The 48,024-nt window shown below is 55.9% G+C and carries 45 protein-coding genes and 4 tRNA genes; 28 read left to right on the top strand and 21 right to left on the bottom strand.

Going from position 1 to position 48,024, the window contains the following annotated elements:
- Positions 1-85 precede the first annotated feature (85 nt).
- Positions 86-616 (bottom strand): inorganic diphosphatase, encoded by a 531-nt coding sequence (locus tag HMPREF2796_RS03380; RefSeq protein ID WP_003824323.1) that lies wholly within the window; start codon positions 614-616, stop codon positions 86-88.
- Between the two features lie 397 nt (positions 617-1,013).
- Between HMPREF2796_RS03380 and glmM the strand changes: the two genes are divergently transcribed.
- From glmM to HMPREF2796_RS03365, 3 genes are all read left to right on the top strand, one after another.
- Positions 1,014-2,345 carry a phosphoglucosamine mutase gene (gene glmM, locus HMPREF2796_RS03375; protein ID WP_070630950.1) on the top strand — a complete coding sequence of 444 codons (1,332 nt, stop codon included), beginning with the start codon at positions 1,014-1,016 and terminating at the stop codon, positions 2,343-2,345.
- 27 nt (positions 2,346-2,372) lie between these two features.
- Positions 2,373-3,053 carry a DedA family protein gene (locus HMPREF2796_RS03370; RefSeq protein WP_023887138.1) on the top strand — a complete coding sequence of 227 codons (681 nt, stop codon included), beginning with the start codon at positions 2,373-2,375 and terminating at the stop codon, positions 3,051-3,053.
- A gap of 116 nt (positions 3,054-3,169) precedes the next feature.
- Entirely contained in the window at positions 3,170-4,810 is a 1,641-nt protein-coding gene (locus tag HMPREF2796_RS03365) for an FAD-dependent oxidoreductase (protein WP_070630949.1), read from the top strand.
- A gap of 241 nt (positions 4,811-5,051) precedes the next feature.
- On the opposite strand, the gene HMPREF2796_RS03360 is transcribed toward HMPREF2796_RS03365, so the two are convergent.
- The 5 genes from HMPREF2796_RS03360 to HMPREF2796_RS03340 form a co-directional block, all read right to left on the bottom strand.
- The gene (locus HMPREF2796_RS03360; protein ID WP_141749142.1) at positions 5,052-5,693 is read right to left on the bottom strand and encodes a hypothetical protein; all 642 of its coding nucleotides are present in this window, start codon (positions 5,691-5,693) and stop codon (positions 5,052-5,054) included.
- 252 nt (positions 5,694-5,945) lie between these two features.
- Positions 5,946-6,557 (bottom strand): phosphoribosylanthranilate isomerase, encoded by a 612-nt coding sequence (locus tag HMPREF2796_RS03355; protein WP_070630945.1) that lies wholly within the window; start codon positions 6,555-6,557, stop codon positions 5,946-5,948.
- Positions 6,558-6,568: 11 nt separating this feature from the next.
- Complete coding sequence (locus HMPREF2796_RS03350; RefSeq protein WP_070630943.1) at positions 6,569-6,814, bottom strand: glutaredoxin family protein; 246 nt, start codon at positions 6,812-6,814, stop codon at positions 6,569-6,571.
- A gap of 10 nt (positions 6,815-6,824) precedes the next feature.
- Positions 6,825-7,634: a tRNA pseudouridine(38-40) synthase TruA gene (gene truA, locus HMPREF2796_RS03345; RefSeq protein WP_070630941.1), complete on the bottom strand. Its 810-nt coding sequence runs from the start codon at positions 7,632-7,634 to the stop codon at positions 6,825-6,827.
- 416 nt (positions 7,635-8,050) lie between these two features.
- Positions 8,051-10,132, bottom strand: coding sequence for a FimV/HubP family polar landmark protein (locus HMPREF2796_RS03340; RefSeq protein WP_070630939.1), 2,082 nt, complete (start codon positions 10,130-10,132; stop codon positions 8,051-8,053).
- A 500-nt stretch (positions 10,133-10,632) separates the two neighbouring features.
- Here HMPREF2796_RS03340 and HMPREF2796_RS03335 point away from each other — a divergent pair, with 500 nt between their 5' ends.
- The 3 genes from HMPREF2796_RS03335 to HMPREF2796_RS03325 are packed head-to-tail and all read left to right on the top strand — an operon-like array spanning position 10,633 to position 12,104.
- Positions 10,633-10,926, top strand: a complete 294-nt coding sequence (locus HMPREF2796_RS03335) for a YciI family protein (protein ID WP_179209346.1) — start codon at positions 10,633-10,635, stop codon at positions 10,924-10,926.
- A complete protein-coding gene (locus HMPREF2796_RS03330) occupies positions 10,923-11,189 on the top strand; it encodes a BolA family protein (protein WP_070630937.1) in 267 nt (88 codons plus the stop codon). The genes HMPREF2796_RS03335 and HMPREF2796_RS03330 overlap by 4 nt, the downstream gene beginning before the upstream one ends.
- A gap of 48 nt (positions 11,190-11,237) precedes the next feature.
- Complete coding sequence (locus HMPREF2796_RS03325; RefSeq protein ID WP_070630935.1) at positions 11,238-12,104, top strand: peptidyl-prolyl cis-trans isomerase; 867 nt, start codon at positions 11,238-11,240, stop codon at positions 12,102-12,104.
- A 148-nt stretch (positions 12,105-12,252) separates the two neighbouring features.
- Here the strand turns inward: HMPREF2796_RS03325 and HMPREF2796_RS03320 are convergent, their stop codons facing one another.
- Both HMPREF2796_RS03320 and HMPREF2796_RS03315 read right to left on the bottom strand, forming a co-directional pair.
- The gene (locus HMPREF2796_RS03320) at positions 12,253-13,479 is read right to left on the bottom strand and encodes a chloride channel protein (RefSeq protein ID WP_083308632.1); all 1,227 of its coding nucleotides are present in this window, start codon (positions 13,477-13,479) and stop codon (positions 12,253-12,255) included.
- A 250-nt stretch (positions 13,480-13,729) separates the two neighbouring features.
- Entirely contained in the window at positions 13,730-14,404 is a 675-nt protein-coding gene (locus tag HMPREF2796_RS03315; RefSeq protein WP_070630934.1) for a multidrug efflux system transcriptional repressor MtrR, read from the bottom strand.
- A 261-nt stretch (positions 14,405-14,665) separates the two neighbouring features.
- On the opposite strand from HMPREF2796_RS03315, the gene HMPREF2796_RS03310 reads away from it, so the two are divergent.
- From HMPREF2796_RS03310 to HMPREF2796_RS03300, 3 genes are all read left to right on the top strand, one after another.
- Complete coding sequence (locus HMPREF2796_RS03310) at positions 14,666-15,940, top strand: efflux RND transporter periplasmic adaptor subunit (protein WP_070630931.1); 1,275 nt, start codon at positions 14,666-14,668, stop codon at positions 15,938-15,940.
- Between the two features lie 14 nt (positions 15,941-15,954).
- Positions 15,955-19,203 (top strand): efflux RND transporter permease subunit, encoded by a 3,249-nt coding sequence (locus tag HMPREF2796_RS03305; protein WP_070630929.1) that lies wholly within the window; start codon positions 15,955-15,957, stop codon positions 19,201-19,203.
- Positions 19,204-19,264: 61 nt separating this feature from the next.
- Positions 19,265-20,761 (top strand): efflux transporter outer membrane subunit, encoded by a 1,497-nt coding sequence (locus HMPREF2796_RS03300; protein WP_070630928.1) that lies wholly within the window; start codon positions 19,265-19,267, stop codon positions 20,759-20,761.
- A 57-nt stretch (positions 20,762-20,818) separates the two neighbouring features.
- Here HMPREF2796_RS03300 and HMPREF2796_RS03295 read toward each other — a convergent pair whose 3' ends face one another.
- Positions 20,819-21,013, bottom strand: coding sequence for a hypothetical protein (locus tag HMPREF2796_RS03295; RefSeq protein WP_003824293.1), 195 nt, complete (start codon positions 21,011-21,013; stop codon positions 20,819-20,821).
- On the opposite strand from HMPREF2796_RS03295, the gene HMPREF2796_RS03290 reads away from it, so the two are divergent.
- Both HMPREF2796_RS03290 and HMPREF2796_RS03285 read left to right on the top strand, forming a co-directional pair.
- On the top strand, positions 21,012-21,410 hold the full coding sequence (locus tag HMPREF2796_RS03290) for a hypothetical protein (protein ID WP_070542027.1): 399 nt from the start codon (positions 21,012-21,014) through the stop codon (positions 21,408-21,410). The genes HMPREF2796_RS03295 and HMPREF2796_RS03290 overlap by 2 nt on opposite strands.
- A gap of 228 nt (positions 21,411-21,638) precedes the next feature.
- Positions 21,639-23,672, top strand: coding sequence for a M3 family metallopeptidase (locus HMPREF2796_RS03285; RefSeq protein ID WP_070630926.1), 2,034 nt, complete (start codon positions 21,639-21,641; stop codon positions 23,670-23,672).
- Positions 23,673-24,293: 621 nt separating this feature from the next.
- Here HMPREF2796_RS03285 and HMPREF2796_RS03280 read toward each other — a convergent pair.
- Positions 24,294-24,368 (bottom strand) — tRNA-Glu (locus tag HMPREF2796_RS03280).
- Positions 24,369-24,378: 10 nt separating this feature from the next.
- Positions 24,379-24,455, bottom strand: a tRNA-Arg gene (locus HMPREF2796_RS03275).
- Between the two features lie 267 nt (positions 24,456-24,722).
- Between HMPREF2796_RS03275 and dapE the strand changes: the two genes are divergently transcribed.
- Positions 24,723-25,859, top strand: a complete 1,137-nt coding sequence (gene dapE / locus HMPREF2796_RS03270) for a succinyl-diaminopimelate desuccinylase (protein ID WP_070630923.1) — start codon at positions 24,723-24,725, stop codon at positions 25,857-25,859.
- A gap of 302 nt (positions 25,860-26,161) precedes the next feature.
- On the opposite strand, the gene aceF is transcribed toward dapE, so the two are convergent.
- The 4 genes from aceF to HMPREF2796_RS03250 form a co-directional block, all read right to left on the bottom strand.
- Positions 26,162-27,778, bottom strand: a complete 1,617-nt coding sequence (gene aceF, locus HMPREF2796_RS03265) for a dihydrolipoyllysine-residue acetyltransferase (protein ID WP_070630922.1) — start codon at positions 27,776-27,778, stop codon at positions 26,162-26,164.
- Positions 27,779-27,835: 57 nt separating this feature from the next.
- Positions 27,836-28,453, bottom strand: coding sequence for a hypothetical protein (locus HMPREF2796_RS03260; RefSeq protein WP_064104907.1), 618 nt, complete (start codon positions 28,451-28,453; stop codon positions 27,836-27,838).
- 71 nt (positions 28,454-28,524) lie between these two features.
- Entirely contained in the window at positions 28,525-31,209 is a 2,685-nt protein-coding gene (gene aceE / locus HMPREF2796_RS03255; protein WP_003824283.1) for a pyruvate dehydrogenase (acetyl-transferring), homodimeric type, read from the bottom strand.
- Positions 31,210-31,538: 329 nt separating this feature from the next.
- On the bottom strand, positions 31,539-32,138 hold the full coding sequence (locus tag HMPREF2796_RS03250; RefSeq protein WP_070630920.1) for a Smr/MutS family protein: 600 nt from the start codon (positions 32,136-32,138) through the stop codon (positions 31,539-31,541).
- A 131-nt stretch (positions 32,139-32,269) separates the two neighbouring features.
- Between HMPREF2796_RS03250 and HMPREF2796_RS11745 the strand changes: the two genes are divergently transcribed.
- From HMPREF2796_RS11745 to HMPREF2796_RS03235, 4 genes are all read left to right on the top strand, one after another.
- On the top strand, positions 32,270-32,392 hold the full coding sequence (locus HMPREF2796_RS11745; protein ID WP_256388659.1) for a hypothetical protein: 123 nt from the start codon (positions 32,270-32,272) through the stop codon (positions 32,390-32,392).
- Between the two features lie 42 nt (positions 32,393-32,434).
- Positions 32,435-33,607, top strand: coding sequence for a 5-demethoxyubiquinol-8 5-hydroxylase UbiM (gene ubiM / locus HMPREF2796_RS03245; protein WP_070630918.1), 1,173 nt, complete (start codon positions 32,435-32,437; stop codon positions 33,605-33,607).
- Between the two features lie 189 nt (positions 33,608-33,796).
- Positions 33,797-33,872 (top strand) — tRNA-Thr (locus HMPREF2796_RS03240).
- 111 nt (positions 33,873-33,983) lie between these two features.
- On the top strand, positions 33,984-34,274 hold the full coding sequence (locus HMPREF2796_RS03235) for a hypothetical protein (RefSeq protein ID WP_070630916.1): 291 nt from the start codon (positions 33,984-33,986) through the stop codon (positions 34,272-34,274).
- Positions 34,275-34,341: 67 nt separating this feature from the next.
- On the opposite strand, the gene HMPREF2796_RS03230 is transcribed toward HMPREF2796_RS03235, so the two are convergent.
- On the bottom strand, positions 34,342-35,022 hold the full coding sequence (locus HMPREF2796_RS03230; protein ID WP_003824276.1) for an ACP-like domain-containing protein: 681 nt from the start codon (positions 35,020-35,022) through the stop codon (positions 34,342-34,344).
- 307 nt (positions 35,023-35,329) lie between these two features.
- Complete coding sequence (locus tag HMPREF2796_RS03225; protein WP_070630914.1) at positions 35,330-35,674, bottom strand: cupin domain-containing protein; 345 nt, start codon at positions 35,672-35,674, stop codon at positions 35,330-35,332.
- Between the two features lie 254 nt (positions 35,675-35,928).
- Between HMPREF2796_RS03225 and HMPREF2796_RS03220 the strand changes: the two genes are divergently transcribed.
- The 5 genes from HMPREF2796_RS03220 (at position 35,929) to HMPREF2796_RS03200 (ending at position 39,993) form a co-directional block, all read left to right on the top strand.
- Positions 35,929-36,258 (top strand): LapA family protein, encoded by a 330-nt coding sequence (locus HMPREF2796_RS03220; RefSeq protein ID WP_070630913.1) that lies wholly within the window; start codon positions 35,929-35,931, stop codon positions 36,256-36,258.
- A gap of 4 nt (positions 36,259-36,262) precedes the next feature.
- Positions 36,263-37,441, top strand: coding sequence for a lipopolysaccharide assembly protein LapB (lapB, locus tag HMPREF2796_RS03215; protein ID WP_070630911.1), 1,179 nt, complete (start codon positions 36,263-36,265; stop codon positions 37,439-37,441).
- Positions 37,442-37,515: 74 nt separating this feature from the next.
- Positions 37,516-38,025 carry a DMP19 family protein gene (locus HMPREF2796_RS03210; RefSeq protein WP_070630910.1) on the top strand — a complete coding sequence of 170 codons (510 nt, stop codon included), beginning with the start codon at positions 37,516-37,518 and terminating at the stop codon, positions 38,023-38,025.
- Positions 38,026-38,111: 86 nt separating this feature from the next.
- Complete coding sequence (gene pyrF, locus HMPREF2796_RS03205; protein ID WP_070630909.1) at positions 38,112-38,849, top strand: orotidine-5'-phosphate decarboxylase; 738 nt, start codon at positions 38,112-38,114, stop codon at positions 38,847-38,849.
- A 364-nt stretch (positions 38,850-39,213) separates the two neighbouring features.
- Positions 39,214-39,993 carry an amino acid ABC transporter permease gene (locus HMPREF2796_RS03200; protein WP_003824267.1) on the top strand — a complete coding sequence of 260 codons (780 nt, stop codon included), beginning with the start codon at positions 39,214-39,216 and terminating at the stop codon, positions 39,991-39,993.
- Between the two features lie 180 nt (positions 39,994-40,173).
- Here HMPREF2796_RS03200 and HMPREF2796_RS03195 read toward each other — a convergent pair whose 3' ends face one another.
- The 4 genes from HMPREF2796_RS03195 to HMPREF2796_RS03180 form a co-directional block, all read right to left on the bottom strand.
- Entirely contained in the window at positions 40,174-41,742 is a 1,569-nt protein-coding gene (locus HMPREF2796_RS03195; protein WP_070630907.1) for a glycosyltransferase family 2 protein, read from the bottom strand.
- A gap of 167 nt (positions 41,743-41,909) precedes the next feature.
- Positions 41,910-42,653, bottom strand: coding sequence for an SAM-dependent methyltransferase (locus HMPREF2796_RS03190; RefSeq protein ID WP_070630905.1), 744 nt, complete (start codon positions 42,651-42,653; stop codon positions 41,910-41,912).
- A 57-nt stretch (positions 42,654-42,710) separates the two neighbouring features.
- Complete coding sequence (locus tag HMPREF2796_RS03185) at positions 42,711-43,133, bottom strand: hypothetical protein (protein WP_070630904.1); 423 nt, start codon at positions 43,131-43,133, stop codon at positions 42,711-42,713.
- Positions 43,134-43,203: 70 nt separating this feature from the next.
- Positions 43,204-43,794, bottom strand: a complete 591-nt coding sequence (locus HMPREF2796_RS03180; protein WP_070630902.1) for a Maf family protein — start codon at positions 43,792-43,794, stop codon at positions 43,204-43,206.
- A gap of 54 nt (positions 43,795-43,848) precedes the next feature.
- On the opposite strand from HMPREF2796_RS03180, the gene HMPREF2796_RS03175 reads away from it, so the two are divergent.
- From HMPREF2796_RS03175 to HMPREF2796_RS03145, 7 genes are all read left to right on the top strand, one after another.
- Positions 43,849-44,352 (top strand): YceD family protein, encoded by a 504-nt coding sequence (locus HMPREF2796_RS03175; RefSeq protein WP_070630900.1) that lies wholly within the window; start codon positions 43,849-43,851, stop codon positions 44,350-44,352.
- Between the two features lie 36 nt (positions 44,353-44,388).
- Complete coding sequence (rpmF, locus tag HMPREF2796_RS03170; protein WP_003824258.1) at positions 44,389-44,568, top strand: 50S ribosomal protein L32; 180 nt, start codon at positions 44,389-44,391, stop codon at positions 44,566-44,568.
- 226 nt (positions 44,569-44,794) lie between these two features.
- On the top strand, positions 44,795-45,328 hold the full coding sequence (locus HMPREF2796_RS03165) for a phosphoribosyltransferase (protein ID WP_003824257.1): 534 nt from the start codon (positions 44,795-44,797) through the stop codon (positions 45,326-45,328).
- Positions 45,329-45,422: 94 nt separating this feature from the next.
- On the top strand, positions 45,423-46,478 hold the full coding sequence (gene plsX, locus HMPREF2796_RS03160) for a phosphate acyltransferase PlsX (RefSeq protein ID WP_070630899.1): 1,056 nt from the start codon (positions 45,423-45,425) through the stop codon (positions 46,476-46,478).
- A 36-nt stretch (positions 46,479-46,514) separates the two neighbouring features.
- Entirely contained in the window at positions 46,515-47,258 is a 744-nt protein-coding gene (gene tpiA, locus HMPREF2796_RS03155; protein ID WP_070630896.1) for a triose-phosphate isomerase, read from the top strand.
- Between the two features lie 14 nt (positions 47,259-47,272).
- Complete coding sequence (gene secG / locus HMPREF2796_RS03150; RefSeq protein WP_023887171.1) at positions 47,273-47,617, top strand: preprotein translocase subunit SecG; 345 nt, start codon at positions 47,273-47,275, stop codon at positions 47,615-47,617.
- Positions 47,618-47,637: 20 nt separating this feature from the next.
- A tRNA-Leu gene (locus HMPREF2796_RS03145) sits at positions 47,638-47,723 on the top strand.
- Positions 47,724-48,024 lie beyond the last annotated feature (301 nt).

Genomic DNA, 48,024 nt, shown 5'->3' with positions numbered 1-48,024 from the left:
GCAAGGCGAGCCAACGCTGTACTGGTTTAAATCTAATTCACTATACTTTATCAGGTAGCCTTTTCAGCCAGCCTCTAGCACAAGGTTACTGCGCTTTCCAACGGGCTTGCGATTCGCGGATAACGGCTTTGGCTTCTTCAATGTCGCCCCAGTGGCCGACTTTGGTGCTGCCAGGTTTTTTCAAATCTTTATAGTGATTGAAGTGGAATTCGATTTGCTTGATCAGCTGCGGCGGCAAATCGGCCAACGTCTTGATGGCATTGCCGTTGTGGCGGTCGTCGGCAGGCACCACCACTACTTTGTCGTCCACTTCGCCGTCATCTACAAATTTCATCACGCCGATCACTCTGGCTTCCATGTAGATGCCGGTGGGCAGCGGCAGATCAGTAATAATCAGGGCGTCGAGTTCGTCGCCGTCTTCATCGAGGGTTTGCGGGATGAAGCCGTAATTGGTGGGTTTGGCGAAAATCTGCGGCTCGATGCGGTCGAGTTTCATTGCGCCGATTTTGCGGTCCCATTCGATTTTCTGGTTGGAACCTTGCGGAATTTCCACCACTACATTGATGATGCCGCCGTCTACATCGCCGGCGTCGAGAATTTTATTGAAGTCTGCCATGGTTTTTCCTTCTGTGCTTGAACGGTTTGAAAGGCCTGATTATAGCGACCATCGCTGGCATAATCTATATATAGCCGTTCTAAATGGGCAATAATCCCACCTTAGCCTGCTTCGCTGTAACACATGCACCATTCAGGCAAAGGCTACCTGAAAGCAAAACTTCAACGAATCCAAAATGTAGCGCGAGTTTCTGCGCCACTCAAATTTTTCAGGTAGCCTTTGGGCTGGGTATAAACTTCATTGCCGAATGCTTTGCCGCCTACTGATTGCCGCCATTCCAATGCCTTTTGCGCCGTAGGTTTGCCCGATTTAACCGCCGCAATGCTGGCATAAGAAGGAGTGCTGCTTTACAATTCGCTCATTCGGCCTACAAGCGGCTACTACAAAGGATTTCACGATGGCAAAAAAATATTTCGGCACGGACGGTGTACGCGGCGAAGTGGGCAAATTTCCGATTACGCCCGATTTCGTATTGAAGCTGGCCTATGCCGCCGGCCAAGTGCTGACCCAGCACGACGATGAAATCAAACCCACCGTGCTCATCGGCAAAGACACCCGCATCTCCGGCTATATGCTGGAAACCGCGCTGGTAGCCGGTTTCACCGCTGCCGGTGTGAATGTTATCCAAACCGGGCCGCTGCCCACCCCGGGCGTGGCCTATCTTACCCGCGCGCTGCGCCTCTCTGCCGGCGTGATGATTTCCGCCTCCCACAACCACTATGCCGATAACGGTATCAAATTCTTCACCGAAGACGGCATGAAGCTGTCTGATGAAATCGAGCAGGAAATCGAGCAGCAGCTGGAGCAGGAAATGCACACTGTTTCCTCAGACCACCTCGGCCGTGCCAAACGCGTGAGCGGCGCAGACGACCGCTACATCGAATTTTGCAAATCCACCTTCCCCGCCAATATGGATTTACGCGGGCTGAAGCTGGTGGTGGACACCGCCAACGGCGCCGGTTATCACGTAGCGCCCAAAGTGTTCCACGAGCTGGGGGCAGACGTGATCGAAATCGGCAATCAGCCCAACGGTTTCAATATCAACCATAAATGCGGCGCCACCTACACCAAAACCCTGCAAGCCGCCGTGCTGCAAAACGAAGCCGACTACGGCATTGCGCTCGATGGCGACGGCGACCGCCTGATGATGGTGGACAAACAAGGCAAAGTGTACGACGGCGATTCGCTGATTTACGTGATTGCCCGCGCCCGCCATAAAGCCGGTTCGCTGGTTGGCGGCGTAGTCGGCACAGTGATGACCAATATGGCGATGGAGCTGGCCTTGGCGCAGCTCAAGATCGAATTCTGCCGCGCCAAAGTGGGCGACCGCTATGTGCTGGAACAGCTGCACCAACACGGCTGGCAGCTGGGTGGCGAAGCCAGCGGCCACATCCTCTGCCTCGATAAGCACAACACCGGCGACGGCACCATTGCCGCCCTGCAAGTGCTGGCTGCGCTGCAAACGCTGGATCAAGATTTGGCCGCCGCCGTAGATTGGCTACCCTTCCCGCAAACCATGATTAACGTGCGCATTAGCAAAGGGCAGGATTGGCAAACTGCCTCCGCCTCCGAGCTGCAGGCCGTGGAAGCCGAATTGGCCGGGCACGGCCGCGTGGTATTGCGCGCCTCCGGCACCGAGCCCGTGGTGCGCGTGATGGTGGAAGCACGCGACACCAAGCTTGCGCAACGCTGCGCCGAACGCATTGCCGACAGCATCCGTCAAAAATAACAGCAACTAACAGGAACACCCACAACCATGCTGGACATTCTAGAAGCCCTGTTCACCCAATACGGCTATGCCGCCGTATTCGTGGTGCTGGTTGCCTGCGGTTTCGGCATTCCTATTCCCGAAGACATCACCCTGATTGCCGGCGGCGTGATTTCCGGCCTCGGCCACAGCAACGCGCACATCATGGTGGTGGTGGGCATGATCGGCGTGCTCACCGGCGACGGCATGATGTTCCTGCTCGGCCACTTCTACGGCGACCGCATCCTCAAAGCCCGCTTCGTCAAACGCCTGATGCCGCCGCAACGCTACCTGCAAGTGCAGGAAAAGTTCGACAAACACGGCAGCTGGGTATTATTCGTGGCCCGTTTCCTGCCCGGCCTGCGCACCCCCATCTTCATCACTGCCGGCATGAGCGGCCGCATCTCGTTTTGGCGCTGGCTGATTATGGACGGCCTCGCCTCCCTGATTTCCGTGCCCGCCTGGGTGTATCTCGGCCACTACGGCGCCGCGAACAAAGACTGGCTGCTCATGAAAGCCCACCAGTTCCAGCACATCCTCTATGTGATCATCGGCATCGGCGCACTGGTGTTGTTCTACTTCTGGCAGCGCAAACGCCGCCGCAGCCAATTTTTCCACGCCAAACTGCAGGAAATGCGCCAAAAACGACAAGCCGAACGCAGCAAACAGCAAAATCAATCTGCCGAATAAGGCTGCACCGCAATCTTGTTTTTCAGGTAGCCTTTTATTCATAGAGGCTACCTGAAAACATATAAACTATTAGACTTCTGCCCGCCACCAGCCTACCCCCCAAGGCTACCTGAAACATGAAACTCACCCGCCGCCAACTGCTCGGCAGCGCCGCCGCCCTCACCGCCGCAGCCGCCGCCTCCCGCCTAGGCCATCAATACCTCCACCGCCTGCCCCCCGTGCGCATCCACCGCATTGGCCTGCCCTTCGGCCACGAGCTGCGCAACGGCCAAGTTTCCCTTGCCCCCCAATCCGAACACCGCTGCCACACCCTCATCCTCGGCAGCGGCGCCGCCGCCCTCTCCGCCGCCTGGCATTTAACCAAACACGGGCAACACAACTTCCTCCTCGCCGAAGGCATCGAGCGCAACGGCAACAATGCCGCCTATGTTTCAGGTAGCCTTTCTGCCCCCTCCGGCGCGCACTATTTAGCCCTGCCCTCGCAGGAAAGCGTGTATGTGCGCCAACTCTTATCCGACCTCGGCATCCTGCTCGACGGCATCGATCAGCCCGAGCCCCTGTATCGCGAAACCGATTTAGTTTACGCCCCCGCCGAGCGCCTGTATTACCAAAACCGCTGGCAAGACTCCCTGCTGCCGCAAGAAGATGCCGACAGCCGCCGCTTCCACGCCCTCATCGAAACCCTGCGCCGCGCACACGGCCGCGACGGGCGCAAAATCTTCGCCATCCCCATCGCCCATTCCTCCACCGACGAAGAATGGCGCCGCCTAGACCAAACCACCTTCGCCGCCTGGCTCGAAAAAGAAAACTACCGCTCCCCCAGCCTGCTCTGGTATCTCGACTACTGCTGCCGCGACGACTACGGCCAAGGCATCGCCCAAGTATCCGCCTTCGCCGGCCTGCACTACTTCGCCGCCCGCGGCCACACCAACGAAGCCGTGCTCACCTGGCCCGAAGGCCTCGCCCACCTTTCCGAAGCCATCCGCCGCCATATCCGCCTGCAAAATATCGACAGGCTACCTGAAACCGCCGATCTCACCTTCCCCCAACCCACCGCCATCAACGCCTCCGCCCTGCAAATCAGCGAAACCGATGAAGACGTAGCCGTTATCCTGCGCCACAACCAAAGCGGCCACACCGCCCTCATCCGCGCCCAAAACGTTATCTGCGCCATGCCCCTGATGATTGCCGCCCGCATCATCGCCCAGCCCCAGCGCTACGGCTTCTCGCTCAACCTGCCCGCCTACGCCCCCTGGCTGGTGAGCAATTTCGTGCTCAACGGCTTCCCCCGCGAAGCACAGCGCAGCGAATTGGCGTGGGACAACGTAGTGCACGGCACGCAAGGCCTCGGCTACGTTGTATCCACCAACCAGCTCATCCGCACCGCCAAACCCGAACACACCATCTTTACAGCCTACACCGCCCTCAACCACGACAGCCCGCAAAGCATCCGCAGCTGGCTGCTCAACGCCGGCGAAGCCGAGCTGCTCGAACACGCGGCCCAAGACCTCCTCCAAGCCTACGGCCCAAGCTTCTGGCCACACGTCGCCTCCGTAGACATCAGCATCCGCGGCCACGGCATGAGCGTGCCCACCCCTGGCTACCTCACCCAACCCACCCTGCTCCAACTGCGCCAACACCACTCCCGCCTCACCTTCGCCCACAGCGACCTGAGCAGCTACTCCGTGATGGAAGAAGCCGTTTACTGGGGCGTGGAAGCCGCTGAGAAAGTCCTGCATCCCTCAGCTCGAGCATAACCAAAGGCTAACTGAACCCCGTTTGTCGGTTTCAGCTAGCCTTTTCAATATGCTACAAGCAGATATAACAGCTGCCCCTACAACATTTCAGGTAGCCTGCCACGCGGGGGCTACCTGAAACATAAGATGGGAAACCAAACGGCAGTATTGCCATCTCAGCATTTCAATTGAACACCAGCAGCAGACTTACTAGAAAGGCTACCTGAAATTTCAGGTAGCCTTTGGTTCTATTACGGCAGGTTTATTTCAAATTGATATATGGGTGAATATCCACCGCAGTCATGACCTCTTTAAACTCAGGAATCGGAGGGCTGTTGTCCACAAACTCAAAACGATATTTGCCATAGGGCAAGTCGAAACAGTCCACCCCGTCCTGATAGGCAAGGTTTCTAGGGTTATCCGTGTTGCTGCCATAGGAATAAAAGACTTTCCCCATTATATTGAGATTGGTGTAGTTTTTACGGAAAAAGACCTTTTCACCAAACCAACCTTGGCGGTAGGCGGTAACTTGGAAAGTGTAATATTGGCGGTAGAAGGTTTCAGGAGCTAACCCGCCTATAGCCATGCCTTCTAGGTTATGCCCGCGGAAAACTTCTTGCTTGCCGAATTCCCATTGGTCTCTATCGCTTGGCCCTCTTTCCAGATTAGGGCCGTACAATTTGGTTTGGCCATCAATAAACTCTGTCCGCATGCCGATGCAATACAGATGCTTAACATAGCTGCGCACTTCCAAATTCAGTCGTTTATTCTGCCCCAGCGGAAAATCGGTATAAGTAGGCGAGTACCCCGTGATATATTCCACGCCCATTATGGCCAACGTTCGCGTTACCATACAGCTGGCCAAACCGTAAGCCACCAGCACAAACAAAACCACCCAGCGCAAACCGCGCCGGTGGCGTTTCAGGTAGCCTTTCAGCTTGCCGACAAAAGTTTGGGGCTTGGCAAGCTGCTGCTCGGGAAACAGGGGGTTTTATGCACGCGGCTACTCCTGTGGAGTTCTGAAATATGTTTTACACATCATCATAATCCTGCCAAAGACAGGATGCAAATCAGCCCACCTATAGGTTGTCTGAAAAAGAAGGCTACCTGAAAACAAAACTGAAGTTTTCAGGTAGCCTTCTTTTTTACGGCCAATCTACCCACGCACCTGCCGGATAAAGTCTGCCATCAAATCACGGTTCTTAATGCCGGGCGCCTGCTCCACCCCGCTGGATACATCCAGCCACGCCGCGCCGGTTTGCCGCAAGGCGGCGGCCACATTGTCCGGGTTCAGCCCGCCCGACAAAATCCACGGCAGCGGCATGGTGTCGGGCAGCAAGCGCCAATCGAACACCTGCCCCGTGCCGCCGTATTGGCCTTCAATATGCGCATCCAGCAGCAGGGCGGCAGCATCGGCATAGTGTTCGGCCGCCTCGGCAATATCCTGCGCCGATTGCACCCGCACGGCTTTCCAATAGGGCTTGCCGAACTGGCGGCAAAATTCTGGCGCCTCGTCGCCGTGGAACTGCACAATATCAATCGGCACTGTGCCCAGAATCCGGCGGATCTGCTCGGCCGATTCGTTCACAAACAGCGCCACTTTAACCACCTGCGGCGGTAGGGCAGCGGTAATTTCGGCGGCCTGCGCAGCATCTACGCAACGTTTGCTTTTGGCATAAAACACCAAGCCTACCGCATCGGCGCCCAATTCAGCAGCGGCCTGCGCGTCTTGCGGCCGGGTAAAACCACAGATTTTGATTTTAGGCATCGGGTTTCCTTTCAGGTAGCCTTTGCGTTTTGCAGCACCGCCAGTAATTTGGCTTCGTCCAAATGCCAATGACAGATTTCCTCGCCCTCATGCAGCAACACCGGCACAAGCTCGTTATACCGCGCTTCCAGTTCCGGATCTTCATCTACATCAAACACCTGCAACTCAAAACCATACGCTGCCTGATACGGCTGCAGGGCAGCGCGCATCTGGTGGCACAGGCTGCAATATTCGCGAAACATTAAAGTTAAAACCATCTGATTTTCCTTACCAATCGGGAAACAGCCAGGCGGGCGGCAGCGGTGTGACCACACCGAACTGCGGCGGGTAGTCGATGCCGGTAAGATACAGCCCGTCGGGCATAAAAGTGGGCGGTGCGAGCTTGCGGCTGCGGGCGGCCAGCAGCCCGGCAAAACCGTCCACACTCAATTTACCACAGCCCACATACACCAGCGCGCCCATCAGGTTGCGCACCATGTGGTGCAAAAACGCATTACCGTGAAAATCCACCGCCATCAATTCCGGCGTGCCGCACAAAGCTACGCGGTATAGGGTTTTCACCGGCGATTTGGCCTGGCATTCGGCAGCGCGGAAGCTGGAAAAATCGTGCTCGCCCACCAACAGCGCGGCAGCTTGGCGCATGGCGGCCATATCCAAGGCATAATGCGTCCACCCGGCACGCCCCACCAACAACGGCGAGCGCACCGGCGCCGACTGCAACAGATAACGATACCGCCGCCCGCAGGCATCAAAACGGGCATGAAACTCCGGCGCTACATCCTGCACCCGCCACACGGCCACGCCTTCGGGCAACAGCGCATTCACGCCGCGCACCCAGGCCTGATCCGGCCGCTGCGCAGCAGAATCGAAATGCACCACCTGCGCGGTGGCGTGCACGCCGGTATCGGTGCGCCCGGCCGTTACCACGCTGATGCGTTCCTGCGCCAATTCGCTCAAAGCAGCTTCCAAGGCGCTTTGCACGGTGGCAATGCCGTCTGCCTGCTTCTGCCAGCCGAAAAAACGGCTGCCATCGTAACTGACAAACAAGGCGCGGCGTTTGATAGAAGATGGGTTCATATTCTTGAGGTTATTTGGTTGTATAGTGGATTCAAATGAGCATGGGGCAAGGTGGCAAGCCGCAGGCAAGATGAATCATGCGGCAGCGAGCCAACTCAGCAGCATTCCCGGTTTAATTCACCATCGCTTCGCTGTAGCCCATGCTTTCAGGTAGCCTGTGCTTGGGAAAGGCTACCTGAAAATCAGATAACGGTATAACTGGGCTGGTTGGCATGATTACGCCAGCAGAGTGCTGTGTACAGCAGTTTTACGCCTGCCATCTGACTGATCACTGTGAGCCGAAGCCAGCCTACTCTTTTCAGGGAGCCTCAATACCGTTTGAGCAGGCTACCTGAAAACGAAAATAACATTGGCAAGCAGCTGCCCCGTATAGAAAAACCCGGGCGGAACTGCCCGGGTTGCTGTGGCTGGCCGGATTACTGGCCGATGTCATTCAACAATTGCTGTGCCTCAGCCTGAATGCTGCTGCCTTCTGATTCGTTAATCAGTTCCATCAGCGTCTGGCGGGCGGTGTTGGCATCGTCGATTTCCAGATACATTTTAGCCAGTTCCAATTTGGCTTCCAGCGCCTCTTTCGGCAGCGGACCAGCGCTAACCGGCTCAGTATAAGCCGAAGCAGGCTGGCTAACTTCCAACGGCGCGGCTTGAGCCGGGGCAGCCGGTGTGCTGTCAAAGTCCAAATCAAAATCCATCACATTGGATTCATCGGCAGGTACGGCAGCTTCTTCAGCCACGCTGCTTACGCTTTCAGTCTCCAAGCTCGGCACATCGAAGGAAATGGTGTTGTCCATTTCCGGCACTGCCGGCTGGGCAGGCTCGGTCACTTCAACAGCAGCCGGGACTTCTGCTTGGAAGGTTTGGGCAACCGGAGTTTCATCCAATACCCAATCTAACTCTTCCGGAGCAACCGGCGCGGCCTGCGCCTCAAGCGCGGGCTGGGCAGGGGCTTGAGCCGGAGCAGCCGGCTCTTCAACGGCAAAATCCAGCCATTCGTCATCCGAAGCAGCAGGTTCGGCAGCAGCAGGAGCAGCCGGGGCAACTGGTGCTGCGGAGGGCTGTTCGGATTCCTCCAACCAGCTCCAATCATCGGCTGCAGCCTGCTGGGCGGCAGCTTCCGTGCTGGGGGTGCTGCCCAGCTGCTGCTGTTCGTCCAAGTGGCTCAAATCCAAGCCCAAATCCTGTTCGCTTACCGTTGCAGGTTGCGCTGCGGCAGGGGCAGCCGGCTGACTAACCGGTGCAGCGGCAGCGGGAGCAGCCGGAGTAGCGGAAAGGCTATCGGAATGGTCGGTTACGCTTTCAAAATAGAGACCATCATCGTCGTCATCCGCATGATCATCACCACGGGCGGGAGCTGCGGTCTTACGGCGGCGGTTCATCAAGAGATAAGCCAAACCACCCAAGGCCAGCAGGCCACCACCACCGTAGAGTGCCATCTGAGTGATGTCCATGCCCTCTTCTTCCATCGGCGGAGTTTCTACCACTGGCGGGGCAACCTCAACCGGAGGTGTTTCTACCACCGGCTCAGACACCATCATATCGGAAGCCTGCTCCGGCAAGCTGGCACCCATATCGGGCAGCGCGGCAGAAGCCGGCGCTTCAGGAGCCACGTCGCTAACCATAGGCGGAACGGCAGGCTGCTCTTGAGGCGGCTGCTGAACCGGCGGCTGGGCAGGCTGTTGCGGCTGAGGTTGTGTCTGTTCAACAGGCGGTGCGGGAGGAGCAGGCGGAGTAACCGGCGGAGTCGGTTGGGTTTCCACTGTTGGCTGTTGGCGTGCTGGAGCAGTATCGGCTGCCGGGCGCTCTTCCTGTGCACGGGTGCTTACGCGGCGCGGCGGATTGTGTGCCAAACGGCGCAGGGTATCGCCGTCAGGGATAGTAAGGGTAGCACCGCGATACATCAAATCAGGGTTGCCATTGCGGAACGCACGGGGGTTGGCAGCCACCAAGGCATTGATGGTTTGACGCAAAGTCATACCAGACGGTTTAACGCGCTGTGCAATATCTACCAGCAATTCGCCGTCTTTAATCTGATAGCTTTCTCCAGTAATCTGCACCGGCGCTTCGCGGCGATCAGCAGCGCGGCGATGCCGCCTAGATTCAGCAGAATGGCGACGGCTCGGTTCGGCCTCAACACGGCGCTCACGGCGTGAACGGGAATTGTCGGAGGCAGACTGATAATCGCGGGGGTCCAACATAGCGGTATATTGGTGGTTTTGATTACCCACGCCCAACCAGAAAGTCATCACCGGTTCTTTAATTGGCGCATTGGAACGCAGATGGATAACGGCACGGTCACCGCTTCGCCGCGATACCGTGGCTTGCAGATTAGCACCGTTGACGGTGGGTTTGGCTGAAGCCAAAGCGCGCGCCTCATCGCCCGTTACCACCACTGTGGCGGAAAACGGCTCGTTCAAGCGCGACTGAACCTGCAAACTGCCCAAAGCGGCATGGGCACCAACAGAGGCTACCAAACCCAGGGAAGCCGCGATCAGCTTCATTTTATACTGCTTACAAAACATCAAATCCCCCTTACAACCTAAAGTCATGCACAGCTAACCTTCTGAACTAACAGAAAAATACAGAGCCAAGTAAGCAAAATCTCAGCCTGAAAGCGGCAGTTGTGCAACGGATTAAAATCTCTAAACCCAGGTATCATATCGTTTATTTCCTATTTATGCCAAGCCATTTCTGCTATTTAACCCGATTTTCTATACAGGAATGAAACATTTTTAATTATTTAATAGACTCCCTGCATTTATATTCTGATGCGTTTACACTGTTGCCAATACATACTCCCCATCCTCAGCTTTACGATATTTAAGTGCAGAATTTCCATATTTGCTTTAAGATAAAGACCTAATCTCGCACTTGCAAATTGCCAGATTACAGGATTACAGAATGATGCAAGGTGCGGGCAGCCAGGCAAAATTATCTACAGATTAAACGGCGGCAAACGCCTTTGCCTAATTTTCCGAATTTATTGATCAAGAGAAACCGAATTATGTTGTTCATGCTGATGGCCTCCGATGTGGCCGATTCAACTGAAGCCAGATTAGCTGCCCGCAGCGCCCATTTGGCGAGACTAGAAAAACTGGCTGAAGCCGGCCGGCTGGTTTTGGCCGGTCCCTGCCCCTTGCCCGAGGGCGAAACCGGCTTTTCAGGTAGCCTCATCGTAGCCGACTTTGCCTCTTTAGACGAAGCTGAAGAATGGGCGGGGCAAGACCCCTATGTAGAAGCCGGCGTATATGCCGAAATCCTCATTCGCCCGTTTAAGAAAGTGCTGCCTGCATGAGCGCGCAAACCATCCGCCAGCGTCTGGAAGCCGCCTTTTCTCCTAGTTTGCTTGAACTAACCGATGAGAGCCATTTGCACATCGGCCATGCCGGCAACCAAGGTGGCGGGCATTACCGGGTTCATATCGTCAGCGCCCAATTTGCCGGTATGAACCGCGTTGCCCGCCAGCGTATCATCCAACAGGCATTGCACGATTTATACCCCTCCCAAATCCACGCACTGAGCATCCGTGCGCAAACACCGGAAGAATACGAGCCGTAAAATCCTTTATAATCCGGCTATAACCATTTTGAACTTGAGGACGACAACATGAAACGAACTTCGCTTGCACTACTGCTGACCACCGCCTTAGCCGCCGCACCGCTGGCCGCGCAAACTGTTGTAACCGTAAACAATACCCGCATCGACAGCTCCGCGATCGACCAGCAGGTGAAGATTATTAACGAACAAAGCAACGGTCAGGTAACCGACTCTCCAGAGCTGCGTGAAAACATCGCCCGCCGCCTCGTTACCCGCGAACTGATGATTCAAGAATCACGCCGCCTGCGCCTAAACGAAAGCCCCGAATTCAAACAAATCATTGAACGTGCCCGCACCGATGCCCGCACCAGTGGCGAAGACCGCAAACCCACCTTCCGCCAAGATTGGGAAACCTTTGAAGGTAACGTAACCGCCCAAGCCCTGGTGGCACACATCCTGCGCTCCAACCCAGTAACCGACGCCCAGGTGCAACAGGCCTATCAGGAAATCACCAACCGCTATCGCGGCACGCAAGAAGTTAAACTTGGCGAAATCATCCTCAACAACCGCGATAACGCCCAAAAAGCCGTAGCCGATCTCCGACGCGGCCGCCGCTTCACCGATGTGGCCCGTCAATACACCATCGACACGCCAAGTCGTGCCAACGGTGGCATCAGCCCCACTTTCACCCCGCTGAAAGATTTGGAAGAAGGCGCACCCATGGTGTATAACGCCGTGAAATCACTCGGCCAGGGCAAATTCACCGAAACCCCGGTGGAAAGCAACGGCATCTTCGCCATCTTCTATATGGAAGCCAAACGCCCCGTTCGTGTGCCACCGTTTGCCCAACTGAAACCGCAAATCCAGCAAGATTTGCAAAACTTGCTGATCGAGCAGGAAATTGCCCGCCTCTATCAACAGGCTAATATCCGCTAAGCTTATTCAGTACAGCAAAGGCTACCTGAAACTTCAGGTAGCCTTTTGTTATGCCTGCTTATGGCAGCTGGAAGAAATCGGCAGCGGCATGACAATACCGCCGTTTTATTTTCAGGTAGCCTTTCAATCCGCCCCACCCTCAAATTGCCTACTTCATCGGTAATGCCCGATACACCAGCAAAGTCAGCATCAAACACAAACACAGCGGCAGCCACAGCGCGGTTGACTGGCACGACAATTCCAGCATAAACACCAATGCAGTAATCGGCATTTTCTGTGCCACACCCAAAAATACTGTTGCCCCCACAAATGCCGCAGCGCCTATGTCTACCCCAGGCAGCCAAACATTCCAAACGCAGGCCGCTAAAAATGCAATCAGCCCACCCAGCATCATTGAAGGCGTAATCCGCCCACCGTAAGCCCCGGCCAGCGTGGCCAACAACAGCGCCGCCCACTTCGCCGCCAGCAGGCCAAAAGCCTGCCGCCAGCCCAAAGTAGCCTGAAAACTCAACTGATTACCAGCCTTACCGTTGCCCATAATTTCTGGAAAATACCAAGCCATTAGCCCGATCAGCGCAAATGACAGCAAAGCCACCCACACCATCACCGGTTTGCGCCGCGGAATTTCAGGTAACCTGTCCATACTCCGTTCAAATGCCCACACGCCCAGCGCCAACAAAGGCGCAGCCGCCAGCGCCCACGCATTAAACCACTCATCCGGCAAAGGGAAATTCAGCAGCGGATACTGAATCACATCGCCCAACGCCGCGCGTACCACCAACACCGCCGTGCCGCAAGCCAACAGCGCCGCCAGCAGCCGCTCGCGCGACCACGATAACAACAAGGTTTCCAAAGCAAACACCGCCGCCGCCAACGGCACGTTGTACACCGCCGCCAAACCTGCACCCGAAGCACAGGCCAGTAAGATTTTACGCTCTTCCTCATCCAAACCCCGCGATGCCGCCCAGCGCTCCGCCAACGCCGCACTGATTTCACGCGGCGCCACTTCACGCCCCAGCGGTGAGCCCAAGCCCACGGTAACAATCTGCAGCAGCGCATGAATCAGCGTGGCTGCCAAAGGCATTCTCTGCCCGTTCGCCACCGCCGTTTTAATCGATACCAAAGGCGAGGCCAGCCGATGCAGCATCACCCAGCCCACCCCCACCAAGCCGCCGCACAACAGCAGCACCGTCAAGCGCCGCAGCGGCGAGCTCTCCTCCACCATCACGCGATACGACAACTCTATATTCAGTGGATACCCAAACGCCAAATGCTGTACCGTGTGCAGCAGCAACGTCAGCACAATGCCGGTAATACCGGCCGCCGCGCCGATAAGCAGCAGGGAGAAGATTAACTTGGGAGACAAGATTTTCATATGGCAGATTTTGAGAAGCGCAAACGGTAATAAACGGCTTTAGGCTACCTGAAACTTGCCGAGCCGTTTATGCAGATGGTTTTCAGGTAGCCTGTATAGCGGATTGCCAGCAAATTGGCCTGTTTTGCAGCAATGTATATACGGCTGCTCTGCTTGCAAAATCCTGCTATAAAACGGCTTCAGGCTACCTGAAAATCTCTGCATCGTTTGGCAGACGGTTTTCAGGTAGCCTGTATGAGGTATGGAAATCTTAGGCCTTATGTTGCCGCATACTCAGCGGCAGGGGTTTGGAAGATTGGGTACACAAAGCCGGCGCATGCTGCAATGCACCCATAGCGGTGCGGATGATCTGCGGCGCGGTTTTGCCGATGCTGAATTGCTCGGGCATATTCATCCAAATGCTCATCAGCCCGCTAATCACCGACATCATAAATATCACGGCCAAATTAATATTCAAATCTTCCGGCAGCTTTTTCTGTTGCAGGCTCAGAGTCAGCACATCAGTGAGCTGGCGCTGCCACATATCCTGATAGCTGCGCATAATTTTTACTACAGAATGGTTCTGCTCAGTATATTCGCACTTTAAGTGGATGATATTGCAAAACTTCCTTACGGTTTCATCGGCTTCCAGCTTTTGAAACAAATTAATGGTAGCGACTTCAAAACTTTCCCAAATATCAGCTGATTGGTTTTCTATATCGTGCGCCAGCTCGCTCGATATTTCGGCAAATACTTGTTGAAACAAACCTTCAAACAAATCTTCTTTATTTTTGAAATGCCAATACAGCGCGCCACGTGTTACACCGGCAGTTTGAGCGATTTCGTTTAGGGATGAACGGCTAACTCCTCTTGTATAGAATGTATCCAAGGCTGCCTTAAGTAGGTAGTTGCGTGTTTTCTGCGCTTCAACTTTTGTTTTTCTCATCATTATTTCCAGATCATTAACTGGTTTATTTATTAATTAATTCTGTCATGCCTAGAGCAGGCTTTCAAGCTCACTTGCAGCCTGCCCACGCAATAATGTTGCTTTTTAGCATATTAGCATTTCTCCACCTAAACGGCTATAGACAACATACAACAATGTATGTAGGATTCTATTTTATTCTCTGCGGCTGCTTTTGCCTTTCCAGGCCCTAAGCAGCCATAATTCATTAACTAAACATCAACTTAATCTAAGGCCATCATAATGACACTTTTCAGCATATCAGGGAAAACAAGCTTTCGGCTGAGCGCAATCGCCGTGGCTTCCGTATTGGCGCTGTCTGCCTGCAGTAAAGGCGAACAGCAGCAGCAACAAGGGGCACCAGAATTAGTGGTAAGCGTGCTTACCGTAAAGGCAGAAGACACCACAATCAGCACTGAGCTGCCCGGCCGCTTGGAATCTTTTCGTTCTGCTGAAGTGCGCCCGCAGGTGAGCGGCATCATCAAACGCCGCCTGTTCCAAGAAGGTAGTTATGTACAGGCCGGCCAGGCGCTGTATCAACTGGACGACGCCAGCTACTCAGCCGGCCTTGCCAGCGCACGTGCCCAGCTGGCTGCCGCCGAAGCCGCTCAGGCTAAAGCCAATGCCGATTTGGCACGCTACCAACCCTTGGTGGCCGCCGATGCCATCAGCAAACAGGAATACGATGCTGCTGTGGCCGCACAACGCTCTGCCGTGGCTAATGTGAACGCTGCCCGCGCCGCCATCCGCTCGGCACAGGTAAATGTAAACCACGCCCGCATCACCGCGCCGATTTCCGGCTATATCGGCCGCTCCAACGTATCTGAAGGTGCATTACTCACTGCCGGCGGTGCAACCGTGTTGGCCACCATCCAGCAAACCAATCCGATGTATGTGAACGTTACCCAGTCTGCGCTGGATGTGATGAAACTGCGCCGCCAGATTGCCGAAGGCCAGATGAGCGCGGTAAACGGCGCGGTGGAGGTAACCATTATTCTGGAAGACGGCAGTGAATACCCGCAAAAAGGCCGACTGCTGTTTACCGATCCGACCGTAAACGAAACCACCGGCCAGGTTTCCCTACGTGTGGAAGTGCCGAACGATGACAACATCCTGCTGCCCGGCCTGTATGTGCGCGTACGCCTGCCCCAAGCGCAGGCCAATAGTGCCTATCTCATCCCGCAGCGTGCTGTTACCCGTGGTGCGAAAGACACCGTGGTTGTCGTGGCCGCCGACGGCTCAATGCGCCAACAGGAAGTAACCATTGCCGGCCAAAGCGGCAACAACTGGATTATTACCGGCGGGCTGAAAGACGGCGACAAAGTGGCCATGGACGGCACCATGATTGCCGGCATGATGGGGGCACAAAAAGTGAAAACCCAGGAATGGCAAGCTTCGCAGCCGCAGCAATCCGCCGCGCCTACCGCTCCGGCCAAGCCCAACAGCGCTTCTGCTCCGGCCCAATCCGGCGCGGCAGCTTCTACTCCGGCCGCCCAATCCGCTTCCCAAGCCAAATAAAGGGGCGTGCGTAAATGGCTAAATTCTTTATTGACCGACCCGTGTTCGCATGGGTTATTTCCATCTTTATTATTTTGGCGGGCGTACTGGCCATCCAAAAACTGCCGGTATCGCAATATCCATCTGTTGCCGCGCCTACGTTCAACCTCACCGCCACCTACCCCGGCGCTTCCGCCCAAGTGATGGAAGACAGTGTGTTGGCAGTGATAGAACGCAATATGAACGGCGTGGAAGGCTTGGATTATATGTCCACTTCCGCCAACTCCAGCGGTTCAGGTAGCGTCACCCTCACCTTCACTCCCGACACCGATGAAGACGTGGCGCAGCTAGAAGTGAACAACAAGCTGAACGAAGTATTGTCCAGCCTACCCGCTACCGTGCAACAATACGGCGTAAACGTATCCAAATCCCGCTCCAACTTCCTGATGGTGGTGGCACTCTCTTCGCAAACCCAAGATTTGGAAGAAATGGCCGACTACGCCAAACGCAACATCGTGCCCGAATTGCAGCGTGTTGAAGGCGTGGGTGCAGTACGTCTGTTTGCGGCCGAGCGCGCCATGCGTATTTGGGTAGACCCGCAGAAACTGCAAAACTTCAACCTCTCTTTTGCCGACGTTTCCGCCGCCATCAGCGCGCAAAACGTGCAAATTTCCGCTGGCTCGCTCGGTTCGCTGCCGGCCAGCCAAGGGCAAACCATTACCGCCACCATCACCGCCGACGGCCAGCTCAGCACGCCGGAAGAGTTCGGCAACATCATCCTGCGCAGCAACACAAACGGTGCCAACGTTTATCTGCGCGATGTGGCCAAAATCGAGCTGGGTTCGGAGGACTACTCTACCAGCACCCGCCTCAACGGCAAGCCGACCGTTGGTATGGCCGTGATGCTGTCCAACAGCGGTAACGCCACTGCCACTGCCACGCTGGTAAAAGAACGTATGGCAAAATTGGAGCAGTATTTCCCCGGTGATGTTACCTGGAGCGCCCCGTACGATACGTCCACCTTTGTGGAAATCTCCATCGAACAGGTGGTACACACCTTGGTGGAAGCCATGGTGTTGGTGTTCATTGTGATGTTTGTGTTCCTGCAAAACATCCGCTACACCCTAATCCCTACCATCGTGGTGCCGATTTCACTCTTGGGCGGTTTTGCCGGCATCTATTATTTCGGCATGTCAATCAACGTGCTGACTATGTTTGCCATGGTGCTGGTAATCGGTATCGTGGTGGACGATGCCATCGTGGTGGTGGAAAACGTGGAACGCATCATGTCGGAAGAAGGCCTACCGCCGCGTGAAGCCACGCATAAGGCCATGGGTCAGATCTCCGGCGCCGTGGTCGGCATTACCGCCGTGTTGATTTCCGTGTTCGTACCGCTGGCCATGTTCAGCGGTGCCACCGGCAAAATCTATCAGCAGTTTGCCATCACCATGGTACTCTCCATTGCCTTCTCCGCTTTCCTCGCCCTGTCGCTCACGCCGGCCTTGTGCGCTTCATTGCTCAAACCGATTGAGAAAGGACATCACGAGGAAAAAACGGGCTTCTTCGGCTGGTTCAACCGCAAATTCACCGCCGGCAACAAGCGCTACGAAGGCTGGGTGGCCGCCCTGCTACACCGTGCAGGCCGTATGTTGATTGTGTACTTGGCTCTGGTGGCTGCCGCCGGCCTGCTCTACACCCGTATCCCGTCTTCCTTCCTGCCGTCGGAAGACCAAGGCAACCTGATGGTCAGCATCCAGCTGCCTGCTGGCGCCACCAAAGAGCGTACCGACAAAACCCTGCTGGCCGTGGAACAGATTGCTCAAAATACACCCGGCGTGAAAGATATATTTACCGTATCCGGCTTCAGCTTTTCAGGTAGCGGCCAGAACATGGCCATGGGCTTTGTGATTTTGAAAAACTGGGACGAACGTAAAGGCTCGGGCGAAGACGCGGCCAGTATTTCTCAAAAACTGACCGGTGCCTTCATGGCCAGCGGCATGATCCGTGACGGTTTCGCCATCGCCGTGAATCCGCCTCCCATCCGCGAGCTGGGTAACGGCGGCTTGGAGTTCTACCTGCAAGACCGCAACAACCACGGCCACCAAGCCTTGGTGGAAGCACGCAACCAGCTGATTGCTGAAATGCGCAAAAACCCGATGTTCGGCGACACCCGTGCCGCCGGCTTGGAAGACGCACCGCAGCTCAAGCTCACCATCGACCGCGCCGCCGCTGCCGCACAAGGCATCAGCATGGCTTCTATCCGCAGCACCTTGGGTACGGCTCTTGGCGGAGCATATGTAAACGACTTCCCCAATAACGGCCGCCTGCAAAAAGTGTATGTGCAAGCCGTGCCCCAGGCTCGTATGCAGGCCGAGCAAATTCTGGCTATGACCGTGCCTAACGGCCAAGGCGTGGCCGTACCGCTTTCCACTGTGGTCAGCGCCTCATGGGAAGCCGGCATGGAGCAGAGCACCCGCTTCAACGGCTATCCCGCCATGTCGATTAGCGGCGCGGTCAAACCCGGCTTCGCCAGCGGTGACGCTATGGCCGAGGTAGAACGCATCGTGTCGCAGATGGACGGCTACAGCGTGGAATGGGCAGGCGAATCGCGCCAACAGGCCAGCGGCTCTTCCCAGCGCACCATGCTCTACGGCTTCGTATTGCTGGCCACCTTCCTCGTGCTGGCCGCCCTGTATGAAAGCTGGTCGATTCCCGCGGCCGTACTGCTGGTTGCTCCCTTGGGCTTCCTCGGCGTGGTGCTGGGCGTGTTCGGCCGCAACCTGTTCAACGGCGTATTCCACATCCGAGAGGTGTTCTTCAACGACATCTATTTCATGGTCGGTATGATTACCGTAATCGGCTTGAGCGCGAAAAACGCGATTCTGATTATCGAATTTGCCAAAGACCTGCAAGCGCAAGGCAAGAGCGCGATGGAATCGGCCTTGGCCGCCGCCCACCTGCGCTTCCGCCCGATTCTGATGACTTCTTTCGCCTTCATCTTGGGCGTGGTGCCGCTGTATATCGCCTCCGGCGCCAGCTCCGCCAGCCAACGCGCCATCGGCACCACCGTATTCTGGGGGATGTCTGTCGGTACGTTGCTGTCGGTGTTCCTGGTGCCGCTGTTCTACGTGTTGGTACGCAAACTGTTTAAACCGTCCCAACACGAAACCGAAATGGCCGCCGCCCACACCAACATCAGCCCCGAGCAGGCCGAACTCTACGTTGCCGCCGCCGAAGAAGGGCTGAACGAAGAAGAGAAACGCGACCTGCATAACGACCAGTAAAACGTTTTCAGGTAGCCTCTGCCGCATTGGAGGCTACCTGAAAACCATAAGGACAAAGCACATGAGAACAACCGTTTTAAAACCGATTGCCGGCAGCCTCGCCTTCAGCCTGCTGCTCTCCGCCTGCACCCTCGCGCCGCGCTATCAGCAGCCAGAAGTAAACGTGCCCGCCGGTTTCCGCTACGACACCGCCGCCGGCCAAAGCAGCCGCGCCGCCGACACCGGCTGGGAAGATTACTTTGCCGACCCGCGCCTCAAATCCCTGATTACCCTGGCGCTGCAAAACAACCCCGACCTGCGCATGGCCGCCCTGAATGCCGAAGCGGTACGTGCCCAATACGCCATCACCCGTGCCGCCTCCCTGCCAGGTATCAATGCCAGCGGCACCGGCCAACGTGCCCGCGTAGCGCAGGATTTGAGCGCCACCGGCCGCTCCTACATTGCCGAATCCTACAGCGTAGGCCTCGGCATCGCCTCCTATGAGCTGGACCTGTTCGGCAAAGCCCGCAGCAACAACCAAGCCGCACTGCAAGGCTATTTCAGCAGCACTGCCGCCCGCGATTCCGCCCACCTCGCATTGGTTTCCGCCGTGGCCAAAGCCTATTTCAACGAACGCTACGCTGAAGAATCCATGAAACTCGCCCAGCGAGTGCTGCAAACCCGCGAGCAAACCTACCGGCTCAACCAAATCCAGCACAATGCCGGCGTGATTTCCGCCGTCAATCTGCGTGAAATGGAAGCCCTGATTGAATCGGCCAAAGCCGACTACGCCGCCGCCCTACGCGCCCGCGAACAGGCACACAACGCCCTGGCCGTGCTGATCAACCAGCCCGTGCCCAATAATCTGCCCGCCGGCCTGCCGCTGAACAAGCAATTCCGCATCACCCAGCTGCCCGCCGGCCTTTCCTCCGACCTGCTGCAAAACCGCCCCGATATCCGAGCTGCCGAGCATAACCTGCGCCAGGCCAATGCCAATATCGGCGCCGCCCGTGCCGCCTTCTTCCCCAGTATCAGCATCACCAGCAGCATCGGTACCGGCAGTACCGAAATGAATCGCCTGTTCGACGGTATAAACCGCACCTGGGTGTTCTCCCCCACCATCAAAGTGCCCATTTTCAACTGGGGCAGCCTGCGCGCCAGCCTAGACGTGGCCAAACTGCGCCAGCAATCGGCCGTGGCCGCGTATGAAAAAGCCGTGCAGTCCGCCTTCCAAGACGTATCCAACGCCCTGGTGGCGCGCGAAACCCTGCAACAGCAATACAATGCCCGCGTGCAAACCCAAAAAGCCTACAACGACCGCCTGCGCCTGATTAATCTGCGCTACCGCCACGGCGTGTCCAGCTCGCTGGAAGTGCTCGATGCCGAACGCAGCAGCTACTCCGCCGATGCCGCCGTGCTCGCCACCCAGCTTTCCATGCTGGAAAACCTGGCCGACCTCTATAAAGCCCTCGGCGGCGGCCTCAAGCAGCACACCGAAGCCACTCCGGCCGTAGCGGCAACGCCGGCCCAAGCCGCAGCAGAAGCCGCATCTGCTTCCGCCGAATCAAACGGCAAATAATCCGGCTGCCCGCCTGACGTTTTCAGGTAGCCTACCCTGCCGACCCTTCCGCAAATATTATGGAAAGGTCGGCAGTTTTTTATCCGGATTCACGCCGCAACTGAGGCTACCTGAAAACTTGAGGCTACCTGAAACCGGCACCTTGGCCATAGCCAAAACCATGATTTTCCCTACCAAGTCGAATACAGTACAAACAGCACCAAAAGGCTGGTTCACGCGGTAGAAGGTGAAATGCGCTTTGGCTATAATCATGCCCACTTTTCAGGTAGCCCCAATCCACACCATGCCTTCTCCCACCACCCTTTCCGCCCTGCTCTTCCAAATGCAAAACCGGCTCGGTATGTATATCAACCCGCCCACGCTTCCCAGCCTGATGAACTTCATCAGCGGCTACACCATGGCCACCCGCTGCCACCATATCGACGAACCCGACACCCTCCGCCCCTTCCACGATTTCGTTGCCCAACAACTGGGCTATGCCGAATCCACCGCCGGCTTTGCCAACATGATCCTGGCCTACGTCTGCGGCTTCAGTCCTGCCGATATCGATTGGCCGGATTTCCTATCCCAGCCGATTTCCACGCAGCAGCACGCCCAAGCAGTAGAACTATTTTACCGGCTGCTAAAAGCCCACCAACCAGCCCATTGAGCCATCCGCCCAAGGCAGTATCAGCAAAGGCTACTTGAAACCACATCGCTAAGCGTAACAGCCTCAACCCGCCAAATCTCACAACAACCGGATGTTCATTTTCAGGTAGCCTCAAGCCAGTTCAAACCCAGGCTACCTGAAAACACCAATTAACCCCGCCACAGCCCTTGTGAAAACCCGCCCCGCCCCTATTTGCCCGTATCATCCCCATCATCCAAAGGACAACCCGTGAATCCCCTGCTCCAACTTGGCGAAGAGCCGCGTTTCGACCAAATCCAAACTGCCCACATCCGCCCCGCACTCGAATCCGCCCTCGCCGAAGCCCGTGCCGGCATTGCCGCCGTTAAGGCTCAAAGCGAAGCCACCTGGGGCAACACCGTGGAAAAACTCACCGACATCACCGAACACGTCGGCCGCATCTGGGGCGTGGTATCGCACCTCAACTCCGTGGCCGACACCCCTGAACTGCGCGCCGTGTATAACGAGCTGATGCCGGAAATCACCGTATTCTTCACCGAAATCGGCCAAGACATCGAGCTTTACCAACGCTTCAAAACCATCAAAAGCTCCCCCGAATTCGCCGCCCTAAGACCGGCGCAGCAAACTAAGCTCAACCACGACCTGCGCGACTTCGTACTCAGCGGTGCCGAGCTGCCGCCCGAAAAACAGGCCGAATTCGCCGCCCTGCAAACCGAAGGCGCCCAGCTGGCCGCCAAGTTCTCGCAAAACGTGCTTGATGCCACCGATGCCTTCGCCCTCTATTTCGACAATGCCAAACCGCTCTCCGGGCTACCTGAAGACGCCATGGCCATGTTTGCTGCCGCCGCGCAAGCCGAGGGCAAAAGCGGCTACAAAATCGGCCTGCAAATGCCGCACTACCTCGCCGTGATGCAATACGCCGACAACCGCGAACTGCGCGAAGAGGTATACCGCGCCTACGTTACCCGCGCCAGCGAACTTTCCAATGAAGGCCGGTTCGACAACAGCCCCAACATCACCCGCCGCCTGGAAATCACCCTGCAGGAAGCCAAGCTGCTTGGCTACACCAACTTCGCCGAGCTCTCGCTGGCTACCAAAATGGCCGATTCGCCCGCGCAAGTGCTGGATTTCCTACGCGATTTGGCCAAACGTGCCAAGCCCTTCGCCGAGCAGGACTTTGCCGCCGTGCAGGCCTTCGCCCGCGACACCCTCGCCATTGAAAACCCGCAGCCCTGGGATTTGGCCTATGCCTCCGAAAAACTGCGCCAGGCCAAATATTCGTTCAGCGAAACCGAAGTGAAAAAATACTTCCCCGTGGGCAAAGTGCTCCTTGGCCTGTTCGCCCAAATCAAACGGCTCTACGGCGTGGATTTCACCGAAAAAACCGTGCCCGTGTGGCACCCCGACGTGCGCTATTTCGAACTCTCGCAAAACGGCGCGTACATCGGCGGCGTGTATATGGACTTGTACGCCCGCGAAGGCAAACGCGGCGGCGCATGGATGAACGACTATAAAGGCCGACGCCGCCTGCCCAACGGCCAGCTGCAAAGCCCCACTGCCTATCTGGTATGCAACTTCACCCCGCCCGCAGCAGGCAAAGAAGCCCGCCTCTCCCACGACGAAATCCTCACCCTTTTCCACGAAACCGGCCACGGCCTGCACCATCTGCTCACCCAAGTAGACGAATTGGGCGTGAGCGGCATCAACGGCGTGGAATGGGATGCTGTGGAGCTGCCCAGTCAGTTTATGGAAAACTTCGTGTGGGAATACGATGTGCTGCGCGGCATGTCCGAACACGAAGACAACGGCGCACCGCTGCCGCAGGAATTGTTCGACAAAATGCTCGCCGCCAAAAACTTCCAACGCGGTATGTTCCTCGTGCGCCAGATGGAATTCGCCTTGTTCGATATGCTGATTTACAGCGAAACTGATCCCGCCCGTCTTTCCCGCTGGGCTCAAGTGTTGGACAACGTGCGCCGCGAAGTGGCCGTGGTGCAGCCGCCCGCCTACAACCGTTTCGCCAACAGCTTCAGCCACATCTTCGCCGGCGGCTACTCGGCCGGCTACTACAGCTATGCCTGGGCTGAAGTGCTCAGCGCTGATGCCTACGCCGCATTTGAAGAAAGCGGCAATGTAGCCGAATGCGGCCGCCGCTTCTGGCAGGAAATCCTCGCCGTGGGCGGATCGCGTAGCGCCGCCGAATCCTTCCAAGCCTTCCGCGGCCGCGCCCCCAGCATCGATGCCCTACTCCGCCATAGCGGCTTCGATTTGAATGCTGCCTAAACCGTAGGATAGAGAAAAGGCTACCTGAAAACTTTAGCGTTGCAGAAACTGCGCCTCGCTTCGTTTTCAGGTAGCCTTTTTAATTTAACTCAATAAATAATCAATAATTTTCTGCAATTAAAATCTTTCAATTCTGGCACTCAATACATCGCCTGCATATTGTCTACTTGATAACACAGTAACCCTTTGGCAAAAGGAATATTGGTCAACCACTCAGTCTATTCCATCTCGATTTTGTTTGCTCATACTTCTCCTTGCGGTTTTGTACGAAAATGAAATCACCCGGTTAATTACAGGCAAACTATTGATTGCATGATGGTGTACTTGGGCAAACCACATACAGATTGTTTTTTACTGATTAAAGCCATGATAAAAGCCCTCTCAGATAAATTAAAGAAAGCTTTTGCAGTATAAGCGAGATGTTGAGGAGTTTTATTTAACTGCCCAATACAACCTCTGAATCTAAATCCCATGCGATTGTGGCTAAAACTGAACAGAAAACGAACTACTGGGGATGAACCACAAAGATAAATTAACAGAATAGCGAACATACTAACCTGTTAATTTTTATAGATAAAAATTAAACCCCTACTATCTTCTAGTAAGGGTTTATTAAGAATATGGCACGCCCAGGGGGAATCGAACCCCCGTTACCGCCGTGAAAGGGCGATGTCCTAACCGCTAGACGATGGGCGCGGATAAATTATGGCGCACCCGGAGCGATTCGAACGCCCGACCCTCTGGTTCGTAGCCAGATACTCTATCCAACTGAGCTACGGGTGCGCTTTGAAGTTTTGGATTATAGTTAGGCTTACTTTTTAAGTCAAGCTATTTCGCCGAAAATATTCTCTATTTATGCACAATATTGGCTAGCTATTTCATTCGTCAGTAAAAATAAATGCGCTGAAAGCTATTTCATCAACAGCTTTAAATTGTGTGGTTTCATTTTCAAGTAGTCTTTCCCAGTTTGCAGGCTACCTGAAACTTGGCAAATTCCGGCAAACCCGCTATAACCCAGCCTCATCACTATCCATCCCAAATTCTCCCCATATGCCCGAAACAGCCTCTCTCCAGCTAGCCAAGCAGCTTATCGCCCAAGCCTCCGTTACCCCGGACGATCATGGCTGCCAAGAGATCATTGCCGAACGCCTGCGCGCCATTGGCTTTGCTATCGAACCCATGCCCTTCGGCCGTACACAAAACCTGTGGGCACGGCACGGCAACAATACGCCTCTCGTGTGTTTTGCCGGACATACCGACGTTGTTCCGCCTGGCCCAGCCGAAACATGGACATCTCCGCCGTTTCAGCCCACTGAACGCAACGGCAAACTCTACGGGCGCGGCACAGCCGACATGAAAACTAGCATTGCCTGTTTCATTACTGCCTGCGAACGCTTTATTGCACAGCATCCACAATTTTCAGGTAGCCTCGCCCTACTAATTACTTCAGACGAAGAAGGCGACGGCCAAGATGGCACCGTGCGCGTGGTTGAAACCCTACACCAACGCGGTGAGCATATCGACTATTGCATCGTCGGCGAGCCTACCGCGGAACACATCCTGGGCGATACCATCAAAAACGGTCGTCGCGGCTCACTTTCAGGTAGTCTCACCATCCATGGCAAACAAGGCCATATCGCCTACCCCCACCTCGCCACCAACCCCATTCACCTTGCCGCGCCCGCTCTAGCCGAGCTCACTGCCGAACATTGGGACAACGGCAATGCCTACTTCCCGCCCACCGGCTTCCAAATTTCCAATATCCACGCCGGCACTGGCGCCACCAACGTCATCCCGGGCGAGCTATTCGTTCAATTCAACTTCCGTTTCTCCACAGAAACCGATGCTGAAAGCCTGCAACGCCGGATAAAAGCCATATTAGATAAGCATCATCTGCACTACAGCCTCCAATGGCAGCTCTCCGGCCAGCCCTTCATTACCGAAGCTGGCCGTCTCATCCAATCCGCTCAAGCAGCCATTGCTGAAGAGTGCAGCATTCAAGCTGCCCTCTCCACCAGCGGCGGCACATCGGACGGCCGTTTTATCAAAGCCATTGCCAACGAACTTATCGAGCTCGGTCCGGTAAATGCTAGCATCCACCAAATCGACGAACACATCGAGCTTGCCGCTATCCCCCGGCTTTCTGCCATTTACGAAAATATCTTGCACCGATTGCTACTCGATTAAACCTGTTGGATATTGCAGCCAAAATGCCACAACGTTTCAGGTAACCTACTGTCCATAGGCTACCTGAAAATTTATTGGCTAATACATGCCATCCTACTAAGGGCTAGCCTAGCCATATCAATGGCTCAAAGCAAATGGAGCAAATATGCCTGCAGATATTGCAACTGCTGTACCATGATCCTTAATAGCCCTACTCTCCTCCAAGCTGGAAACCTAAAAATAGCAATACCCCAGCATCACGCCATAACAACAAAAAGGCTACCTGAAAACTTTCAGGTAGCCTTTTAATCATGCCCAAACGCTTACAGGGAAATACGGCGGAAGTCTTTGAGCAGATTGGCCAGGAACACGGTGAAGCGCATGCCGGCTGCGCCGTCGATCACGCGATGGTCGAACGACAGGGAGAGTGGGCACATCAGGCGGGCTTCGAAATCGGAGCCGTTCCATACCGGTTTCATCTGTGATTTGCACACGCCCAAGATGGCTACTTCGGGGGCGTTCACAATCGGGGTGAAGCCAGTGCCGCCGATGCCGCCCAAGCTGGAAATGGTGAAGCAGGCGCCCTGCATTTCCTGCGGTTTGAGCTTGCCTTCGCGGGCTTTTTTGCTCAATTCGCCCAGCTCGATGCTGATTTCTTTAAGTCCTTTTTTGTCCACATCTTTAATCACAGGCACTACCAAGCCATTGGGGGTGTCGGCGGCAAAGCCGATATGGAAGTATTTTTTCAACACCAGGTTGTCGCCGTCGAGCGAAGAGTTGAACTCGGGGAAGGCTTTGAGCGCGGCCACGCTGGCTTTGATGATGAAGGCCAGGGGCGAGAGTTTCACGCCTTCGCGCTCCCACTCTTTGTTGAGCTGTTTGCGGAAGTTTTCCAGCTCAGTCATGTCGGCTTCGTCGTGTACGGTAACGTGCGGAATCATTACCCAGTTGCGCGACAGGTTTTGACCGGAAATCTTCTTGATGCGGCTGAGCTCTTTCACTTCGACTTCGCCGAATTTGGCGAAATCCACTTTCGGCCACGGCAGCAAATCCAAGCCGCCGCCCAAAGAAGCACCGGCAGCTGCAGGCTTGCCTGCACCGCCCTGCATGGCGGCTTTAACGAAGGCTTTGATATCGTCTTTGGTGATGCGGCCTTTGTTGCCGCTGCCTTTCACCAGGCTCAAATCCACACCCAGTTCGCGCGCCAGTTTGCGGGCGGAGGGGCCGGCGTGGGCTTTGGCGAAACCGGCTTCGTTCACGGGTGCGCTGCCATAGGCGGCAGTGGCCGGAGCGGCAGGTGCAGCGGGGGCGGCAGCAGGCGCGGGTGCGGCTTTGGGCGCTTCGGCTGCAGCGGGCGCGGCAGCGGCAGGTGCACCAGAGGCGGCGGCCACGTCGATGATGATGCTGCCTTCAGACACTTTGTCGCCCACTTTGATGTGTACGGCGGTAACGGTGCCGGCAGCGGTGCTGGGCACGTCCATGGTGGCCTTGTCGGTTTCCAGAGTGATCAGGGTATCGTCCACAGCCACGGTATCGCCCACTTTCACTTCCACGGCAATCACGTCCACATCGGTGTGGCCGCCGATATCGGGCACGGCTACCTGAACATTGGCGGCGGCAGCCGGAGCAGCGGCGGGCGCAGCAGGTGCGGGAGCGGCTTCGGCTTTGGGCGCAGCAGCCGGAGCGGCAGCGTCGCCAGCACCGGCGGCTTCCACCAGCACAATCACATCGCCTTCAGACACTTTGTCGCCCACTTTTACCTTCACTTCTTTCACCACGCCGGCGACATCGGCCGGTACGTCCATGGTGGCTTTATCGGTTTCCAGGGTAATCAGGGTGTCGTCCAGCGCGATGGTGTCGCCGGCTTTGACTTCCACGGCAATAATATCTACATTTTCGTGTCCGCCGATATCGGGGACTTTGATTTCTACAATACTCATGAGAGTTCCTTTGGTATTCGGTTGGATATGGTCTGAACAGATTCAGACACCGTTAACTTAACGCCTTCTTCGGCAGCTTACCGCGTCTTGCAATTCCACCGGTTTCAACTCGCCTTGGGTGCTGACTTCATACACGGCCACGGCGCAGCGCCGACCGGACAGGCCGATCACTTCGTAATCGTGCCCGGCCTGGGGCACGAATGAAGCCATGCGGGTGTTGCACGAGCCTTCGTGTTGGATGACGGTTTCGGTAGCGCCTTCCATCGCATTCCGCAAGCCGATATAGGCAGCCTGTACGTTCACAGCTTTGCCGGCCGGCACGGCATACTCGCGGAAAAATGCCCGCGAGAGGATACCGTTCATTTGTCCGATGTTTTTGCTGTGTTCGGTTTCGGCTATGCCCAAACTGCGACTTCTGGCCGTACCGGCAAACGAACCGAACGCATCACCCAAACTGCCGCCCACGTTCACTTTATGGCCGCGGCGGGCTCGCCGATCTTCGGCTTCGCAGTCGATGCCGCTCACCATGATGGTGGGTTTTTGGTTTTGACCGTAAAGGCGCACGCGTGCTTGGGTACTGCTGTCGTAGCTGGTGCTTTCTTCCTGCACCACCGGCGCATTGGAAGCGCAAGCAGCCAGCAAGGCGACGGAGCATACAACGAATAAGGGTTTCATATTTTTCCTTTTCTGTTTTTCAGGTAGCCTCTACCGCAGGGGCAAGGCTACCTGAAAACTTCAGGCCGGGATTAGCGTTTCCAGCTGGGGGCAACTTCGGTTTGAACGCCGTATTTCTCGATGGCTTTCTGCACCACGTCTTTACCCACTTTGCCCTGTTTGGCCAAAGCGTCCAGCGCGGCCACAGCCACATGGTAGCGGTCTACTTCGAAGAAGCTGCGCAGGTTGGCGCGGCTGTCAGAGCGGCCGAAACCGTCGGTACCGAGCACTACATAGTCGCCGTTTTCTTTAGGGATGTAGGCGCGGATGCGGTCGGCGAAGCTGCGGATGTAGTCAGTAGCGGCGACAACCGGACCGGCATGGCCTTGCAGCTGCTGGCTCACGAAGGGCAGTTTCTGCTCGGCAGCCGGGTGCAGGCGGTTCCAACGGTCGGTTTCGATGGCTTCGCGGTGCAGCAGGTTGAACGAGGGGCAAGACCAGATGTCGGCTTCCACGCCGAAATCGTTTTTCAGCAAATCGGCAGCGTGGATCACTTCCTGCAGGATGGTGCCGGAGCCCATCAGCTGAACGCGTTTGTCGCCTTTGCCGCCTTCGCGGAACAGATACATACCTTTGAGGATTTCCTGCTCGATGCCTTTGCGCTGCGGCATGGCGGGGTGGGCGTAGTTTTCGTTCATCAGGGTGATGTAGAAGAATACGTCTTCGTTATCCACGTACATGCGTTGCAGACCGTTGTGTACGATTACGGCCACTTCGTATTGGAAGGTCGGGTCGTAGCTGACGCAGTTCGGAATCAGGTCGGCTTGCAGCTGGCTGTGGCCGTCTTCGTGTTGCAGGCCTTCACCATTGAGAGTGGTGCGGCCTGCGGTGCCACCCAAGAGGAAGCCGCGTGCATGCATGTCGCCGGCAGCCCAAGCCAAATCGCCGATGCGTTGGAAACCGAACATGGAGTAGTAGATGTAGAACGGAATCATGGCGTAACGGTTGTTGGCATAGCTGGTGGAAGCAGCAATCCAGTCGGCCATAGCACCCGGCTCGTTGATGCCTTCCTGCAGAATTTGGCCATCCACGCTCTCTTTGTAGAACATCAGCTGGTCTTTATCCTGCGGGGTGTACTGCTGGCCTTTCGGGTTCCAAATGCCGTATTGGCGGAACATACCTTCCATACCGAAGGTGCGGCTCTCATCGGGCACAATCGGCACGATGCGGCGGCCGATTTGCTTGTCTTTCAACAAAGCAGCCAAGATGCGTACGAAAGCCATGGTGGTGGAGAATTCGCGATCGCCGCTGGATTGCAGCTGGGCGTCGAAGGTTTCCAGAGCCGGAATCGGCAGGGCTTCGTTGTTCGGATTACGTGCCGGCAAGTAACCGCCCAAGGCGTTGCGACGTTCGCGCAGGTATTGCATTTCCGGGCTGTCTTCAGCAAAGCGGAAGTAGGGCAAGTCGCCACTGTCGATTTGCTCGTCGGTTACCTGAATACCGAAGCGGTCGCGGAACTGTTTGAGCGACTTCACATCCATTTTCTTGGCTTGGTGGGCAACGTTTTGGCCTTCGCCGGATGCACCCATGCCGTAGCCTTTGATGGTTTTGGCCAAAATCACAGTGGGGCGGCCGCCGGCGTTATTCACGGCTTCGTGGTAAGCAGCGTAAACTTTGTACGGGTCGTGGCCGCCACGGTTTAAGGCCCAGATTTCGTCGTCAGACATATCGGCCACGAGGGCTTTCAATTCGGGCGTGTTGAAGAAGTGTTCGCGAACGTATGCGCCGTCTTTGGACTTGAAGGTTTGGTAGTCGCCATCCAAGCATTCTTCCATGCGCTGTTTCAGGGCGTGGTTGGTGTCGCGTGCCAAGAGGCCGTCCCAGCGGCGACCCCAAATCACTTTCAACACATTCCAGCCTGCGCCGCGGAAGTTGCCTTCCAGTTCTTGGATGATTTTGCCGTTGCCGCGCACCGGGCCGTCCAAACGCTGCAGGTTGCAGTTAATAACGAAAATCAGGTTGTCCAAGCCTTCGCGGGCGGCCAAAGCGATAGCGCCTTGGCTTTCCGGCTCGTCCATCTCGCCGTCGCCGCAGAAGCACCATACTTTGCGGCCTTTGGTTTTGGCCAGGCCACGAGACTCCAAGTATTTCAGGAAGCGGGCTTGGTAAATCGCCATCAACGGGCCCAAGCCCATGGATACAGTGGGGAACTGCCAGAAATCAGGCATAAGGTGCGGGTGAGGATAAGACGGTAAGCCGTTGCCACCCACTTCTTGGCGGAAGTTGTTCAGCTGATCTTCGCTCAGACGGCCTTCCACAAAGGCGCGGGAATAAATGCCGGGAGCAGAGTGGCCTTGAACATAAATCAAATCACCTTCTTCACCGGCAGCTTCGTCTTTGGCACGCCAGAAGTGGTTGAAGCCCACGTCATACAAAGTAGCGGAAGACTGGAAGGAAGCGATGTGGCCGCCCAATTCCAAATCTTTTTTGCCGGCACGCAGCACCATGGCGGCGGCGTTCCAGCGGATGGCGGCGCGGATGCGGTGTTCCAGCTCTTGATTGCCGGGCGATTTCTGCTCCTTGCCGACCGGGATGGTGTTCAGATACGCGGTGGTGGCGCTAAACGGCAGGTGCACGCCGCGACGGCGGGTGTAGCGCACCAAGTTTTCCAACAGAAAATGCGCCCGCTCCGAGCCTTCGTTTTCTAGCACGGAACTGAGCGCATCCAACCACTCCTGGGTTTCAATCGGGTCGATATCATGTTTTTCGGCAGACATAAATCCTTATCCTCTTTACTTGGGTTAATCAAAGAGCTTCGCTTTTTCGTTTGGCAACACAGCAAAAATCGGCCATAAAAGCATATGCTTAAACAGCCGAACCGGGAAACTGTTGTTTTCCGAAAATTTCCACCGCGCCGACAATGCTGCAACACTCTGTATTTCCGTGGAATATTAACAGTCTTGCGCCTGATTGGCAACGTTTTTATTCAGGCTTTTAAAGCCTTTATTCTTCAAGGCACAAACCCTGTTCCAGTGCCCCGCCGCCTAAAAAATCATCCAAAAACAGCCTGGGATAGCTTATACATAAAACAACAAAACAGAAACGCCTACCCTGCGCGCCGTTTGCGCAATAAAATGAGTACCGCCCCATCGTTCGCACCATGCGGCTCGGCATAAGCCAGCACTTCCGGATGTGCCATCAGCCAGCGGCGCACCAAGCTTTTCAACACCGGCACAAAGCCGTGCGAACCCAGCCCGCTGCCGTGCACGATTTCCGCGCACACCCCGCGCCGCAACACTTCCTCAATAAACTCGCTCAACTCCCGCTGCGCCTCCTCACGCGTGCAGCCGTGCAAATCCAAACGCCCCACGCACGGCCAATGCCCGGCCACCAGGCGGCGGATATCATCCTGCCCGCGGCCATTTTTGCAAAACGAACGTGGCGACTCGTGCTCGCTGTCGGCACTCACGTAGAAATACTCCTCCTCATCCCATTCCATCTCATCAAACCGCCGTTTCAAAGGCTTATTGTCTTTCGGCGCAGCCACCCGATTACTGTTTTTCAGCGGCGTAACCTTGCCCACCGCCGCCGCAAAATCCGGCTCGTCCCGACGCTGCCGCTTAGCCTGCGCCGCAGCCTCTTCCTGCCGCCGCTTCGCCTCCTTGCCCAATTGCTGCAACAGCTTTTGCGTATCCTGTTTATTCATTATCCGGCTCCATATCTAATTTCATCTTTGTCATCCGACTATTTTATAACCGAAGCGGCACAAGCGAATACCTCCACACGATTTTCAGGTAGCCCGATTACAAATAGGCTACCTGAAAAACTTGAAACTTCATGCTGCAACATGGCAATGCCAATCTATCTATGTTTTCAGGTAACCTTTGCCACACAGGAAGGCTACCTGAAAACCAGTTTCGCCACACCCTCCCCGCAGCCGCCCGCATACTTGCGGTATAATCCGGCACAACCATTTCCCTGCCACCCAAGAGGAGCCCCACCATGCAGCACACTTGCGATATCGTCGTTATCGGCGCCGGCCCGGCCGGTCTCAGCTTCGCCGCCGCAGCCGCCCCCAGCGGCCTGAACATCCTGCTCATCGAACAAAGCAGCCAGGAAACCCTGGCCAACCCGCCCTACGACGGCCGCGAAATCGCCCTCACCCACCCCTCGCGCGGCATCATGGAAAAACTTGGCCTGTGGCAACATATCCCCGCCGAAGGCATCTACCCGCTCAAAGCCGCCAAAGTGATCAACGGCAGTTCCCCCTACACCCTCAACTTCCCCCCGCCCACCGACGGCAAAGGCCAGCTCGGCTTCCTCGTATCCAACCACGACATCCGCCGCGCCGCCTACCAAGCCGCCAGCCAGCATGAAAACGTCCATTTCCTCACCGGCCATAAAGTGCAGGAAGCCGTCAACGGCGAAGAGAGCGTGAGCATCCTGCTCGACAACGGCGACACCGTATCCGCCCGTCTGCTCATCGCCGCCGACAGCCGTTTCTCGCAAACCCGCCGCCAGGCCGGCATTTCCGCCGACATGCACGACTTCGGCCGCACCGTGCTCGTAGCACGCTTCTCCCACACCACCTCCAACGAAAACACCGCTTACGAATGCTTCAGCTACGGCCGCACCATCGCCCTGCTGCCGCTGGGTGAACACATGACCAACTGCGTCATCACCATCGACAACCGCCGCCTACATGAAATCACCGAGCTCAGCCCCGAAGCGCTGGCTGCCGACCTTGAGCAACATCTGCAAGGCCAACTCGGCAAGATGACCCCGGCCGGCAGCATCCACACCTATCCCTTGGTTGGCGTACACGCCCGCCGCTTCTCCACCCGCCGCACCGCCCTCATCGGCGACGCCGCCGTGGGCATGCACCCCGTTACCGCCCACGGCTTCAACCTTGGCCTCGCCAGTGCCGACATCCTGGCCGGCCTCATCGTGCAGGCTGCCGCTTCCGGCCAAGACATCGCCGACACCAAGCTTTTGGAAAAATACGAAGCCAAACATATCCTGCACACCCGCGCGCTGTATCACGGCACCAACTTCGTGGTGAAACTCTTCACCAATGAAACCCCGCCCGCCAAATTCCTGCGCAATACCGTACTGCGCCTGAGCAACCACCTGCCGCCGGTGAAAAAACTGATTACCAAACAGCTCACCGGTTAGGTTGCAGCCGCTTCAGCGCCGCGAACGTATTTTCAGGTAGCCTGTTCCCGCAACAGGCTACATGAAAACATATGCGGTACTACCCCATTCTTCACTCCTATCCAAGTTGCTGCAAAACCACGTTTCTCCCATTTTTTGCTGCACCCTCTTGCCAAATACACACAACATCGGCATAATTCGCCGCTTCTTGCCGGTGTAGCTCAGTTGGTAGAGCACCTGACTTGTAATCAGGGGGTCGCGAGTTCGATTCCTGCCGCCGGCACCAAAATCCTAATCGCAAATCAGCTAGTTATGCTGGTTTGCGATTTTTCTTGTCTGTATGCTCTCTGGCACTTTGGACAAACTCAATTTCAGGTAGCCTGTTTTACTTACTACTATGCGCACACCCTTCAAGCTCAATGCCTCCCTGTGGGAGCTGCCATCTGCCCACGCCGACGATATATCCAGCCAATATATCGACACTGCCCTACGGCAACATCCGTGCATCCACTTATCAGACTACGCCATGGCGCCGAATGCAGATATGTGGACAATCACATTTCAAGGCAACGACTTCATCGTGGTCAACGACTTGGCCGACGGTTTGAGCATCCGCTTTTCTGATTTGGCACAAACCAACTTGGCAGAAAAGCTGCTGAGCATCATTGAACCCCAAAAGGCTACCTGAAACCCGATGGCCAAACAAAACAGGCACAACCGCAAAGTTGTGCCTGTTTGCCTATCCGCCACTCCGATTAACGGGCGGGCGAGCAATCTTTATACAGCATCTGGCCGTTGGGCGCGCTCACGATGATATCTTGGCTGCGGTAGTTGGCCGAATCCATGGCATTGGTGGTCAGGCGGTAGCCGTTGGCGCTGAATACGGTGTCCACATTGTCGGAAGCCGACAGGTTGTACGGCAGGCGCAGATTGCGGTTGTTCACGCGCAGTTCGGCGCTGGTGGGCACACCGGCAGAGTTGAAGTGGTAATTCACGTTCAAGCGGCGGCCTTGCTGGCACACATAGGCCACGCTGCCGCTACGGGCTGCAGCGGGCGGAGCTTGGCGGGCCGGCTCGTTTTGGCGCGGATTACAGTCTTTATACAGGAATTCGCTGCGCGGCGAGAGGATGCTGATGCCTTCTTCGCTACGGTAGTTGCGGGCGGTAAGCACCGGGCCGGTCAGGTTGTAGCCGGCACGGTCTTTAAACGCAGTGCCCGTGCTGTCAGAGCGGCGCGCATCGAAAGCCATATTGCGGTTGCTGCCGTTGAGGCGCGCGCGCGCAGACACGGGTTTGCCGCGGCTGTTGAACTGATAGCTCACATCCACCTGTTTGCCTTGTTGGCAGACATAAGACACAGTGCCGCCGGCAGCGAATGCCGGGGCAGCGATACCCACAGCCAAAGCAGCTAATGCTGTTGATTGCCAAAATTTCATTTTCAAACTCCCTTCATTTGGAATGTAGTTGGAATGTAATTGGCGTTCTCTAAGGCGGATTGGCCTTTTGCGCGGCCAAAACCCAATGCAGAACAACGAGTGCATTGTAACAGACCGTTTTCTTAAGCTACGGTTAGCCCTAGGTTAAAGTTTGTAGCGGCTGTATGGGCAAATCATGTTTCAGGCAGCCTGCAATCAGAAGTAAAGGCTACCTAAAAACAGCCTTATCCAGCCGCCATTTTATTTTCAGGTAGCCTCAACAAAACAGGCGCGGTTTGGCACACCGCGCCTGCTGCTTTATCCAAGCTCAATCCACGTTCACCATCACCAGCTGCATCCGGCAAGCACTCACGGCGCTCAGCGCATGGCGTTCGTTCGGAGCGAGATACACCACATCGCCTGCATGCAGGATTTCGTGGCGCGCGCCGATGGAGAAATCCATCTCGCCTTCCAGCAGGGTAACCACCACGGCCTTGGTGGAGGTGTGCTCGGTGAGCACTTGGCCGGCATCCAGCGTGAAAGCCACCACACGCAGCAAATCGTTGTTCAGCACGGTGCGCGAAGTGGTGGCCTGCTCGCTCACTGGCAGCGCTTGGTTCAGGTCGAGTTTGAATAGGGATTCGGATACGGGGGTTACAGCAGTTGCAGACATCAGATTGCTCCTTAATTTGTTTAACGAGTGGGAGAAAAATCCGGCCGGCAGGGTTTGATGGATATTTTATTATTGTTTGAAATGGTTAGCCGCTTAACATCGGCTAGCTGACAGCAAACTTAATAAGCTGAAACCATCATAACATATTTTCAGGTAGCCTTCCCGCTGCCCGGCAGGCTACCTGAAACCCCCCAAATAGTTTACACTTCGCCATTGATATCCATTCCCGCCCGCATGACGAAAGGCCCAGCCTCATGAAACTGTTTTCGCTCATCATCAAACTGCTGCTTTTGGCGGTTTTTATCGTTTTAGCCGCATTCAACACCCATATCGTCAACTTCAGCTATCTGCCCGGCAGAGAAATCAGCCTGCCGCTGATTCTGCTGCTCTTGGCGTTTTTCGTTATCGGCGCAGTGTTCGGCGTGTTTTCCATGTTTGGCCGCCTGCTCTCCTTGCGTCATGAAAACAACCGCCTGCGCAACGAAGTGCGCAAAAACGCCCGGATCGCGCAGGAGCAGCTGCAAACACCCGTGCCCGCCGATGCCGCCCAGCCTGTGCCCGAAGCTGCCCCGGTAAAGGAATAGGCACATGGACGGCAATATTTGGTGGTGGCTCACCCCGATTATCCTGCTGCCCGTCTTCTTTGCCATGGGCTGGTTTGCCGCCCGGGTAGACATGAAAGCCGTGCTCAAGCAGGCCAAATCCGTGCCCACCGCGTTTTACGCCAGCCTGGATGCCTTGGTAGACCGCAACCTCGGCAGCGCCGCCCGCCACCTGGCCGACATGACCGAGCTGCTGCCCGCCGGCGACAACGCCCACGAGCTGCACCTCACTCTAGGCAAACTCTACCGCCAGCGCGGCGAAAACGACAAAGCCATCCGCCTGCACCAAGCCCTGCTCGAGGCGCCAGAAACCGTGGGCGAAAGGCGCAACCAAGTGCTGTTCGAGCTCGGGCAAGATTACCAAAGCGCCGGCTTGGTGGATCGCGCCGAGCAGATTTTCCTCGGCCTGCAGCAAGGCAATATGGCCGCCCAAGCCCGCCAAGTGCTGCTGAATATCTATCAGCAAGACCGCGACTGGGCCAAAGCCATCGATACCGCCCAACTGCTCAGCCACGACGAACAAACCTACCGCTTCGAAATCGCCCAATTCTACTGCGAGCTGGCGCAGGCCGCCCTGTTTAAATCCGACTTCGAGCAAGCCCGCACCGACATCGCCAAAGCGCTGGATGCCAACCGCAAATGCGCCCGCGCCAACATGATTCTTGGCGATTTGGAGCAAAAGCTGGGCAACTACCCCGCCGCCGTGGCCGCCTACACCGCCATCGAAAAACAAAACCATGCCTACTTGAGCATGGTGGGCGAAAAACTGTATGACGCCTACGATGCCCAAGGTGAAGCCGCCGCCGGCCTCGCCGTGCTCACAGGCTACCTGAAAACTTTTCCCCAGCTTGATTTGATCAACGTAGTTTACGAAAAATCGCTGCTGCTCTACGGCGAAGAAAAGGCGGCCGAAACTGCCGTCGAACTCGTGCGCCAAAAGCCCGACCTCGGCGGCGTATACCGCCTGCTCGGCCTGCGCCTGAGCAACCTCGACCCCGCCTGGAAGAGCGATGCCGACATGATGCGCGGCGTAATCGGGCGCACCCTGCAGAAAAACGTGATGTACCGCTGCCGCCACTGCCACTTCAAATCGCAAGTGTTCTTCTGGCACTGCCCCGCCTGCAACAAATGGGAGACCTTTACACCCAACAAAATTGAAGTTTAGCTTCACCGCAATTTAGTTTCACCGTAGTACCGTAGTTTAGTTCCATCGTAGTTTAGTTCTAAAGGAGAAATAAAATGTCCAATAATATGATGACCATCAACCAAATGTACCGCATGCTCCACGTGTGGACACACCGCATCCGCCACAGCGACCGTTTTATCGAACGCTATAGCGGTGCCCAACGCGCCCTGCTCGCCTACCTCAGCCTCGACCTCCTGATGGAAGACGACGGCTTTGTGTTGCTGATTGCCGATGGACGAGGAGAACATGCCCTCTCTCCCGAAACCGCCGAATACCTGCGTCAATGGGGTGTTTGCGACACACCCAACATCATCGACCGCGCCCGTGCCCTTTACCAACAGCACGGTGCCGCCATCCAAGCCGCAGCCCAAAATGGCAGCAGCATTGAAGAGTTGCGCGCGCAATTCCCCCAGTTCGACGAGCTCGATGCCGACTACTGCCTGGTATCGGAAGACGACTTCTGCACCGTCTGCCCCTATATCCGCCGCCATCCAGTAGAATTCGCCGAGCTCACTGCCGCAGCTGGAGAAAGCGGCAGCCCCATGCCCCCGCTTGATGCTTAATTTTAAAGGCTACCTGAAACCTATTTCTTAGCAACACGGCTTTCAGGTAGCCTTTTTCCATTTCAACCCCATCCGCTCCCATTTCCATGAATCCCCTTATCCTCGACTCCGCTCCGCCCGCCCGCCGCACCCCCGTTATCGTCGCCCTCGATTTTGCCAACGAAGCCGACACCCTCTCCTTCGTGCGCCGCTTAAGCCCCGATTCGTGCCGCCTCAAAATCGGCAAAGAACTGTTTACTGCCACCGGCCGACACTTGGCCGAAGCCCTAATCAACCAAGGCTTCCACCTCTTCCTCGACCTCAAATACCACGACATCCCCAACACCGTGGCCGCCGCCTGCCGCGTGGCCGCCGACATGGGCGTGTGGATGGTGGATATGCACACCGCCGGCGGCCGCCGCATGATGGAAGCCGCTGCTGAAGCCGTGGCCAACCACCGCCAACGCCCCCTGCTCATCGGCGTCACCATCCTCACCAGTATGGAGCAGACCGACCTCAACGAACTCGGCCTCACCGCCCCCATCGCCGATTGGGCATCCCGCTGGGCCGCCCTGGCGCAGCAATCCGGCCTCGACGGCGTGGTCTGCTCCCCGCACGAAGCCGCCACCCTGCGCCAGCAGCGCGGCAGCGAATTTGTGCTGGTTACGCCCGGCATCCGCCCCAACCCCGGCGGCAACCAAGACGACCAGCGCCGCATCATGACCCCTGCCCAAGCCCTCGAGGCCGGCAGCAGCTATCTCGTGATGGGCCGACCCATCACCCAAGCGCCCGACCCCGCCGCCGTGCTGGCCGAAATCAACCGCCTGGCCAACCCTGCCGACTAAACAGCCAATTGCAATCAGGCTACCTGAAAGCAGAGGCTACCTGAAAATGAAGCCCCGAAGAAGCTGGGATTTAACAAACCCACTTCGTTCGTTTTAACTGCGTTGAAGCTTCGTTTTCAGGTAGCCTTTATAGTGGATTAAAATAAGAATGGGATAAGGCGGCGAGCCGCAGACAGTATGAGCAATACGGCAAGGCGAGCCAACGCTGTAGCATTCTTATTTTAATCCACTATATTCATTTTGCCGCCAACCATCCCCTTTCCGGCCACTTGCCGCCAACTGACAAGCCCGCCGTTTTCTTGTACAATCCGCCCCTTATTTCGTCAAAATCCGTAAACAATTCTGCAACTGAGCTAAGATTTCTATGAGCAGCGAAACCGGCCTTATTCAACTGTTTTCCCAACATTTTCCGATTATCTACGAATATCGCCAAATGTTCTTCTTCGGCGTGCTGGCCACCATCGGCATCGCCGCTGCCGCCACCTTTTTCGGCATGATTCTGGGTTTGTGCAATGCCCTGATCCGCGTGATTCGAATCGAAAAAGGCAACATCGTTACCAAAGGCCTGTTGTGGCTGCTGCAACAATGCTCGCGCCTCTACGTTACCCTATTCCGCGGCACACCGATGCTGGTGCAAATTTTCATTTGGCACAACGTGTGGTCGCCCCTTTTGGTGCACCAGCAAAACGGCCTCTTGATCAGCGGCGATTTGGCTGTTTACCTGCGCCAAAACTATGCCCCGTTGGTGGCCGGTGTCTTGGCACTCTCCTTCAACTCCGGCGCCTACATCACCGAAGTGTTCCGCTCCGGCATCAAATCGATCGACCGCGGCCAAATGGAAGCTGCCCGCTCGCTCGGTTTGAGCTACGGCCAAGCCATGCGCTACATCATCCTTCCGCAAACCCTGCGCCGCATGCTCGGCCCATTGGGCAACGAATTCATCACCCTACTCAAAGACAGCTCGCTTTTGGCCACCATCGCCGTAGCCGAGCTCACCTATGTCGCCAAGAGCGCGGCCGGCCGTTATTATGTGTATGAAGAGCCGTATTACTTCATCGCCTTGGTTTACCTGATGCTTACCATGGCACTGGCCTGGTTCTTCGCCCGCCTGGAGAAAAAATACAATACCGACGGCAACCGTTAACCGCCTGTTTCCAGCAACCAAAAGGCTACCTGATTGTTCAGGTAGCCTTTTTATCATCCGCAACGCTTACTCTGCACATATAGTGGATTAAATTTAAATCAGGACAAGGCGGCGAGCCGCAGACAGTACAACACGTTACGGCAAGGCGAGCCAACGCTGTACTGGTTTAAATTTAATTTACTATAAAAACCGATCCACGCCGTTTTCGCACCACACCAGCTTCTGCTCCTGAGCAGCGGCCAGCAGGCGGTCGTTTTCCGGCAGGGCGGCACGTTCGGCTTCAGGGTGGTAGAGGTGGTAGGCCACGGCGGCGAATTTCAGGTTGGCGCGTTGGCCGCCGTTGTTGAAAAAGCGGGCGACAAATTCGCTGTCTTCACGCCCCCAGCCGACAAAATCGCTGTTGAAGCCGTTGACTTTCAGCGCGTCTTCGCGGAAGAAAGCCATATTGCAGCCGCGGATGCCGTGAAAATCATCGCGGGTTTCGCGGCGCAGGATGCGCTTGGACAGCCACGGCAGGCGGCAAGCGGAGAAGCGTTTTTCAAAGCGTTTTTCCAAACCCTTCTCATACCATTTCAGCACGCGGTAGCTGGCAGGATTGGCCAGCAGCTCGTGGGTTTTCTCCGGCGTGAGAATCACGCGACTGCCCTGCACAAACAGGCCTTTTTTCGCAGCGTGTTTGTGGTCGGCGATAAATTCGGGATGCAGCACCATATCGCCGTCGATAATCACAATATAGTCGCTGCCCGCCTGCGCCAGGGCGCGGTTGCGCGATTCGGCCAGGCGGAAGCCGTCGTCGGGCTGCCAGGCGTGCAATAGCGGCACCGGGAACTGCGTCCGATAGCGTTCGACCACGGCACGGGTATCGTCGCGCGAGCCATCGTCGGCCACAATCACTTCCTGCGGCAGCACGCGCTGCACCAGCACCGAACGCAGCACGGCTTCCAGCGCGTCGGGGCGGTTGTACGTGGTGATGATGAGCGACACGGTGAGCCGCTGGTTGGCCTCGTGCAGCTTGATGTATTTGTAGTAGGCGCCGCTGGCATTGGCAAAGGCAATCGTCCAGCCGTCGCCGCCGTCAAACATGCCGCGCTTCAAAATATAGTTTTTGAAAAACGCCGCCGCGCCGTGCCCTACTGCGCTGAGCACCGAAGCGCGCCGTTTGAATTGCTGCTGCTCGGCAAACAAATCGGTGTAGTGCTGCATTTTGCTGATGAGGGCGGCGGCGCCGTCGAACGAGTAATGCAGGAGCGGGTGTTTTTCAGGTAGCCTCACCACGCTGCTGCCGGCCGATTCGATCAGGGACTCATGCACTTGGTTGTCGTTGAAGCGCACGGTTTGGCGGTGGTAGAGGCGTTTCACCCAATCCGGATACCAGCCGCAGCTTTTGATGGGGCGGCCGCGATAATGGTTCAGGCGCGGCAGGGCGTAGATTTTGCCGCTGTCGCTCCAATCAAGCGCGCGGATGGCTTCCACCTGCTCGGGCAGCAGGATTTCGTCGCTGTCGATATTGAGCACCCAATCGTTGCGCGCCAAACCGGCGGCCAGGTTTTTCATCGGGCCGAAGCCGATAAATTCGTGATGGTGCACGGCCACATTGGGGAAGCGGCGGGCAATGTCGAGCGTGCGGTCGGTGGAGCCGTTGTCGAGCACGATGATTTCGTCAAATGCGGCCAGTGCGGTCAGGCAGGCTTCCAAGTGCCGCTCGGCGTTTTTCACCAGCATGGTGATGCTCACGGGGATGGGGGTCATAAGGCCTCTTCTATTGAATACGATTGGATGGCAAAGGCTACCTGAAAGCGAAGCCTTAACGCCGTTAAAACAACCGAAGTGAGTTTCTGCGAAGCTAAAACGAGCAAATCGGGTTTCGCCAAAAACAAGGCGTTCAAAAGCAGCCGAGCCAAGGTTTCAGGTAGCCTCTAACGCCGTTTACGGGCAGGTGCTGGCACTTGGCCGGCGGCATACACCACAAATACGGTCGGCTGCTTGTGCAGGTCGGGCAGTTGCGGCTGTTTGCGCCATTCACCCGCCGTCATGCTGATGATGCGCTGTTCCGGCAGGGTGAGGTTGCTGGCGGCGCACAGCAGGGTATCGGCTTGCAGCGCGGCCACGGCATCGGCCAGCAGGGCGTTGTTGCGATACGGGGTTTCGATAAAGATTTGGCTTTCGTTGCGGCGCTGCGAATCCTGCTCGATGGTTTTCAGGTAGCCTACCCGCCCGGCAGAATCGGCGGGCAGATAACCACGAAAAGCAAACTGCTGGCCGTTGGCACCGGAGGCCATCAGAGCCAGCATCAGGCTGGACGGCCCTACCAGCGGCCACACGGCAAATCCGGCGCGATGCGCCAGCGCCACCAGCGCCGCGCCGGGGTCGGCCACCGCGGGGCAACCGGCTTCGCTGAGCAGGCCCATGCTGCGGCCTTGGCGCAACGGTTGCAGCAAATCGGGCAATTCGGCTGGTTCGGTGTGTTTGTTTAACGTGCGCAGGCTCAACTCTTGCAGCGGGGCATTCAAACCGAAATGGCGCAAACAGGCGCGGGCGGTTTTCTCTCCTTCAACCACAAAGTCGGTGAGCCCGGCCAGCAGCTTTTGCTCGTACGGCAGAAGGCAGGGGGTATCCGGGCTGCCTAGCGGGGTGGGGATAAGGAATAAAGTGGGTTGCATAGTTTTGTTGCTGGCTTAGAAAAGGCTACTGAAAAATCAGCATTTTTCGGAGTCTGCCTATTCATGTAGGCTTAAAATAAATTCATCAAAAGAATTAGCTATTTTGTCTATAAAACCATCTGCATAAACAATACACACTGAGCTATCGGCAGGGTTGAAACTAATAAACCCTGTATCGCACATGCCAAAAGCACGCATACTTCTTACTTCATTCAGTGAAAACACATCAGGTGCATTAAAGCAGATATCTACCTCGTTGCTTGCCAAATCATCGGCAATTACGGAAGGCATCAGATAATTGGGAGAATCGGAAAAATCTTGCTGGAATATAGTGTTGCTGTCCCATATCGAGCCAAACAAATATTCATCGTTATCTGTTCTATTGTCAGGCTTAAATTGGGTATCTGCCAAACCTTTTGGATACCGTGCTAAAAACTCCACATATGCACCGGGAAATAGATTCTCTACCTTATCCATCATGCCACTCCACTCTGAAACCGATACAGTTCCTTCAAATCTATTGAAGCCAAAATTTCAGCTAGCCTCAAGCTCATAAAACCGCCATCCCTTCGGCCTGCAAAAAATCAATCAGCCGGAAAATCGGCAGGCCGATGAGGGCATTGGGATCGCTGCTGTCGATGCGTTCAATCAGCGCACCGCCCAAACCTTCGCTTTTCACGCCACCGGCGCAATAAACTGCATCCGGTTCACGCTCCAGATAACGGGCGATTTGCTGCGCAGTAAGTGGGCGCATCTTTACCGTGGTGGTATCCACATGGCGGTGCAGGCTACCTGAAAACGTATTGAACACACACAATGCGCTGTAAAAATGCAGCTCTTGGCCAGCGGTTTCAGCCAGCATTTGTTGTGCTTTCGCCACGTCCATCGGCTTGCCCAACTGCCGCCCGTTGCAGCAGGCCACTTGGTCGGCTCCGATAATCAAATGCCGCGGGAAACGTGCAGCCAGCGCGCGGGCTTTGGCCTCGGCCAAGCGTTGGGCAGTTTGGCGGGGTGTTTCTCCGGGCAGCGGCGTTTCATCGCAATCAGGCGCGGCAGTGGTAAATTGCAGGCCTAGTTTGGCCAGCTGCTGCTGTCGAAATAGCGAAGAAGAAGCGAGGACAATCGGCAGGACTGTGTTCATAAACCGTATTAAAATATTGACGTTTCAGGCGGCTGATTATATCATGACGCGTTTATGTCAGACCCTATTTTGATTGATCCGAAAGCGCTGGCCGAGCAGGCGCAGCATCTGGCCGGCCAAATCCGGCTGAGCGAGATGGACGAGCGCGTAAGCCGGCACGAGTTTTTGGCCGAACAGCAAACGCCGGTGTCTTTTGCCTTGCAGGGCGGCTGCGACAAACGGCAGCGCCTGTATTTGGATTTATCGGTTTCAGCACAGTTGTCGCTGGTTTGCCAACGCTGCATGCAGCCGCTGCCCTTTGCTTTAAACGAACAGGCGCGTATCGTTTTGTTCGACAGTGAAGAAGCACTGGATGAAGCCATGGCGGCCGAAGAAGAGCTCGAAGGCATACTGCCGGAAGCGCAGTTGGATGTAGGCACGCTAGTGGAAGAGCAGATTTTGATGGCGCTGCCGTATGCCCCCTGCCACGAAAGCTGCCACTCCGATCAGCTCGATGCCGTCAATCAAGATCGCCCCAATCCGTTTGCTGCTTTGGCGGCGTTGAAAAGTGGTCGTTAATTATTTTATTCAGGTTTATCCTCAGGAGTTTGCAACATGGCTGTTCAACAAAACAAAAAATCCCCCTCTCGCCGCGGCATGCACCGCGCCCACGACGCGCTGACTGCTCCCGCTCTGTCTGTAGACAGCGCCACCGGTGAAGTACACCGCCCGCACCACATTTCTGCCAACGGCATGTACCGTGGCCGTAAAGTGGTAAAGGCCAAAGACGAGTAAATCAGCCATAGGCCGATTCCAAGCCAGCAGATTGCCCTTAGCAATTACTGGCTTTTTTGCATTGCAAACATAGGGTAGCCAATCAAGCTGAAGTTTCAGGTAGCCTGAAACGGCTCCAGCCTTGCCGATGAGTTGCCCTCCATTCAGCAGCTGTTTACAATCTGCCGTTACGCAGACGCCTCAACAACGACAACCCGCGCTGCGCCGACCCAACAAAGGATTGAAAATGTCGGAAAAAATTTGGTATACCTACGACGAAATTCATCAAGCCATCCGCCAATTGGCACAAAAAATCCAAGCGTCCGGCACCCGCTACGATGCGATGATCGCCATCGGCGGCGGCGGTTTTATCCCCGCACGGATACTGCGCAGCTTCCTCAATATTCCAATCTACGCCATCACCACCGCCTATTACTGCAACGACCAGGGCCACACCACTCGTGATTCTGTGCAGAAAGTCCAATGGCTCGACCCCATGCCGGAAAGCCTGAAAGGCAAACACGTTTTGGTGGTGGACGAAGTGGACGACAGCCGCGTTACCCTGCAATTCTGCCTCGAGCAGCTGCAACAAGAAGACTTTGCCTCGATGGGTGTGGCTGTATTGCACGAAAAAATCAAAGCAAAAAAAGGCATCCTCCCGCCCGATATCGCCTATTTCAGCGGCCTGGTTACGCCCGATTGGTGGATCAACTACCCCTGGGATGCCGACGACATTACCGAACACAACGCACTAGCCGCTCAAAAACCGCAACTGCCCTAAGGGCTACCTGAAACCATCCGTCCGCCGCTATTCCATTCTATTTTTCAGGTAGCCTCATGGCACGGCAACGGAACACAACAAAGCACAGAATCCAATGATTACTTTAGCCATAGACGCCATGGGCGGCGATGCCGGCCTTACGGTTACCATTCCGGCAGCCTTGGCCTTCCTGCAAGAAAAAACCGATGTCAAACTCATTTTGGTAGGCGATGAAGAAGCCGTCCGCAGTGCGCTGGGCGAACACGCCTCACACGAGCGGCTGCAAATCATACATGCCAGCCAAGTGGTGGGCATGGACGAAGCCCCGCAGTCGGCCTTGAAAAACAAAAAAGACTCCTCCATGCGTGTGGCCATCAGCCAGGTGAAAGAAGGTGTTGCACAGGCCGCTGTATCTGCCGGCAACACCGGCGCACTAATGGCCACCGCCCGCTTCGTGCTCAAAACCCTGCCCGGTATCGACCGGCCGGCGATTGCCAAATTCATGCCCTCCAAAGGCGGCGGTCTCGCCCTGATGCTGGATTTGGGCGCCAACGTGGATTGCTCCGCCGCCCAGCTGCTGCAATTTGCCGTAATGGGTGGCGAGCTGTTCGGCGCCATGTATCCGCGTAACAGCCAACCGCGCATCGGCCTGCTGAATGTCGGCACTGAAGACATCAAAGGCGGTAGCGTAATTAAAGAAGCACACCACCTGTTGCAACAAAGCCCGCTGAATTTTGTTGGTAATGTGGAAGGCAACGCTGTATTCAGTGGCGAAGTTGACGTTGTGGTGGCCGACGGCTTTACCGGCAATGCCGTACTAAAAGCCATTGAAGGAGCGGTTAAATTCATCGGCGGCATTATCCGCGAAGAATTCAGTCGCAACTGGCTGAACAAACTTGCCGCTCTGCTGGCGCTGCCCACCCTGCGCGGCTTCAAAAACCGCCTCGACCCGCGCAAGTTTAACGGCGCCATCTTCCTCGGCCTGCGCGGCATCGTGATCAAAAGCCACGGCGGCGCAGACGTAGAAGCCTTCAAATACGCCCTGCTCGAGGCCTACCACGAAGTCGAATCCGGCTCCATGGCCAAAATCGAACAAGGCATCGCCACCCAAATGGCACGCCTGACTGCCGCGGCAGAACAAACCCAAACCGCAACTACCACCGTAGAATAAGCCCCGACCATCCCACAACCGAAAGGACGGCACAGCATGAATTGGCAACAACCTTGGATTATTGGCAACTGGAAAATGAACGGCCGCCGCAGCTCAACAGCGGCATTCGCCCAAGCTTGGGCGGCACAAAGGCTACCTGAAAACGTCTGCACCGGTATTGCCGCCCCCCTGCCCTATCTGCTCGACTTAAAACAAGCTGCGCCCGCTCTGCCAGTCGGTGCGCAAGATGTGAGCCGCTTCGATAAAGACGGCGCGTTCACCGGCGAAACTTCCGCCACCATGCTGGCCGACCTTGGCGCACAATTCGTGCTGCTCGGCCACTCCGAACGCCGCCAGTATTTCGGTGAAAATAACGAAGCCCTCTCCGCCAAGTTAGACAACGCATTGGCCGCCGGACTCACCCCGATTCTGTGCGTGGGTGAAACCCTAGCACAACGCCAAGCTGCGCAGGAGCAAGCTGTAGTGGCCGAACAACTCTCTGTATTGCGCGGCAAAGTCATGCCCCATATTGCCGTTGCCTACGAGCCAGTATGGGCTATCGGTACCGGGCAAGTGGCTTCGCCCGAACAAATTGCCGATATGCACGCTTTTATTTACGCAGAACTCTTGTCTTTCGCCAACAAGAGTGCTAATATCCGCGCTCTTTACGGCGGCAGTGTCAATGCACAAAATGCACAAACCATCCTGACCCTGCCAAATGTAGACGGTGCCTTAGTCGGTGGAGCATCCTTGCAGGCCGACAGTTTTGCCGCCATCGTTCAAGCCGCAGCAAAACAATAAATAGCGAAACAAACATGGAAGCTTTCAAAACCCTTATTATGATTATCGGCGGCTTTGCCTCGATTGCTGTCATCGGCTTGGTGCTGATGCAGCAGGGCAAGGGTGCTGATGCCGGTGCCGCTTTTGGCACGGGCAGCGCGCAAGGCGTATTCGGTTCTGCCGGCAGCGCCAACTTCCTCAGCCGCAGCACCGCTATCGCCGCCACTGTATTTTTCTGCTGCTGCTTAGCACTCAGCATCATTTCATCCAAGCAGGGCAGCGGTAACAAACTGGGTTTGGATGCACCTGCTGCAGCACAGCATCACGCTCCGGCCGCTTCGCAACCAGCAGCAGCCAGCCAGCCGGTTATTCCGGAGTAAAAACAAATTCTGATTTTTCAGCCGACATGGTGGAATTGGTAGACACGCTATCTTGAGGGGGTAGTGACCGTAGGTCGTATGAGTTCAAGTCTCATTGTCGGCACCATCAAACAAAAACAGCCCAAATTTTCGGGCTGTTTTTTATGTCTAATATTATCCAGTACCCAAGAACAATTTGTCCTATTTTCTAATCACAATTAAATAAAAGGTGTGGAAATCAACAGCGTTGTTTACACTTTCGGCTTTTGCTTGAAGACCCGTTTGAGCAGCTATCCGGCATTGTCAAGAATGTCGATAGACACGGGAAACCCGATTTATTCTTGATAATGACAGATAGTTGTTTAAAAACCATTCAAAAAAAACAAAAGCTATCCACCGTAGAAAAAGTGTAAACAACGCGACGATTT

The sequence above is a fragment of the Eikenella sp. HMSC071B05 genome (assembly GCF_001811325.1).
Lineage (GTDB): Bacteria > Pseudomonadota > Gammaproteobacteria > Burkholderiales > Neisseriaceae > Eikenella > Eikenella corrodens.
This window is presented reverse-complemented; position numbering and strand designations above follow the sequence as displayed.

Coding starts and splice junctions, on each gene's coding strand:
- HMPREF2796_RS03380 (WP_003824323.1), bottom strand. CDS start 616: ATGGCAGACTTCAATAAAATTCTCGACGCCGGCGATGTAGACGGCGGC.
- glmM (WP_070630950.1), top strand. CDS start 1,014: ATGGCAAAAAAATATTTCGGCACGGACGGTGTACGCGGCGAAGTGGGC.
- HMPREF2796_RS03370 (WP_023887138.1), top strand. CDS start 2,373: ATGCTGGACATTCTAGAAGCCCTGTTCACCCAATACGGCTATGCCGCC.
- HMPREF2796_RS03365 (WP_070630949.1), top strand. CDS start 3,170: ATGAAACTCACCCGCCGCCAACTGCTCGGCAGCGCCGCCGCCCTCACC.
- HMPREF2796_RS03355 (WP_070630945.1), bottom strand. CDS start 6,557: ATGCCTAAAATCAAAATCTGTGGTTTTACCCGGCCGCAAGACGCGCAG.
- HMPREF2796_RS03350 (WP_070630943.1), bottom strand. CDS start 6,814: ATGGTTTTAACTTTAATGTTTCGCGAATATTGCAGCCTGTGCCACCAG.
- truA (WP_070630941.1), bottom strand. CDS start 7,634: ATGAACCCATCTTCTATCAAACGCCGCGCCTTGTTTGTCAGTTACGAT.
- HMPREF2796_RS03340 (WP_070630939.1), bottom strand. CDS start 10,132: ATGAAGCTGATCGCGGCTTCCCTGGGTTTGGTAGCCTCTGTTGGTGCC.
- HMPREF2796_RS03330 (WP_070630937.1), top strand. CDS start 10,923: ATGAGCGCGCAAACCATCCGCCAGCGTCTGGAAGCCGCCTTTTCTCCT.
- HMPREF2796_RS03325 (WP_070630935.1), top strand. CDS start 11,238: ATGAAACGAACTTCGCTTGCACTACTGCTGACCACCGCCTTAGCCGCC.
- HMPREF2796_RS03320 (WP_083308632.1), bottom strand. CDS start 13,479: ATGAAAATCTTGTCTCCCAAGTTAATCTTCTCCCTGCTGCTTATCGGC.
- HMPREF2796_RS03315 (WP_070630934.1), bottom strand. CDS start 14,404: ATGAGAAAAACAAAAGTTGAAGCGCAGAAAACACGCAACTACCTACTT.
- HMPREF2796_RS03310 (WP_070630931.1), top strand. CDS start 14,666: ATGACACTTTTCAGCATATCAGGGAAAACAAGCTTTCGGCTGAGCGCA.
- HMPREF2796_RS03305 (WP_070630929.1), top strand. CDS start 15,955: ATGGCTAAATTCTTTATTGACCGACCCGTGTTCGCATGGGTTATTTCC.
- HMPREF2796_RS03300 (WP_070630928.1), top strand. CDS start 19,265: ATGAGAACAACCGTTTTAAAACCGATTGCCGGCAGCCTCGCCTTCAGC.
- HMPREF2796_RS03290 (WP_070542027.1), top strand. CDS start 21,012: ATGCCCACTTTTCAGGTAGCCCCAATCCACACCATGCCTTCTCCCACC.
- HMPREF2796_RS03295 (WP_003824293.1), bottom strand. CDS start 21,013: ATGATTATAGCCAAAGCGCATTTCACCTTCTACCGCGTGAACCAGCCT.
- dapE (WP_070630923.1), top strand. CDS start 24,723: ATGCCCGAAACAGCCTCTCTCCAGCTAGCCAAGCAGCTTATCGCCCAA.
- aceF (WP_070630922.1), bottom strand. CDS start 27,778: ATGAGTATTGTAGAAATCAAAGTCCCCGATATCGGCGGACACGAAAAT.
- HMPREF2796_RS03260 (WP_064104907.1), bottom strand. CDS start 28,453: ATGAAACCCTTATTCGTTGTATGCTCCGTCGCCTTGCTGGCTGCTTGC.
- aceE (WP_003824283.1), bottom strand. CDS start 31,209: ATGTCTGCCGAAAAACATGATATCGACCCGATTGAAACCCAGGAGTGG.
- HMPREF2796_RS03250 (WP_070630920.1), bottom strand. CDS start 32,138: ATGAATAAACAGGATACGCAAAAGCTGTTGCAGCAATTGGGCAAGGAG.
- HMPREF2796_RS11745 (WP_256388659.1), top strand. CDS start 32,270: ATGCTGCAACATGGCAATGCCAATCTATCTATGTTTTCAGGTAACCTT.
- ubiM (WP_070630918.1), top strand. CDS start 32,435: ATGCAGCACACTTGCGATATCGTCGTTATCGGCGCCGGCCCGGCCGGT.
- HMPREF2796_RS03235 (WP_070630916.1), top strand. CDS start 33,984: ATGCGCACACCCTTCAAGCTCAATGCCTCCCTGTGGGAGCTGCCATCT.
- HMPREF2796_RS03230 (WP_003824276.1), bottom strand. CDS start 35,022: ATGAAATTTTGGCAATCAACAGCATTAGCTGCTTTGGCTGTGGGTATC.
- HMPREF2796_RS03225 (WP_070630914.1), bottom strand. CDS start 35,674: ATGTCTGCAACTGCTGTAACCCCCGTATCCGAATCCCTATTCAAACTC.
- HMPREF2796_RS03220 (WP_070630913.1), top strand. CDS start 35,929: ATGAAACTGTTTTCGCTCATCATCAAACTGCTGCTTTTGGCGGTTTTT.
- lapB (WP_070630911.1), top strand. CDS start 36,263: ATGGACGGCAATATTTGGTGGTGGCTCACCCCGATTATCCTGCTGCCC.
- HMPREF2796_RS03210 (WP_070630910.1), top strand. CDS start 37,516: ATGTCCAATAATATGATGACCATCAACCAAATGTACCGCATGCTCCAC.
- pyrF (WP_070630909.1), top strand. CDS start 38,112: ATGAATCCCCTTATCCTCGACTCCGCTCCGCCCGCCCGCCGCACCCCC.
- HMPREF2796_RS03200 (WP_003824267.1), top strand. CDS start 39,214: ATGAGCAGCGAAACCGGCCTTATTCAACTGTTTTCCCAACATTTTCCG.
- HMPREF2796_RS03195 (WP_070630907.1), bottom strand. CDS start 41,742: ATGACCCCCATCCCCGTGAGCATCACCATGCTGGTGAAAAACGCCGAG.
- HMPREF2796_RS03190 (WP_070630905.1), bottom strand. CDS start 42,653: ATGCAACCCACTTTATTCCTTATCCCCACCCCGCTAGGCAGCCCGGAT.
- HMPREF2796_RS03185 (WP_070630904.1), bottom strand. CDS start 43,133: ATGATGGATAAGGTAGAGAATCTATTTCCCGGTGCATATGTGGAGTTT.
- HMPREF2796_RS03180 (WP_070630902.1), bottom strand. CDS start 43,794: ATGAACACAGTCCTGCCGATTGTCCTCGCTTCTTCTTCGCTATTTCGA.
- HMPREF2796_RS03175 (WP_070630900.1), top strand. CDS start 43,849: ATGTCAGACCCTATTTTGATTGATCCGAAAGCGCTGGCCGAGCAGGCG.
- rpmF (WP_003824258.1), top strand. CDS start 44,389: ATGGCTGTTCAACAAAACAAAAAATCCCCCTCTCGCCGCGGCATGCAC.
- HMPREF2796_RS03165 (WP_003824257.1), top strand. CDS start 44,795: ATGTCGGAAAAAATTTGGTATACCTACGACGAAATTCATCAAGCCATC.
- plsX (WP_070630899.1), top strand. CDS start 45,423: ATGATTACTTTAGCCATAGACGCCATGGGCGGCGATGCCGGCCTTACG.
- tpiA (WP_070630896.1), top strand. CDS start 46,515: ATGAATTGGCAACAACCTTGGATTATTGGCAACTGGAAAATGAACGGC.
- secG (WP_023887171.1), top strand. CDS start 47,273: ATGGAAGCTTTCAAAACCCTTATTATGATTATCGGCGGCTTTGCCTCG.